This window comes from Tropicimonas isoalkanivorans (genome assembly GCF_900112335.1).
Classification (GTDB): domain Bacteria; phylum Pseudomonadota; class Alphaproteobacteria; order Rhodobacterales; family Rhodobacteraceae; genus Tropicimonas; species Tropicimonas isoalkanivorans.
Genome location: NZ_FOLG01000001.1, coordinates 511,620 through 567,405, shown reverse-complemented (window position 1 = coordinate 567,405; position 55,786 = coordinate 511,620). Strand labels below are relative to the sequence as shown.

The following is a 55,786-nucleotide window of genomic DNA, read 5'->3' as shown; positions in this document are numbered from 1 at the left end:
CACGTCTTCCAGCGGCAGCTTCGACAGGATCGCCACCCCGTTGAAACCCTTCTGCCCGTGTGTCTCGACGTTGTAGCCGCGGTCCTCGAACAGGTCGCGCGGGAAGCCGTCGTCCACCGACTTGATCTCCTGCAACAGCGCCACGTCCGGCTGCGCCTCGTCCAGCCAGTCGCAAAGCGCGGCGTGGCGGGCCTTGATGCCGTTGATGTTGAAGGTGGCGATTTTCATGGGGCGCACTCCGGGCGGTGGTTGGGCACGGACACTCTCCGCCAAGCGCGCGGCGAGGACAAGCGGGCTGGGTGGTGCGGGGCAACGCCGCAAATCGCCTGCGGGCAATTGACGACGCCCCGCTGGCCGGGGATGTAGTCGCCCATGACCCAAGCGACGGAACGGTTCGACGGCAGTTTTACCCAGCAGGAGCCGATCCCGGAGGACGGGATCGCGGCCGCGCTGGAGGTGATGCGCCACGGGCGTCTGCACCGCTACAACCTCGCGCCCGGCGAAGCGGGGGAGGCCGCACGGCTGGAGCAGGAGTTCGCGACGTTCACGGGCGCGCGCTACTGCCTTGCGGTGGCCTCCGGTGGGCAGGCGCTCGCCATCGCGCTGCGGGCCGCCGGCGTGGGGCAGGGCGATACCGTTCTGGCCAATGCCTTCACCCTTGCGCCTGTTCCGGGCGCTATCGCCGCCGTGGGCGCCACCGCGCATCTGGTCGAAACGACGGAGGCGCTAACCATTGACCTGGACGATCTTGCTCAGCAGGCGGCAGCGGCTCCCGCGGCACGCGTGCTTCTGCTGTCCCACATGCGCGGCCATATCTGCGACATGGACCGCCTTGTGGCACTCTGCGCCGAGCTTGGGCTGACGGTTGTCGAGGACTGCGCGCATACCATGGGCGCGGCGTGGAACGGTACGCCCTCCGGTCGGCACGGGATGTTCGGGTGCTATTCGACGCAGACCTACAAGCACATCAATTCGGGCGAAGGCGGGCTGATCGTGTCCGACGATGCGTCCGCCATGGCCCGCGCGGTGCTGCTGTCGGGCAGCTACATGCTTTACGAGCGCCACCTGGCTGCGCCGCCGACCGATGCGTTCGATGGGCTACGATTGGCTACGCCCAACATGTCCGCTCGTATGGACAATCTGCGCGCCGCCATCCTGCGCCCCCAGCTTGCCCGGCTGGCCGACCGCCGGGCCGCGTGGAACGCCCGGTATGTTGTTGTGGAAGACGGGCTGAGGGGCACGCCGGGGGTGCAATTGATCGAGCGGGCGGAGAGCGAGACCATCGTCGGCTCCTCGATCCAGTTCCTGTTGCCCGACTGGTGCGCCGCCGACGTTCGCGATGTGCTGGCCCGCTGCGCCGCGCGGGGCGTGGACCTGAAATGGTTCGGCGCGGACGCACCGGCGGGGTTTACCTCGCGTTACGATCACTGGCGCTACGCTGCGCCGCGTTCCCTGCCGCGTACCGACCGTATCCTCACGGGGCTGATCGACATGCGCTTGCCGCTGACATTCAGCCTGGAGGATTGCGCCCTGATCGCCCGGATCATCCGCTCCGAGGTGCTGGCGGTGACGCAGGCGCGGGCGGGGCGGTGATCTGATCCTCCGCCTGGGTCGACTTCGTGTTGGCCATCATTGCCTCCGCCAGCGTCGTCCAGATGGTGACGAAGACGCCCGCGACCACTGGCCCGAGTACCAGCCCGACGGCACCGAACATACCCAGCCCCCCGAAGGTGGACACCAGGATGAGGATGTCGTGCATCTGGGTGTCCCGGCCGACGAGGATCGGGCGCAGGAAGTTGTCGATGGTCGTGACAACAAGGCCGGCCCAAAGCCCGAGCCCGATAGCCGCGACCTGATTGCCGGCCGCGAACAGGTAGAGGCAACCGACCGCCAGCACCAGGCCCGGGCCCAGGCCGGGAATGATCGACAGGATTGCCATGACCACGCCCCAGAACGTCGCTCCCTCGATGCCGGCGACCCAAAAGCCGATGCCGCCGAGAATGCCCTGCACGATCCCGATGACCACCACGCCCTTCAGCGTTGCCCGGCTGACTGACACAGCCCTGTCCGCCAGCTTGTGCTGTGTCTCCGGCGCCAGCGCGGTGAAATGCAGCACCTGCTTCATGACCGGCACCTCCATCTTCACGAAGAAGAACAGCGCGTAGAGGAAGATGAAAATGTCGAGGAACAGAAGAGCCGTGCCTCTCGTAACCGCCGACATGGTGCCCACCATGTAGCGCGCAATGGCGGTCACGAGATCGCCCACCTTGGAGACGACCTCCGGCCCGACGTGCTCCATGTCCTCGTCGAACGGAAGCCACTCTGGCATTTCCCAGGTCTGGCTCTGCTGCGCCAATCCGTCCAGCACGCGGACGACCGTTCGCGGCAGGGCCAGGGCCTGTTCGGCGGCGACCGTACCGATCATCAAGACCGGCACGATGACCAGTCCGATGATGAGCGCCAGAGTTATTGCAGCGGCGATGTTGCGGTGCCCCCCGACGTGCGCACGGATCCGGCGGTAAGCCGGCCGGGACATTTCCGCTATGATCGCCGCCATAATGAGCGAGATAAGAAAGCCCCGGATCATCGCGAAGAACAGCAGCGTGGTGAGCGCTGTCACAAGAACCAGTGCCGTCCAGCGGAAGGCGTCCGGACTGATGATCGCCGGTCGGGAGGGCGATCCGGGCGGAGGAGGGGTGACGGTCATACCGGGGGGACTCGCGTTGCTGGTCATACGCGGGAGCGTATCAGCGAACTGCCGGCGCTTCTCGGGCAAAAGTTAAGGCGGCCAGAGCCTCCGGACCGGTTTTCCCTATGGCGCGATCGGTGGCCGGGACCAGCGGGCTTCACGGGCCTCGATTGCGGCGATCCGCTGTTCGGCCTTGGGGTGGCTCATCAGCCAGGCCGGGCTCGCCGTGCCGAAATTGCCGGTAAGATGACCGAGCTTGTCGAACAGGCTTTTCTGCGGCGCGGTGCCGATGCCCGCCTTTACCAGAAGGGCGGAGGCATAGGCGTCCGCCTCGAACTCGTCCTGCCGGCTGAGCCGCGCGGCCAACAGAGACGTCGCCATGGCCGCGATCCATGCCCCGACACCTGGAATGAAGCGGTTGAGGACGGTCGCCAGCGCCACCCGCATTGCGTTCTGACCGGAGAAGTCGATCATCCGCCGCCGCGAATGACCGAGCGCGACGTGGCCGAGTTCATGTGCGATAACGCTGGCCAGTTCCTCGGCGCTCACCGTGCCCTTGCGGTATTGGTCATAAAAACCCCGTGTGATGAAGATGCGGCCGTCGGGCGCGGCAAGGCCGTTGATCGCTGCGATTTCGTAAATGTGGACGCGAATCCGTTCCAGATCGAGCGCCTGCGCCATCCGGTCGGTCAGCGCCTTCAGCCGGCCATCCGCCAGCTCGGTGGAGCGGGTGTCGAGGTCCCGCGCCGTGCGCCAGGCTGAGAAGCGGTACATGGCCAGCCCGTAGAGAATGACCAGCAGCAGGGGGAGCAGTTTCACCATGACATCAATATGGGGTCCGCCACAAATGGGAGCAAGCGGGCACGAGCTTTCCCCATGACGAGCACGATTCCGCCCAAATTCGCCTCTAGTTTGACTTGAAACGGTATTTTGAGAGCGGCGGGCCTAGGACCGATGCGGAAACATGTGAACCTTATTCACAGCCTTGGATTGCGTCTTCTCGGAACATGCGTCCTTCTTTACTTCTTCGGAATCGTCGCAGGCGTCGCGCACGGTTTGGCCAATGACCGGCCGATCGCGTTGAATGTCAGTGTCGGCCTGATCTGCGGGTCGTTGTGCATCTATTTCCTGCTGCCGAAGACCATGCCGGGGTGGCTGCGCAACCCGATCAACGCGACAGAAGCCTTCGCGATCTTCTTCTGTCTCGTGGTGGCGCTGCTATTCGTCATGGGGCCAATGGCGGGCGTTGCCGTCGCCGCCTTCGAGCCACCCGTGGCGGTCATGCAGCAGTACATCGTCATGGCGATGATTCCCGCCGCCGCAGCGTCGGTCGGTGTGGCATTGTCCGGGGCAGTCCTTGCGTTTCTGCCCGCGCCAGCCCGGAGCAAAGCGCCAGCGGAGGAGTCGCAGGACTACGAGAACGAATGGCGGGGGATCGAGGAGATGGTCCTCGACAATGACGTACCTGCGCTGCATTCGGTCCGCATGATGCGGCTCTCCCGCACCTGAGATCGGTTTCGCACCGGCGGTCTAACGGCGTCAGACCCGTTCGGGCCGATCAGCTGAGCATTCGCATTCCGCGATCCAGTCCTTCCAGTGTCATCGGAACCATCCGGCCTTCGAAGATCTCGCCGATCATCTTTATGGATTGAGTATATTTCCATAGGCGCTCGGGCGTGGGGTTGATCCAGAGCGTGTCCGGCCACTGCGCGCGGGCGCGGCGCAGCCAGATTTCTCCGGATTCAGCGTTCCAGTGCTCGTTCGCGCCGCCCGGGTGGAGGATCTCGTAAGGGCTCATGGACGCGTCGCCCACGAAGATGCACTTGTAGTCAGGCCCGTAAGTATTCAGCGCCTCCCAGGTCGGCGTCTGCTCGGTCCAGCGCCGGGCATTGTCGCGCCAGACTCCCTCATAAAGGCAATTGTGGAAGTAGAAATGCTCGAGGTGCTTGAGCTCCGCCCGTGCCGCCGAGAACAGCTCTTCGACGACCCGCACGAAGGGGTCCATGGAGCCGCCCGCGTCCAGGAAGAGCAGCACCTTTACCGCATTGTGTCGCTCCGGCCGCAGCTTGACGTCGAGATAGCCATGATCGGCGGTGGCACGGATGGTCGCGTCGAGGTCCAGTTCCTCATGGGCGCCGGACCGGGCCCATTGGCGCAAGCGCTTCAGGGCGACCTTGATATTGCGGGTCCCGAGTTCGACCGTGTCGTCAAGATTCTTGAACTCCCGCCTGTCCCAGACCTTCACGGCCCGTTGGTGGCGGCTTTCATCTTGGCCGATCCGGACGCCCTCCGGGTTGTAGCCATAGGCGCCGAAGGGGGAGGTGCCGGCGGTGCCGATCCATTTGCTGCCCCCTGGTGACGGCCTTTTTGCTCCTCGAGGCGTTGCTTCAGCGTTTCCATTAGCTTCTCGAAGCCGCCGAGCGCTTCGATTTCCGCCATCTCTTCCGGCGTCAGGTGTTTCTCCGCCATCTTCCGCAGCCAGTCGCCCGGCAGGTTGACGGCCTCCAGGACCTGTTCGACCGTGATCGCGTCAAGCCCTTGGAACGTCGCAGCAAAGGCCCGGTCGAAGCGGTCGAGATGGCGCTCGTCCTTCACCATGGCCGTGCGGGCGAGGTAGTAGAAGCTGTCCACGTCGTAAGTCGCAAGCCCCGCCGCCATCCCTTCGAGAAAGGCGAGGTACTCCCGCGGGCTCACCGGCACGCCACCCGTGCGCAGGGTCTGGAAGAAGGGGAGGAACATTGCGGTCTCCGGGTTTTCGTCCAGCCTTGGTGTTCGAAGGGCGGAGGTCAACCGTTTCGCGGATTGGTCCGGTCGAACGGGGGGCTGACTGCCCACTGCGCGCCCCGGATTCTCCGGGGCTCCCCCCGAGGATATTTTCGGACTCAAGAAGCCTTCCGGTCGGTCAGGAAATCGCGCGACCGCGCCCGAAGGGCGCCTGGCCCAACGCTTTCCTAGAGCGCGTCAGCGCGAGGGGAAGGGCGGGAGCCCCCCGGCGTCGGCGTTCACATCAGGCCTTCGATCAGGATGGTGATGAACAGTCCCACGAGGGACAACGCGATGGCGTATCCGGCCGCATATTGGGCGATATCGGCCGCCTTGCCACCGCGTTTGCGGGCGACATTGCCGCCCCAGAGCGCGCCGCACAGGGCGCAGATGATCACGATCATGTCGCGTTCCCCCGCTGGTCTCGAGGCCGCTTAGCGGGCCAGCGGGCCAGGGGCAAGGGCTGCGATCTCGGTCGCGCGGTCGCGGACCACGTCGTCGGCGCCGAAGCCGTAGCGCGCCCAGCCGAGGGCCTCGGTGCGTTCGGCGCGCGCGTTCGTGGTGTCGCCCTTCATCGCCATGGCTTCCGCCCGCATCATCATCAGGGTGGAGAGAAGGGCCGCGTTTTCCGCCTTTCGCACCGCGGGCAGGCTTTCGTCCACCAGGGCGATTGTGGCGTCCGCCTGTCCGGCGCTCAGGGAGAAGGCGGCGAGTTGCATGGCGACGTGGGCTGCCTGAACCTGGGTATCGGGGAGGGTGCGGTAGATGTCGGCTGCCTCGACGAAGGCCGTGAGCGCCAGTTCGGGCTCCTGACCAAGCGAGAGCCGTCCGAGAGCATACAGCGAGAATGCCATACGCGTGTCGCGCCATCCGGCGCTCTCGGCGAGGTCGACCGCGCGGCGCGCGGCGGCGCGGCGTTGTGCCTGGCTGTTGCGCGGAGAGAGAGCGCCTTCTATCGCGTCGATCCAGATCCGCGGTGTCGGCGGGGTCGCCGCTGGGCCGGAACGCTCACCGGAGGGGTTCAGGCGCGCGAGGATACCGGGCAGGGCGGCCGCCACCTGCGCCCGGCTCATGCCGTTTTCCAGCGCGGGATCGTAGGTGACGCGCAGCATCAGCATGTCGAAGCCGGTGAGCACGGTGTGGAAGTTATCGTCGTTGAAGACGGAATCGGGCAGGCGGTAGAGATCATTCAACGGGCCCAGGGCCTGCGCGATCTCCTCGTGGAGACAGTCGCGGGCCTCCTGCGGCGACACATCGCCCGGCAGGAACACCGAGGCGCGCTCGCGCCGCTCCAGCGTGGTCCAGTCCACAGCGTCCGACCGGCGGTTCTCGCGGAATTCCTCCCAGCCGCTGACCCTCGGTACCACGAAACAGGCCGCCTGCGGGACGGCGCGTTGCAGTTTCTTTCGCGGCAGCACTTCCACAAGGATCGACGGGGCTTCGCCCTCGCGGGCGGCGCGGATCGGCAGTTTGGCCTCACGTTGCAACCGTAGGATCAGGCGGTCCAGGTCGCGTCGGAGCGCCGCATCGGCCGGACCTTTCACGCCGATGGTGATCTCCCCCTCGAAGCGGGTGAAGCGGTCCAGGTTCCGGCCGCTTTCCAGCATGAAGGTCAGATCCATGAAATCGCCCGCCAGTTGCGTGTTCGTGCGCACCGAGGGGCTGGAATACACCGGACCGAATGCCCGCATGGGGGGCAGGGGAACGTCGAACCCCGCACGGCGTTGGGCGACTTCGGCGGACGGGCCGGGCGTGCAGGAGGCAGCCACCACGGCAACCGCCGCCAGCGCCAGGGCCCGGAGCTTCACGCGACCCTCCGGTTGTAGCGGATGAACGGGGTCTTCGTTCCGATCCTGTCATAGAGCTGCCGGGCCGTCATGTTGAAGTCCTGGGTGTGCCAATACACCGACGGGCAGCCAGCGGCATCGGCCGCATCATAGACCGCCTCGATCAGCGCCCGACCAACGCCTTGGCCGCGCACATCGGGATCGGCGTAAAGATCCTGCAGGTAACAGACCTTCTCGATCCGCCACATGTGACGGTGGAAGAGGAAATGCACCAATCCCACGGGACGTCCGCCCACTTCGGCAATACGGCCGTGAAAATCTTGCGGGTCGTCGGACAACAGCCGGGCGAAGGAGGTTCGGTATACCTCTTCGTCGACGGAAGCCTCATAAAAGGTCAGGTAATCGGTCCAAAGCCTCCGCCACGTGGCCTCGTCGTCCGGACCAACGGCGCGGATGCGCGTGTCTGCTCGCCCCGGCATGCGGAGTTCCCCCGTCTTGTCATTGCGAGCGAGCCTAACCGAGCCGCGTGGGGATTGGAAAGGCGTCGCCGTTGCGACCCCGTTAACGAACAAGTGATCGTTGCGGGGTGGCCGCTACCATGGGCGATGGGCGCCTTCCGTGAACAATTCGCGGGCAGGGTAGTGTCTTTCCCCGATGCGTGAACGATCCAGCGGCCGGAAGTGACGTCTTTGCGGGCAGATAGGTGGGGCAGTTCACGTGCCGCAGAAGGTGCGATAGACCCGCTCGTCCTCGGTCGGGGGGCGGGTGAGATCCCGGAGATCGTCAGTCGGATCGTCGTATGGGCGCGCCAGCGCGCCGATGAGCCGTGTGGCGGGCCCGAGATCCCCGTCCGTGGCGGCGGCGATGGCCTGCTCGACGCGATGGTTGCGGGGAATCACCGCCGGGTTGGCGGACTTGAGCCGCGCCGTCAGTGCCTCCGGCTCCGGTTCCCGAGCGAGACGGGCCGTCCAATCCCGCTCCCACTGATCGAATACCTCCGGCTCCACGAATTCGTCCCGCGCCCCGCCAGTGGCCAGCGCCCGGAAGGTGTTCGTGAAATCCGCCTGGCCGGCCACCATCCGGCCCAGCAACTCCCCGATCAGGCCTTCGTCGCCATCCTCTGCAGTGGTCAGGCCGAGCTTGGCGCGGAAGACTCCGAGCCACGCTGCCCGAACTCGCTGCGGGTAGACTTGCATCACTTCCTGCGCAACCGCGATCCCGGCGTCCCGGTCTTCGCCCAGAAGCGGCAGGAGGGCCGTGGCGAACTGGGCGAGGTTCCAGGCCAGGATTTCCGGCTGGTTCTCATAGGAGTAGCGGCCTGCGTGGTCGATTGAGGAATAGACAGTCCGGGGATGGAAGGTGTCCATGAAGGCGCAGGGGCCATAGTCGATCGTCTCGCCGGAGATGGAGGTGTTGTCAGTGTTCATGACGCCGTGGATGAAGCCGACGCCGAGCCACCGGGCCACCAGCCGCGCCTGTCGGTCGATCACGGCGTCGAGGAGGCCCATCGGCCCGTCGGCGTCAGGGTAATGGCGCGCGATAACGTGGTCGGTCAGCAGGCGCAGGGCCTCGGTATCCCCACGCGCGGCGAAGAACTGGAAGGTGCCGATGCGGATGTGGCTGGCAGCCACGCGGGTCAGCACCCCGCCGGGTTCCTGTTGACCCCGCACGACCCGCTCGCCGGTGGCGACTGCGGCAAGCGACCGGGTGGTGGGGATGCCGAGCGCGGACATCGCCTCGCTGACGATGAACTCGCGGATGACCGGGCCAAGCGGCGACCGCCCGTCGCTGCCGGGGCGGCTGAAGGCGGTGCGGCCCGACCCCTTGAGCTGGATATCGCGCCGCTGACCTTGGCGGTCCACCACCTCGCCCAGAAGCAGCGCGCGGCCATCCCCCAGTACCGGGGAGAAGCCGCCGAACTGATGCCCCGCGTAGGCTTGGGCGAGGGGGGTGGAGCCGGGGGCCACGGTGTTTCCGGCCAGAACCTCGACCGCCTCCGGCGTTTGCAGCGAGTCGGGATCGAGCCCGAGGTCCGTCGCCAGCGCCCGGTTGAGGAGCAAAAGCTCTGGCGCCGTGACCGGAACCGGAGCCTGGCGGACGTAGAACCGCTCGGGAAGGCGGGCGTAACTGTTGTCGAAAGGGATTTCGAGGGGCATGCGCGTCTCCATGCCTTAAAGGTAGGAGCGCGCCGGCGGTTTGTCAGGGGGGAAGGTGTCTCCCCCGCCTCCGGAGGGGCGGGGGACGGGGTATCAGAGCGTCGAGACGGTCTGGGATTCCGCCGGCGGCATGATCAGGCGGAGGACCTTGGCAGTCGGCGTCAGAAAGGCGTCAGGCGTCTTGCAGGTCCGGAACCGGTGCTGCGAGGAGAATTTCACCTGATGTGTCGAGTAGATCGACAGTCCTTTGGATATCACGTCGGACGAGGTTGCGGAGGCGATGTCGACATCGTCGTCCACGATCATGGTAAGGTTCGACAGGACGAATTCGGCCGGCACGCTGACCTTGGAAAGCGACATGAGGACGGTTCTCTCGTCTTCGTTGCAGGCTTTCGCCGGGTCCGCCACGGTGACGTGCGAGCCCGCGGTCACGGTGGCATTGGTATTGTCACGCGTCGTGATGAGGACCGAACCGACCGCCCGTGCGCCGTCCTCGAAGTTGAGCCCGCAGTTCGTCACCACGGCGGCATGGCTCATCTGCGCGACCGTGCCGCTGAAGTTGAGCCAGGTCTTCACACCGGTGCTGCCGGGCTTGCAGTCGATCTTGTAGATCAGTCCGGAGGGCAGTTCCGCCAGGCTGTGGAACTGGTCCACGGTCATCGGGACGACAGTTGCGAGCGCGACGGGAGACGACAGCACGCCCTTGTCGATCAGATCAGCCTGATTGCCCACGGTTACGCCGCTGAACAGATCGGTGACGACCTGTGGTTTGGTGGTGGAGGCGTTGGCGTAGGCAAAGGAGTCGTAAGTGTCCTGGATATATTTGCCGAGGTCAGGCATCGCCATGTGGCTTTCCACGGCCACGATGCCAGGGTTGGCGGAGTTCTGGCACTTGGATTTGCAGTTATCGAGGTTCGGCATGGAAACGTAGGCGCCCGGCTCGAACGAGTTCTGCTGCGGCAGCCAGACGTCGCTGTTCGAATGGATGCAGAAGCCTGCACCGACATCCGTCTGGCTCGACAGTGTAATCGTCGACTGCGCATAGATCCCGTCCGAGGATTTGCATACGCCGTTGATATCGAAGACCGCGGCGCTTTGCGCCATCGTATCCATGGTCGTAACGCCAGCGAAACTCAGCAGGAAAGTTCTGATCGGGTTGCCGCGTGTTTTCGTGCGCTCCAGACTTACGATGACGGTGTTGGGCTCGGTTCCGCCGTCGTATGTCCTCTTTTCCGGATCATAGTGGGCGAAGGCGACGTCGACCGAACTGTCGATGACCGCGCCGAAGATGTTCGTGGGCAGGTTGGCATACACGGCCTGCTCGACCGCCGTTCTTAGTTCGGTTTCGGTTTTCTTGTTGGCCAGCGCGACGGCGCCGGCGTGGGCCCCGATATCCGCGGCGGCCTCGAGCCGGTTCTTGTTCCACCAACCGAACGTTCCGTCGACCGTGATCCCGAGGATCGCGGCGAGCGTCATGAACATGAAAAGCGCAAAGGCTGTGCCAGCCCCGTCTTCGCCATCACGGAATTGCGCAAGAATCGATTTCAGGCGGATCATCACGAGGGCTCCACGAAAATGGGTTCCATTGCATGTGTGACATGGACCGCGACCTTGTCCCCAACCGCGAACTTCAGGATACCGAAGGGGGCAAGTGCGGCGAGCGGAAGCTGCATGTCGACGCTGACCTCGGCAGTGCCCAGGATCACGTCGACCGTGGGCGTCGTCGATCCGACTGTCCCGTAGGCTTTGGCGAACGTCTCGGCGGTCACCTCATCCATGCCGTACCGCGATACGATCCGCGCCGTTTCGCGCGAAATCTGCCACATCTGACTTTGCCGCATGAATACGAGGGTCGCATCGACCGCGAAAAGGAGGAAAATTGCGAAGAACGGCACCCACAGGACGAACTCGATAGTCACCGATCCGTCCTCGTCCTTTTGGAAAATACGAGGCATTTGCGAACGCTTCCAAGGTGACACTGCATTATTGCACTGCCGAGTTTTGTCCTGACCTGTGGTAAAATTATGACCAGAATCGGGATGGATTGCGGGCAGGGCGCCTTTATTGGCGGGCATCAATGGCTTGCCGTCAGTAAATGCCTCTCCGGAAATCACCTCAATAGGCGCCGGCGCGGGGCAATTGGCACGATGGAGGATGCGTTTTGTGCTGCGCCGGCCCCGTCCGGCTGGGAACCCGATGGCGGCCGATCTGCTCTGCTTGAGCCGTAAATCTTAACGGACCGATGCTTGGAATATGGCGGCACCGCAAACAGGCGGGCCGGTGCGCCCGCCTATTGTCCCTTCCGCCGGAGATCCGCCGTCATAAGGAAGTACCGCTCCCGCGATGCGAAGCCCAGGCGTTCGTAAAGGCTCACGGCGGAACTGTTCTCGTCGACCTCCAAGTGCAGCGCGGCGACGCCGGCCTCCCGCAGCGCCGGAATCAGAGCGGAGAGGGCTTCGCTGCCCATTCCCTTGTCGCGCACTGCCGGGCGGATCCAGATCTCGTCGATAAAACCGTCGATACCGCCCATCTCGATGGACCAGCCGAAGCTGATAGCAACGTAGCCCACCGGCGCGTTGCGCGGCCCCACGATATAGATCACGCCGAGCGGGCTGCCCTCCAGCAAGGGGAGCAGGGCCGCTGCGCGGGTCTCATCGTCCTGAACGATGCCGTGCTCGGCGTGGAACGCCTCCACCATCGGGGTCAGGCGGGGCAGATCTTCCTTGCGGGCCATATGGAGCTTGGTCTTCACCGGGGGGCCTCCTTCAGGGCTTTGGCTTCGACCGTTTCGATCCAAGCCGATTTGCACCGATCATAGGCGTCCGTGTCTTCCAAGTGGAGTGAGGCGCAATGTCGTTTGCGTGCCTCGAAGCCCGCCGCCAGCAGGGGATCGGCTTCCAGGGCGTCGCGAAACGCCAGGTGGCGGCGAATTTCCGGGGCGCCGCGCGCCCAGATGCGTGCGTGCACGGCCGGTTCCCCCTCTCGCCGACAGTAGCGGCTGTGCGCCTGGCCTTTCGCGCCGAGCCAACGATAACCAAGCGCCTCCGCTGCGGAGCGGAGACTGTCCGGATCAACTGTCGACGATACTTCGATCAACAGGTCGATGACGGGCCGGGCTCCCAGATTGGGCACGGCGGTGGAGCCGATATGGTGGACGGCCTTAACAGCCTCGCCCGGGGCGGAAATCCACCGGTCGGCTTCCAGGTCCGCCAACCAAGCCCAATCCGGCGCGTGGGGGGCGATTTCTATCATTTGAGCCGCGCCAGTCGTTCCGTCAGAAGGTCAAAGAACCCGTCGGCGTCCACCTTCCCGATGAAGGTGGCATTTGGCGCCCGGTCAGTGACCCGCCACCAGTCGGCGACAGTCATGCCGCGAGTCAGGTCGCTTGCGGTTTCGATTTCGACGTTGATATGGCGGCCTTCGAACAGGTCGGGCCGCAGCAGATAGGCGATGACGCAGGGGTCGTGCAAAGGCGCGCCAGCGTGGCCGTACTTCTCGAGATCGAACCGTTCGAAGAAATCGAGCCAGCCCGACACCGCACGGGCCACCGGCGTGCCGATGGCCGAGATTGCGTCGAGCCGTGGCCGGGTGACGAGCGCCTGGTGCGTGGCATCGAGCGGCAGGATCGTGATGTCGACGCCCGACTTCATTACAACGTCGGCGGCTTCCGGATCGACGTAGATGTTGAATTCCGCCGCCGGAGTGACGTTGCCGACTTCGAAATAGGCCCCCCCCATGAGCACGATGCCCGCCAGCCGCTCTGTAATGTCAGGGGCGCTCTGCATGGCGAGGGCCACGTTTGTGAGCGGCCCCAAGGGGCAGAGCGTGACCGTTCTGGGCGGCTCACGGCGGATATGCTCGACAATCGCGTCCACCGCCGGTTGGGACGCAACGGGCATTTTGGGCACGGGCAGGTCCACCCCGTCCAGTCCCGTTTTGCCATGGACGTATTCGGCAGTCACCAATGTGCGAACCAACGGCGCCTTGGCCCCCTCGTGGACGGGCACATCGGTCCGCCCCGCAAGCTCGCAAACAACGCGGGCGTTCCGGGAAGTGAGGGGCAGGGGCACATTTCCGGCAACAGCGGTGATCGCCAGCACCTCAAGCTCCTCCGGGCTGGCCAGTGCCAGCAGGATCGCCACGGCGTCGTCCTGGCCGGGGTCGGTGTCGATGATGATCTTGCGCGGCGGCATGGGCGGTCTCCGGACTTGCGGGTGCGCACCTTGGCGGTACATGGGCGGGAAGTCTAGGGACGTCTTGCGCTCTTTGCGGCCGATCGGCCAGGTGCCGAAGCGAGGCATCTCTGCCCCCACGTCCGCTCTGAACGGCGCCTTATTGTACTGGTTCGCTCTGGCGAGACACGGCGGTAGCCGCGAGTGTTGTGAAAATGAAACGCCCAAAGGGGCGCTGGCGTAAATGAACCATCGATCATGCGTGTATTGGGAAACAATACCAGAATTAATTCCAGATTAATTACCCGGATAAATTAATACTTTGGCAATACTTGTCGCAGCAGTACAATTGCGCTAAATATTTAGGACTGGGGTTGGTGGGCCCAGTTGGAACGTAATTGTTTCTTTAGCGAGGATAAAATGGTTAAAATCAATATAGCGAACACAGCCGGCACCGGGCTGATCATGTCCCCCGACGACGCGCTCCAGTTTGCTACCAACGTTCCGGCAGCTTCGGACTATGAAAAGGTCTCGAGCACCGTCCTGTCCACCGATCCGGAAAATCCGAACTATATGGACGTCGTTGCCACCCTATCCACGGGGATCGACGCTCCGTTCCAGGATGTGGAGGCATACTACGACTACGATCCCGAGACGACCGAATACCATCTTACGGGATTGGTCTTCTCCAACGCCGACGGTGTGACAACGCTGACGCTCACCGATCTATACACCCCTGCCACGGAGGCGGAGGTCAATGCGGAGACGATCGACTTTGGCGATTTCTTTGAAGGCCGAGACGTCATCCACGGCGGCAAGTTCGACGATGTCCTGTATGGCCAGCAGCGCGGTGATGTCCTCTACGGTCACCGGGGCAACGACGAAATCCATGGCGGGGCGGGAAGCGATATGCTTGCCGGCGGCTATGGTGCGGATACGCTCTTCGGCGGTACCGGAGACGACCTTCTGAAAGGCCAGGTCGGGCGCGATACCCTGTATGGCGGCGGCAGCAATGACATACTTAGGGGTGGCTGGGGCCAGGATACGCTGTACGGGGGGGCCGGGTACGACTACCTGTACGGAGGGCCCGGGGCGGACACTTTCGTGTTCTTCTCAGGTGACGGCGTGGCCGAGATCTACCGATTCAGGGACGGTCGCGACCATGTCCAGATCGAGTCCGGTGCTGAATCCTTCGACGACGTGGAGATCACCCAGGACCACGCAGATGCCGTGGCGACATTCGACGACGTCACAATCATCTTCCTCGACACGGACGCCAGCGTCCTCGGCGCGGACGACTTCATTTTCTGATTTGGATATACGGACACGGCTGGTGCGCTATTCCAGCCGTGTTTCCACGCTTGCGCCGGCCTCCAGCGTTTTGTGCACTGGGCATCGATCGGCGATTTCCAGCAGGCGGTCGCGCTGTTGGTCATCCAACGTTCCCTGAAGCCGGATTGTCCGGGTAAAGCGGTCAATCCTGTTCGGCCCGGTCAGGTCGCTGTCTTGCGCGTGCACCTTCGCGTGCGTGACGTCGACCGAGACATGTTCCAGCGGCCAGCCCTTTCGCCGAGCGTACATGCGCAACGTCATGGAGGTGCAGGCGGCCAGCGCCGCCGAGAGAAAGCCGTAGGGCGACATGCCGCGATCCGTTCCGCCATAGGCGCGCGGTTCGTCGGCCAACGCATGATGGCGCGGGCCGCTGGTGATGTCCTGCAGGAAGCCTTCCGGATCGGCCTCCGACGAGCGAACGACACCTTCGGGCGCGCCGGGGGGCGGCGCGGGTGCGCGCAGGTCGAGATAACGGCCGGACCATGCGGCAATCACCTCGGCGGCATATTCGGCGTCCCGCGCGCGGCTGATCAGGTGATCGGCATCATCCAGCGTGACGAAGCTCTTGGGGTGCTTGGCGGCGACGAAGATTTGCGTGGCGTTCTCGATGCCCACGGCCTCGTCCCGCGGGGCGTGCATGACGAGGAGGGCCTTGCGCAGGCCAGCGATCTCGGGCGTCAGGTCCTCGCTCATCACGTCCTCGACGAATTCGCGCCCGATGCAGAAGGGCCGGCCGGCAAGCTGCACCGATGCCATGCCGTCCTCCATGATACGCGGCAGGGCTTCGGTGAAGTGGTGTGTCACATGCTTGGGTGAGAAGGGCGCGCCGATGGTCACCACAGCGCGCAGGCTCTCGATTTCGCCGGCGGCCTTCAGCACCGCCGCGCCGCCCAGCGAGTGCCCGATCATGAGGGAGGGCGCCATACGCTGGTTGGTCAGCCACGCGGCCGCTGCCTTGAGATCCCCGGCATTCGACGTGAAGGTCGTGTTGGCGAATTCGCCGCCCGAATGGCCGAGCCCGGTGAAATCGAACCGCAGCACAGCAATCCCCATCCCCGCGAGGCGCTGCGCGATGCGCCGCGCGGCGGCGATATCCTTGGAGCAGGAGAAACAGTGCGCGAAAATGGCGGTGGCCAGGTGCGGGCCCTCAGGCATGTCGAGGCGGGCGGCAAGCGGCGCACCCTGGGCGCCGGTGAAGGTGATCTTTTCCATTGTGGTCCCCCGAGCATGGCCTGGCTCCGATGGTAGCGTGATGCTGGCGCCCGGCGAACGGAAGGGGTATGTCGCCCGCGTCACGCCAAGGTGACGAAAGGTCATCGGAGAAATGGAATGAGGCGGTGGAAGGCCGTGTTTCGATTGGGGCTGGCCGTGGGCTTCGTGGCGCTCGGAGCGAGTTTCCTCGGCGCGCTGCATCCGGCGGGCGATTCCCTCGCGGTTTTCCGGAACTACATCGCGGGCGCGGGGGTGCTGTGGGTATTGATGGGGTGGGCGACCCGTGTGGCATCGCCGGTCTGGCTCCTGCCGCTGGGAGTTGCCGTGCTGCCGGCGTTCGCCGGCTACACGCGCACCGAATATGTCTCCCCCGACCATACCGTAACGATCTACCAGAAGAACATGCTCCGCAAGAATCCCGACCCGTCGGGTCTGGTCGCCGATATTCGCGCCGTCAGGCCCGATATCCTCACCATGCAGGAGGTGCCCGTCGGGCCGACGTGGTTTCCGGACGCGTTGCAAGACATCCTGCCCTATTCCCACTCCTGCGGTCGCGGCTCGGCGGGGGCTGTTGTCGTCGCGTCGCGGTGGCCGGTGATCGACGGGGAGCGGATCTGCGTCAGCGGACTGGCCGCCCTGCGGGTGGATGGACCGGACGGGCCGCTTTGGGTGGCGTCCCTTCATCTGCGGTGGCCCTGGCCGGAACAGCAGGCGCGGCACCTCGACCACCTTTTGCCGGTGATGGAGCGCATGGGCGCGCCCACGGTCCTGGGGGGGGACTTCAACATGGTTCCATGGTCCTCGACGATGCGCCGCGTCACGGAGGCGCTTGGCGCGGAACGCGCTGGCCGAGTGCGGCCGAGCTTCGCGCTCTATCGGCCGGGGATGCTGCCGATCATGCGTTTCGTATCACTGCCGATCGATCACGTGCTGGTCCCGGAGGGCAAGCGCGGTGCGAGCGAACTGCGACCGCTGCTCGGCTCGGACCATCTGGGCATGGTTGTGCGTTACTGAGGCGTAGTCGGGGATGTACCGCTCATTGGAGCGGTAGAGGCCCGTTTCAGGCGACCACCTCGAAATAATCCGCCGTGTGTCGGTTCACGGGCAGGCCCTTGCGCTCTGCCAGCACCAAGCCAACGCCGCCGTCCGCCGTGCGCCGCACGGTGAATCTCTCACCTTCCTCCAGTCCGAAGGAGGACCCATCCGACAGGATGCCGTTGTTGGCCCGGACATGCGCCACGAAGGCCAGCACCCGTTTCATCATCCAGTCGAATCGCATCCGGGCAGGGGCGACGCGCAGAGAGCAGCCGATGAGCGATGAGGCCCCGAGCAACTCGAACTCCGGAAGTGTCTGCCGGTCGTCGGTGAGTTCCCGGACCGGGCGGGGGTGGAGGAACAGCGGCAGCGGGAACAGCATCCCTTCCATGGCGCGGAATCGCGGGGTGGGGAAAATCCGTTGCGACGCGCCCCAATAGATTGCCACCGGGCGTGCGGTTCGGGTCATGTAGGCCGCGGCGACGTGGCCCGCCATCAGCATCAGGTCCATCGTCTCGCGCGTATGCGGAGCCGGGGCCGCAGGGTCCGCAGTCTGCTCGCCGCTCAGAGACGCCTTGCTGCGACGGATCGGCGTCCGGCGGAGATCGAGCGTGATCGCCGCTCGGTGCAGCGCGACGAGGTCGGACCAGTCTTCGTTCAGATAGTCCTGCAGGCCGGAGGACAGCGCGGGTTCCAGCCGGGAGGGGATGAGCGGCAGATCGCGTTCGCGCAGCTCGATGGACAAGCCGTCAGCCGCCAACGTCACCCCGTGGCGGGCTGCGAACGTGTCGAAACGCATCCCTGACGCACTCATGATTCCGTTGAGATGCGCGCGGAGTTTCCGAACATCGACGGACGCAGGTCGGGGCAGAAGCAGCGCGACGGAAATATGGTCGGGCAGGGACATTTCGTGCCTCAATTGAAGGTCGGTTGCTTGCACCTTGCGGGACCTTTGCGGTCGGAACGTGGCGAGGACTGGGTAATCGCGGGGACGGGTTGGTCCAGCGGAACGGGCGCGCGGCGGCCCAAAAGGTCGGTTTGCCGGCATACGGGGCGAGGTCCGGCGCCGGATTCCGCGGTTCGGCGTTGACGTTAGGTTACCCACTGGGGGCCATGTGTGGTATGCTGGCCGCCCAACGCGAACGGGAGAAAACGCCATGACCAGAGTGCTGAAATGCGGTGATCTGATGCCAGGGTGCGATTTCGAAACGCGGGCGGACTCCGACGAGGCGATCCTCCAAGCCGCAGCCGCCCATGCAAAGGAGGTGCACCATATCGAAGTGACGGCGGAATTGGCCGAGCGTGTAAAAGAGGCGATCCGGCTGGAGTAGATGCCGGGTGCGGTGTGGGGACAGAAAGGGCGCGGCGGCGCCCTTTTCTTTGCCCGCCTGAAGGCGGGGTCAGAAGATGAAATCGCCGGTATCGACGGATGCGACATCCTCCAACAGAATCTCGCCTTTCGCGAACGTGACAAGGGTGTCCTCGCCACCATTCACGGAGGCGATGGTCAGCGCCTTGAAGTTCTTCGCCGCCGCGATCTCGATCCGATCGCCCTCGCGCGTGTCGAAATCATCGATTGTGTTGCTGCCGAAGGCTCTGCCTTTGAACAGGAACCTGTCGGCCCCGCTGTCGCCACGTATCCAGTCGTCTCCGCCGGTGATCCGGAAAAGGTCATTGCCGTCACGACCGCGATAGGAATGGTCCCTCTTGCCGTCCGTGAACACGTCGCGGACATCCGTTCCCTGCACCTCCTCGATGCCCCGGAGGGTATCGACCGTGCCGAAGCCGTCCCGGACCTTGCCTGTCTCCAGGTTCGCCCGTATTCCCGCCGTGCCGCCCTGGTTGGCTTCATTGCGATAGCTGGCCCGATCCCAGCCGCCGCGTCCGACCAGAAGGTCGTCGCCGGCCATGCCCTGAAACTCGTTATCCTTGGCGTCGCCCCTGATGACATCTCGCAGGAAGGTGCCGCGAATCTGCTCAATCGCCGTCACCTTGTCTGTCCTGCCGTCGGGCCCTTGGATCGTGCCGCCCGCAAGGTCGGCCCGGATGCCGGACTTGATGCCCGCGGGTTCCCAAAACCACTGGTCATAGGAAAGCTGATCCCGGCCCGCGCCGCCGTGGTAGACGTCCCGGCCGCCATGATCGACGATGTAGTCATTGCCGCCCCTGGCCCAGACCTTGTCGTTCCCGGCTCCGGTTCGGATCTCGTCCTTCAGGATGTAATCGTTCCACCCGCTCCTTGGCCCGTTATTGGCCCCGATGTGGGTCGAATTGAATCCGTCGAGGTACTGGAAGAGGCTGTCGTAATCTCCGTCCTCGTTGTACCAGCCCTGCAAGGCGACGAGCGGAACGTCCACGCCCGTCGCCCGAACCTGCAACTCCCCCGCCTTGCCGTACATTCGGATTTCGCTGACGGTGCCGTCCGTGAACTGGCGCTCGCCTTTCTCAGGACCTTCCGCGGGCACGAAGGTTTTGGCGTCCGCCGTCTCCAGCACGATCCGGTAGGCGTTTCGGTGCGCCTCGAACGACTTCCCGAGACCTTCGTCGTAGGTGAGGACAATCCGATCCTTACGGACCGTCACGTCGTAGTGATCCGTGTCCCAACGAAATGCGAAAATGCCGAGGTTCGCGTTGTAGTACTTCCACCTGATCAAATCTCATCCCCCCATACAGAACTCGTTCTTCGGACCTCCGGGCAATGTACACGGGCGGGACGGGATTACAAAATTCAGGCCGAATTGGTTCCTTTCTCGAAATGGTAAGGGGCGCCAGATTGGCGCCCCTTGGTGTCAGTCCGAAAGATGGAATCAGCAGCTGTAGTACAGCTTGAACTCCATCGGGTGCGGCGTGTGCTCGTAGGCGTAGATCTCTTCCCACTTGAGATCCATGTAGCCTTCGATCTGGCTCTTGGTGAAGACGTCGCCGGCCAGCAGGAACTCGTGGTCAGCTTCCAGGCATTCCATGGCCTCGCGGAGCGACGCGCAGACGGTCGGGATGCCTTGCAACTCCTCGGCGGGCAGGTCGTAGAGGTCCTTGTCCATGGCTTCGCCCGGGTCGATTTTGTTGCGGATGCCGTCGAGGCCGGCCATCAGCAGGGCGGAGAAGCAGAGGTACGGGTTCGACGACGGGTCCGGGAAACGGGCCTCGACGCGCTTGGCCTTCGGGCTTTCGGCCCACGGGATCCGGATGCAGCCAGAGCGGTTGCGGGCCGAGTAGGCGCGCAGCACCGGCGCTTCGAAGCCCGGAATCAGGCGCTTGTAGGAGTTGGTCGACGGGTTGGTGAAGGCGTTCAGCGTCTTGGCGTGCTTCAGCAGGCCGCCGATGTACCACAGCGCCTCATCGGACAGGTCTGCATACTTGTCGCCCGCGAAGAGCGGCTTGCCGTCCTTCCAGATCGACATGTTGACGTGCATGCCGGTGCCGTTATCGCCGGCGATCGGCTTCGGCATGAAGGTGGCCGACTTGCCGTAGGCGTGGGCGACGTTGTGGATGACGTACTTGTACTTCTGAAGCTCGTCGGCCTGCTTTGTCAGCGAGTCGAAGATCAGGCCAAGTTCGTGCTGACAGGAGGCCACCTCGTGGTGGTGCTTGTCGACCTTCATCCCCATGCGCTTCATGGTGGAGAGCATTTCAGAGCGCAGGTCCTGGGCGTCGTCGGTGGGGTTCACCGGGAAATAGCCGCCCTTGATCCCCGGGCGATGGCCCATGTTGCCCATCTCGTATTCGGTGTCGGAGTTCCAGGCGGCGTCCAGCGCGTCCACCTCGTAGCCGACCTTGTTCATGCCGACCTGGAAGCGCACGTCGTCGAACAGGAAGAACTCGGCCTCGGGGCCCATGTAGGCTGTGTCGCCGATGCCGGAGGACTTCAGGTAGGCCTCGGCCTTCTCGGCGGTGCCGCGCGGGTCGCGGTCATAGGGCTCGCCGGTGTCGGGCTCGACCACGGAACAGTGCACGGCCAGCGTCTTCTCGGCGTAGAACGGATCCATGTAGGCGGAATCGGTGTCCGGCATCAGCTTCATGTCGGACTGATCGATCGACTTCCAGCCGGCAATCGAGGAGCCGTCGAACATGAAGCCTTCTTCCAGGAAGTCCTCGTCGACCTGGTCGGACATGATCGTCACGTGCTGCAGCTTGCCGCGCGGGTCGGTGAAGCGAACATCGACGTAGGCGACTTCCTCGTCCTTGATCGTCTTTAGAACGGCGTCTTTACTCATGTGAGCTTGGTCCCTCTGTTCAGAATGGGCTTGAATATTGCGGATGACGGAATCGGCTCAGAGCGCGTCGTCGCCTTCTTCGCCAGTGCGGATGCGGATCGCCTGATCGACCGAAGAGATGAAGATCTTGCCATCGCCGATCTTGTCGGTCTTGGCGGCTGTCTTGATTGCATCGATGGCGCTGTCGAGCTGATCGTTCGGCAGTACGACCTCGATCTTTACCTTCGGCAGGAAATCCACGACATACTCGGCACCGCGATACAGCTCCGTATGCCCCTTTTGCCGCCCGAAACCCTTGACCTCGATCACACTCAAGCCTTGCACGCCGACATCTTGAAGGGCCTCCTTCACGTCGTCGAGCTTGAAAGGTTTGATGATGGCTTCGATTTTTTTCATGGTGGCGGCCGACTCCCTGTGATCCGTCCCGGTAAATGCAGAGACCATCATCGCGGTGGAGGGACAATTCAAGAGCCACGTCACCTGTGCGGCGAATGGCCGTTTGCCGGGTGCTTGGACAGGAACGATGCAAGTTGCTCATAGTTTGAGCAAAGTGAGAACAGATTGGGCCGGATTTCATGACTGAACTACTAACATCTGCACAAATGCGCGCCATTGAGCAGGCTGCCTTCGACGGCGGATCGGCCACCGGAATCGAGCTGATGGAACGGGCCGGGCAGGGAGTCGTGGAGGCGATCCTGTCCGCCTATCCGGACGTGGAGCAGGGCCACCGCCACGCACTGATTCTCTGCGGGCCGGGCAATAACGGCGGCGACGGCTTCGTCATCGCGCGCCTGCTGCAGGAACGCGGCTGGGGCGTGGAGTGCTTCCTGTACGGCGAGGCGATCCGGCTGCCGCCCGATGCGCGGGCGAACCATGACCGCTGGGCGGCGGTGGGTCCGGTCGTGGCCTTCAACGACTGGCGGTTCGGGTTGCGCTATGGGGTTCGGATGACCGGCGACGTGGCGCCCACGGTGCTGATCGACGCGCTCTTCGGCACCGGGCTCACACGGCCGCTCGACGAGCCGCTGGACCGCGCGCTCCGCGAACTCGACGCGGCCTTCCCGAAGGGGACCGCGCTTCGGGTGGCGGTGGATGCGCCGAGCGGGCTGTGCATGGATTCCGGGCGGCCGCTGGCGCCGGGGCCACAGGAGGAGCTGCCGCTGCGCTACGATCTGACCGTGTCGTTCCACCGGCGCAAGCTGGGGCACCTGCTGGCCGAAGGGCCGGACGCCTGCGGGTCAGTCAAGGTGGCCGATATCGGTCTCGATCAGGCGGCATTGCGCGCATCGAGGCCGGAACTCCGGGAAACGTTGGCGGCGGCCGTCACCGAAGCCGCTCCGCGGGCCTACGAGCTGCGCAAGGGCGGGGAGGACAATCCCGGTGGCCACAAATACGACTATGGTCATGCCCTCGTGCTTTCCGGGGGGCCGGGGCGGACCGGCGCTGCGCGCCTGGCTGCCCGTGGGGCAATTCGGGTCGGGGCGGGACTGGTCACGGTCGCGGCCCCGGGGTCGGCGATGGCCGAATGCGCCGCGCACCTGACAGCGATCATGCTGACGCGCTGCAACGGCGCGTCCGACCTGGGCGCCGTGCTGGAGGACGAGCGGCTGAACGCGCTCTGCCTGGGGCCGGGGCTGGGCGTCGGCTCGGCGACCCGCGACATGGTGATCACGGCGCTCGGCAGCCGTCGCCGCTGCGTGCTTGACGCGGACGCGCTGACGTCCTTCGCGGGGTCCGCGCCGACCCTCTTCGCCCACCTGCATTCGCGCGTCGTGCTGACGCCGCATGCCGGAGAGTTCGCACGCCTGTTCCCGGATATCTGGCGGAAACTGGCGGAGACTCCAACGGGCGGACCGGCGTTCTCCAAGGTCGATGCGACTCAGGAGGCCGCAGCGCGGGCGGGGTGCATCGTGCTCTTCAAGGGACGGGACACGGTGATTGCCGAGCCCGGAGGGCGCACGGTGGTCTGTGCCGCCGCCTACGACCGGGCAACCCCATGGTTGGCCACGGCGGGGGCGGGCGATGTGCTGTCCGGCATGATAACCGGGCTGCTGGCCCGGGACATCTGGCCCGTGACCGCGGCGGAAATCGCCACCTGGCTGCATGTGGAGGCCGCGCGGACCTTTGGCCCGGGACTGATCGCGACCGACATTCCGGACCTGCTTCCCGGGGTTTTTCGCGCCATCGGCGTCTGAGGTCTCGCCGCTAGGGCCACGCTTTCACAGTGCGCGCCTTGCGGCGCATTCCCCTTTGCGCTTCGCGCGGGGCGGGCGGTCCCGTGCCGCTTTCTGGGGGGGGCTGCGCTGGTGCGGAGCCGGCGGGGGCTTAGGCGCTCACCAAAGCGGATGCCGCTCCGAAGCCCTCCTCTCCTGACCCTTGCCTGCCGACGCGTCATCCGCCGCGCAAGGGAAATGGCGGCTTCCACGGCTCCGCCGCGGAGCCTCCGCAATTTTCCTTGCCCGTTGGCTGTCGCCCCGGCCGTGCGGGGCTCAGGCGAGGACGGCTCCGAAGCGGATCAGCTTTTCTCAGAGCGTTTGACCGCGTTCCAGAGGGCGTCCATGTCGTCGAGGGTAGACTCGCCGGGCGTTGTGCCTCGGGCATGAAGTGCGTCTTCGACCGCGTTGAAACGGCGGACAAATTTGTCGTTCGTGCGTCGCAGGGCCTGTTCGGGGTCGATGCCGAGGTGGCGGGCGAGATTGGCGAGGGCGAAGAGCATGTCGCCCATCTCGTCCTCTACGGCGTCCCTGTCGCGGGCGGCGGTGGCGGTCGCGAGTTCTTCGGCTTCTTCGCGGATCTTCTCCAGCACCTGTCCGGTGTCGGCCCAGTCGAAGCCGACGCGCGCGGCGCGCTTCTGGAGCTTGTAAGCCCGCAGTAGCGCGGGCAGGCCAAGAGCGACGCCGTCTAGGACGCGCGCCTCGCCTTTGGACTGACGCTCGGCTGCCTTGACCTTTTCCCAGTCGCGGGTCTGCTGCTCGGCGCTCTTGTCGCGGCTCTCATCCCCGAAGACATGCGGGTGGCGGTCGACCATCTTGGCAGAGATTGTGTCGGCGATTTCGTCGAAGGTGAAACGGCCTTCTTCCGCGCCCATCTGTGCGAAGTAGACCACCTGCAGCAGCAGGTCGCCCAGCTCGCCCCTCAGTTCGCCCCAGGCCTGCCGCGTGATGGCGTCGGCCACTTCGTAGGCTTCCTCGATGGTGTAGGGGGCGATCGTTTCCCACGTTTGCTCGATGTCCCAGGGGCAGCCGTGCTCGGGATCGCGCAGGCGCGCCATGATCTCCAGAAGTCTGGCCATGCCGCCATGCGGGTCATGGATCAGGGAGTCGGGCATTCGGTCAGCCTCCTTGCGGCGGTTGTCGTGCTGCGGCTTACGGCGGATGGGATGTGAATGTCCATATGAGGGGGCGGGCTGGCGGTCTGCGCTGCGGCGCCTAAGTTCCCTGGCAGGAGGCTGTTATGAGATACTTCTTAATTCTTGCTATACTGGCGGTGGCGGCGTTCGCGCTGCTATACTTCCGGCTGGCACCGAGCGATCCCGCGCGTTGGCATGTCGATCCACGCACCGGGCGTCCGGGTGACGGGCGGTTCACGGTTCTGCCGGAGGGTGGCGACATAGAGGGGCCCGTCTTCGGCGCGGATCCGCAGGCCGTTTTGGGCCAGTTTGACTCGATTGCCGTCGGAAGCACGCGCACCAGCAGGTTGGCGGGAAGTGTTGCAGACGGTCGCGTGACTTACGTCAGCCGCAGCCTCCTCTTCGGCTTTCCCGACTACACCACCGTCGAGGCGGTGCCAGAGGGGCAGGGAACGCGGCTTCTTATTTTCGCGCGGGCTCGGTACGGGAAGGGCGACATGGGCGTCAACCGACGGCGCGTTTCGGGGTGGCTCGAGGCGCTCGCGGAGACAGTGCCCGTGATCGGTGAGGGCGCCGAGACCTAGGCGCTTGCCGTCCTCTTGACCCGCGGCTCGCAATAGGTCACGCACCCCGGCATGGTTCCCGAGGAAAGACTGCACGAGATCACCGCGCGCTTCGAGTTTCTCGAAGCGAAGATGGCTGGCGGAGCGGAGGCTGGCGAAATCGCGCGCTTGGCGAAAGAGTACGCGGACCTGAAGCCCGTGGTGGCCGAAATTGCCGCCTGGCGAGCATGTCGCGCCGACATCGCGGAGGCGGAGGCCATGCTCAAGGACCCTGAGATGCGGGGTCTGGCGGAGGAGGAACTGCCGGTATTGCGGGCCCGGTTGCCAGAGCATGAGACCGCCCTCCAACTCGCCCTCCTGCCCAAGGACGCGGCCGATGCCCGGCCTGCGATGATCGAGATCCGCCCCGGGACCGGCGGCGAGGAGGCGGCCCTCTTCGCGGGCGACTTGCTCAAGATGTACCAGCGATTTGCCGAGGCGCAGGGCTGGCGGTTCGAGATTGTCGAGGCACAGGAAACGGAACTGGGTGGCATCAAGGAGGCCGTGGCGCATGTGACGGGCGACGGCGTTTTTGCGAAGCTGAAATACGAATCTGGCGTTCATAGGGTTCAGCGCGTTCCGGAAACGGAGAGCGGCGGACGCATCCACACATCGGCGGCCACCGTGGCGGTGCTGCCGGAGGCGGAAGACGTGGACATCGCCATTCCCGCCAGTGATCTGCGTATCGACACGATGCGCGCCAGCGGCGCCGGGGGCCAGCACGTCAACACCACCGATTCGGCGGTCCGGATCACGCACCTGCCGACCGGGATCGTGGTGACGAGTTCCGAGAAGTCCCAGCATCGGAACAGGGAAATCGCCATGCAGGTGCTCCGTGCCCGCCTCTACGATTTGAAACGGCGGGAGGTGGACGAAGAGCGCGCGGCGGACAGGAGAGCGCAGGTGGGCTCCGGCGACCGGTCGGAACGGGTCCGGACCTACAACTTCCCGCAGGGCCGGATGACGGACCACCGGATCAACCTGACGCTCTACAAGCTCGATCAGGTGATGCAGGGCGATCTGGGCGACGTGATCGACGCATTGATCGCCGACGACCAGGCGCGGAAACTGGCCGAGCTCGGCGCGTGACCCGCACGTTTGCCGATGCGATCGCGAGCGCCGTGGCTCGTCTGAGAGCGGTAGGCGTGACCACGCCGGAACGGGACGCGCGCCACCTCGTCGCCTTTGCGGCCCAGGTGCCGCTCGACCGGCTGACCCTGCATTTGCGCGAGCCGTTTACGGCGGAGGCGCCGCTTGAAGCGGCATTGACTGCGCGGGAAGCGCGCCGCCCGGTGTCGCAGATCGTCGGACGGCGGCTTTTCTACGGGCGTTCTTTCAATGTGACCGAGGACGTGCTGGACCCGCGACCCGAAACCGAGACGCTGGTGGCGGACGCGCTGGAACGGCCCTTCAAGCGAGTGCTCGACCTTGGAACAGGAACGGGCTGCATCCTTCTGACATTGCTTGCGGAAAATAGATCCGCGGACGGACTGGGCGTGGATATTTCGCAATCCGCTTTGCGGGTGGCAGAGGACAACGCCGCCAATCTCGGCGTGTCTGCCGCGTTCCGGGTCTCGGACTGGTATTCATCGGTCCCGGAGCGCTTTGACCTTATCGTCTCAAACCCGCCCTACATCGCGGCGCACGAAATGGAGGATCTTGCCCCTGAAACCCGGCTCTGGGAGCCGCACTTGGCCCTGACCGATGGGGCGGACGGATTGTCGGCCTATCGCGCCATCGCCGCCGGTGCGAGCGACCATCTGGAGCCGGGCGGAAGGCTGCTGGTGGAAACCGGTGCAGGCGATCATGCGGTCCGCGTGGCGGAGATTTTCACGTCATGTGGACTTGAAGATGTCCGGTTCGGTCACGATCTCGATGGGAGGGCGCGAATTGTGCTTGCCCACGTGTAAGGGAAGTAATCGTGCCGATAAGGGCACTATTTTCGCCCCGATTGCGCATTATCTGGCCCAAATGACGGTTTTTGACTTGTCAGCGTCGGTGGCGCATGCTTAGCAGGCAGAGCGTGGATCGGAGGCCATAAGGCCCCTGCGCTAGAAAGCCATAACAACTCGGACCGTCGCGCGGGAATTGCTCCCGCCGCTCGCAACACTGGGTCCGACCACCGCAACAAGGCGGAACGAGATACTAATGAGATCATCCAAGTCACGTTCGCGTTCGAAGTCGAACCGCTCGCGCTCGATCGGAAACATCGTCAACCGGGTCTTCGATTCCTCAGGTCCGGAGGGCAAGGTGCGTGGCACCCCGCAGCAGATCATCGACAAGTACACGCAGTTGGCCCGCGATGCGACGCTCGGCAACGACCGGGTGGCGGCAGAGAACTTCCAGCAGCACGCGGAACACTACACCCGGATGCTGGGCGAAGCGCAGCGGGAGCAGGACGCGCGTCGCGAACAGCAAGATCAGGCGAACCGCGACCGTCAGCGCGAACGCCACGACAACGGCAATTCGAACGGCGGCAACGGCGACCGGCGAGAGGCGAATTCGTCCGATGCGCTTGAGGCCGTAGACCAGACCAGGGACAACGAGCCCGATGTGATCGAAGACGACCTGCAAGGATCGCCTCAGCCCGACGTGGATCTGGGCTCGGCGTCCCAGGATCGTGGAGAGGCATCCGCCAACGGTGAGGATCAGGATAGCGGTCTCGTCGAAACCCCGGAAAGCAAACCCAAGCCGAAGCCGCGAACCCGCACGAGCCGCCCCCGCAAGCCCAAGGCGGAGAAAAAACCCGATGGCGAAGATGCCGCGTCGGGCGGCGATCAGGCCCAGCAGCCAGAGGGCAAGGCGGATTCCGCGGAAGTCGCTGACTGATACCGGCTAGCCGACCACCCCAGTGGGCTCCCGCCGGGAGAAGGCGCATCGAAGATGCACCCACTCCCGTTGGGCCACGCCGCGCGCTATCGCGCGCGGTGCCTCCGGCGGGGATACGTCCAGACACGTGAATGTCATTCGCGGCAGTGCGTCTGCGTCGGAAGGTGCTCCTGCCGGCGCGAACCTGTCAGGGTTTCAGGCGCCAGATCGGGCGGCAACGGCGTGTGCCAGCGCCGCGTAGCCTTCGATCGTCACCTGCTCCGCCCGCTCGGTCGGTGTAATGCCGGCGCCCTCGAGCAAGGATACAACATTCCCCCCAAGGCCCTTCAGCGCCGAACGGAGCATCTTGCGTCGTTGATTGAAGGCCGTGGCGACGACGTGGCTCATGACGTCCGGGTCCGCTGGTGCCAGCGGCTCAGGGCGTGGGCGCAGGTGAACGACGGCCGAACTCACCTTGGGCGGCGGCGTAAAGGCCCCCGGAGGAAGCCTGAGCGCGATTCTCGCCTCGCTCCGCCACTGGGCCAGGACCGCAAGCCGGCCGTACGCTTTCGTTCCCGGCTGGGCCACGATCCGTTCCGCGACCTCTTGCTGAAACATCAACGTGAGCGAGGTCCAATACGGCGGCCAATCAGACGGCGACAACCAGCGAATGAGCAACTCGGTGCCAACGTTGTAGGGCAAGTTGGCGACCACGTGGATCGGCGGATCGAGATGATCGCGCGGATCGATCTCCAAAGCATCCCCCTCGATCACCTGCAACCGACCGGGGTAGGCTGCCGCGATTTCCTCCAATGCCGGCAAACAGCGTGCGTCCTTCTCGATGGCCAGCACATGTCGGGCGCCCTCGGCGAGGAGCCCGCGAGTCAGCCCACCTGGACCTGGTCCCACCTCGAGAACTGACGCGTCCGACAGATCGCCCGGGATCCGCGCAATACGCGCCGTCAGGTTCAGGTCGAGCAGGAAGTTCTGGCCGAGCGACTTCTTCGCCGCCAAGCCGTGCTGCCGGATCACCTCCCGCAGTGGCGGTAACCCGTCGATCGCGCTCACCCTAGACCCTTCTTGTGTCGAAAAATATCCTCGGGGGCGCGCGGCGCGGCCGCGCGGGGGGCAGACAGCCCCCCTCCGTCAATGGCTGACCGTGCCACGATCCAGTTCACCCTTCGGCCCTCGCGCGCGCCATATCTGCGGCCAGTCGCAGGGCCTCCACGGTCGAACGGATGTCCGCCACGCCGTGGCCCGCAATGTCGAAGGCGGTGCCGTGATCCGGGGATGTGCGGATGAAGGGCAGGCCGAGCGTCACGTTGACCCCGCGGGCGAAATCCAGCGTCTTGATCGGGATCAAAGCCTGGTCATGGTACATGCAGATCGCCGCATCGTACTGCGCCCGGGCCTCTGCGTGGAACATCGTGTCCGGGGGCAGGGGGCCGGTGAGGGTGAGCCCCTCGCCACGCAAGCTGTCCAGAAGCGGCGCGATCCAGGCGATTTCCTCCCCGCCCATCACCCCGCCCTCTCCGGCATGAGGGTTGAGGCCCGCCACCGCGAGGCGGGGGGTCGGGATGCCGAAATCCCGGCGCAGGGCCGCATCCGTGATGCGGATCGTTCCGGCCAGAAGCTCTGGCGTCAGTCGCGCAGGCACATCCTTCAACGCGATGTGGATTGTCGTGGGCACCACCCGAAGCTCCGCGCAGGCGAGTATCATGACGACTTGCTCCGCACCACCGAGGGCCGCCAGGTATTCGGTGTGGCCGGGGTAGGCGAATCCCGCGCCGTCCTGCAGCACCTTCTTGTTGATCGGCGCGGTCACCACGGCGCCGGCCGCGCCGCTTTGGACGAGGTCCACGGCCCGGGCGATCACGGCGATGACCTCGGCGGCGTTTTGCGGCACTGGGTGGCCCGGGTCTACATCGGCAGGAAAGGCATGCGGCAGGACCGGCAGAGCTCTGTCGGCGCATGCGAGCGCATCGCGGGGCGCCGAGATTTCGGCTATCGGCGTGCCGGAGGGCAGGTGGCGCGGGTCTCCGATCCAGGCGAAGGGGAGGGTATCGCGGTGCACGTCCCACAGACGCGCGGCGATCTCCGGGCCAACCCCGGCCGGTTCGCCGCATGTCATGACCGGGGGCAAACCGGCGGGAGCCTTGGTGGGCGTCGTCACGGGTAAAGGATGATGGCGTCGGCCCTTAGCTCAGCCAGGTAGCCTTCGCCGTAGGCCCCAAGCCTCTGATTGCGGAGCCGTGCCCGTATTGCCGCGCGATCGGGCTCTGCCTCGTAAACCGGTGTGCGGGCGCAGAGCATCAGCAAGGCAAGGTTGCTGCCGCGGGTCAGCGCGGTCGAGATCTCTCCGGGGTCGAGCTTCGCCAGTTCCAGGGCGACGTCACGCGGCACTTCGCTGGAGGGCAGGGAATTGACCGTCAGCCGCTCAGGCGCCTGACCCTTGTTAACGCCGTAGAGATCCTTGCAGGTATCGACGCGGCCAATCACACTTGCGGCTTCGGTCAGTGCGGCCTCGCTGCGGCCACCGGGAATCAGGTAGGTGGCATATTCGAGCGTGACGTTCTGCGGCTCCTCCAGACCGGTCTCGCGCAATTCGATAAGCTGGAAAATCGCTACCGCATTGGGAACGGAGATCGGGTCCGTCACCCTCCCGGGTGCAAGCGTCAGGATCTGGGCACGGATCGGCGGCGGCAATTCGGAGAGCGGCAGCGCGCGGGGGAGGCGGCCGCCATTGCCGCGTGTGCTCGACAGGGAATATTCCCGCGCCGCTGCGGCAAAGGCGCCGACGGTGGTCACGCTCTCCGCCAGTTGATTTGCGAGCGCTTCGGAACGCGCCGCTTCGTCGGGGTCCCGCGCAGGCAGGATGATCTCCGCCAGCTGCGCTTCTGCGCCGCCCGTCCGCGACGTCACGGACAGCGCGCGGTCGACCTCAGCGTCGGTAATCTCCACCCGTGGGCCGAAGCGTGCTGCGACAACTTCCCGCCAGGCCATGCCGGCATTGATGAAATCGCGGAAGGTCTCCTCCGATACACCTTGGGCGGCCAGGGCCTGAATGAAGGTTGGAACATCCATATTGGTGCGCTGCGCGAACTCCGCCATGCCTGCCTGCGTCATCTCGGGGGTCAGCGAGATGCCCGTGCGAGAGGCGGCTTCCATGCGGAGGCGGTCGTCGATCAGATCCTCCATCGCGCGCTTTTCCACGTCGCCGGTGGTTCGGAATAGCTCGAGGATCTTGATCCGCTGCTCAAGCTCGTATCGGGTGATCGGCCGCTCGTTCACGATGACGACGGGAGAGAACGCTCCTGTCTGCGCTGGCGCCGCAACCGGCGACAGACACAGCGCCACAAGTCCGGCCAACATTGCCCGATATACGCGGATCATTCCAAATGCTCCCGTTCCTGCCCCGGCCCGGGTCGGTCGAATTGCCCGGGTGCCTTTGGTGCGTTCTAAGCCAGCGTCCCGTCTGCGACAAGTCGGTCTAACCACGGCAACCGACCCGGGAGGGGCGCGGCCGGCCGCCCTCGGCCGTGCCAAACCCGGCGAGCTGGACCTCAAACGTGAAATCGGTGGTCGGGTTGAGCTGTTCGGTGGAGGTAAATCGACGGCGCACCCCGAAATCGAAGGTGGCGCATTCGGTGCGGTACTCCAAACCGAGTCGCGCCGATGCCGCGCGGTTGAGCTCGATGTCGTATCGCATGTCCAATGTGCTGCGCCACCGTTGGTCGATGTCCCAGTCGCCAGCGAATCCGAACTCGTGCGTCGTCACGTCCCGGTCCTCCACCAGGCTCGGCTCCAGCCAGACGTATGTGGTGCTGAACTCCAGGGGATCGCTGTTCCAACCCAATCGGGTCTCGTTCTTCGTGAGGTCGAATTCGTCGTTGAAGAGCGTGCGGTTCACGACCGTCAGCCGGCCCGGAATATCCAGTTCCACCGAGGCCAGCCAGTCGGACCATCGGCCGTCAAGGCTGTCGTATCCAGCGAACTGGCCAAGGTCCTGCTCCCGGTAGACCCGCCCGACTGTGGTTTGCAGGTTCCAGCCCGATGGGTCGTAGCGGGTCCAGGCGACGCCAACATTGGCGCGCAGCCCGCGTTCCAGGACATCCCCGGAGGGGAAACGGGAAAGACCGAACAGATTTCCCTCGTCGAACTCGAGCTGCGTGCTCTCGTCCTGCGGCAAGGTCTCGTCCGTGTCCGGACTCCAGACGACCTGCACCACCGGCTCGATCACGTGGCTGGCGCGTGCGGCCTGCTTTTGCCACGGCCAGCGCACCTCGGCGATGCCGAAGGGGGTGAACCGGGTGATCTCGTCGTCGTAGCGGTTATCGTCGCGCACCTGCGTGTGATCCAGCACGCCGCGGGCGGAGGCGTTGAAAAGCAGACCGGCGGGGCCGATCCAGTTGCGCCGCCAGCCCAGCTCACCGGCCAGCCGGCTCACGTCGCGCCCCTCGATATCCAGATCGGACCGGCGGCGGTGTCCGTGGTAGGCGAGAAAGTAATCCGCCGTGCCACCGATCCACGGCGCGTCGAACCGATGCGCCCAGGAGGCATCGCCCACCAGGTAGGGCTGCGTTTCTCTGTCATCCGTGGAGCGAAGGGAGCGGTAAACGTGGGTCTCGGCGAGGAACGTCCGATCACGGCGCGTGCGGGACAGCGACACGAAGCTGTCGAGGCGGTCGACGTCGGAATAGTCATAGTCGATCAGGTAAGTATCGTCGGACGCGGTCTCGAGGCCGAAATCGAGATCGAAACCGTAGGGAAGCTCGAACGCCCCTTCGCCGAACAGGTAGGCCCGGGGGCCCTCGGGGCGGATGTCGTCCCGGCTGACGGCGCCGTTGAACTCGATTTCGCCGTTTCGAAACGCCTCTCGGTAGCGCAACTCCAGCGTGCGTGTCCGGTTCGAGGACCAGTAGGGCGTAAAGGTCACGTCGCGGTTTTGGCCAAGCGTGACGAAGTAAGGGGCCTTGATGCCAAATCCGAGCTCATCAGTTGTGCGCAGGAACGGGGTCAGGAACCCAGTCGCGCGTTCGACCGTGGGGTCAGGCAGGCGCAGGCGTGGCAGGTACATCACCGGCACGCCCGCGACTTCGAAAATTGCGTGGTCGAAGTAAAGTTGCTTCTCTACATCGTCGTGCACCACCCGCCGCGCCCTGATCTGCCAGAGTGGCACAGGACGGGCGGCACAGACCTCGCAGGAGGAGGCGACGGTCTTGTAAAGCTGGGTATAGCGGCCGTCTACGCGGTCGATCTCCGCAGCGGCAAGCTGAAGCTGTTGATCCATGACCACACGGGCCGAGCGAAGCAGCCCGTCCTGCAGGTCTGGTGAGAGCGCCGCGCTATCGGCGAGGACGATCGTGTTGTCGCCCTGTGTCAGGACGATCGGCCCGTCGATTTCGAGCCGGTCGGCGTCCGGGTTATAGACGATTCGTTCCGCCTTCAATCGTGCGTCCTCGTAGAGCGCCTCGACTGAGCCCGTCGCGACCAGGCTGCCGTCTGCGGTGATCTCGACCTTGTCCGCAACAAGGGTGGCAGGCGGCGTTGCCTGGGCGGCGGCGGACGTTGCGCAGAAAGCCACGAGCGCGCCGGCGACCAGGCCTGCGCCAGAACACGCTGCGCCGGGCGCATCGTAGCGAAAAGCACTCACCGAGCTGCGCAAGAAGTGCCTAATGCGGGCCAACGCCATACGAAACGGGGGGCGTCTCATCCGTCCTCCAGGTGCAGTAGTAGTCCCATGGACATCAGGATCGCCGCGGCCGGCGGCGCCCAGGCGGCGAGCGAGATGGGGATGTCACCGTTTTGGCCGAGAACCTGCGCGAAGTTCCGGATGAAGAAAGCGCCGAAGCCCATCATCAGCGCCAGCAGCACCATCAGCCCGGTGCGCCCGAACCGCGTGTGGCGCATGGTGAAGCCGGCGCCGATCATGACCATGGATGCCAGAAACAGCGGCAGAGCCAGCTCCATCTGGAACCACACCCGGTGCAGCCGGGCGGAGAAACCTGCGGTGTCGAGGTCCGCGATGAAGGCAGGCAGTTCCCAGATCGGCACGGAGGCGGGGGAGCCGAAACTGTCGCGGATCTGGGTCTGGGTCAGGGTGGAGGGCAGGAGCACCTCGTCATGGAGGCTCGCCTCCGCCTCGGGGTTCTCCACCGTCAACGGCCAGAGTTTGGCACCGGTGAGCTTCCACGCGCCGTCCACGAGCGTGGCGCTTTCGGCTTCCGCCCGGCGGACTGCCCCTGTCGCGCCCGCACCCTCGGGGGCAAAGCCGATGAAGGTCACACCGTAAAGCACCGTGCCATCCAGGTTGGCCCGCTGCGCCCGGATTACGGTCTGTCCCTCCTCGCCGCCCTGGCGCAGCCACAGCCCCTCGCGGCTAACCGACAGCACGCTGTTGCCGCTGCCGGAGAGTTCCGCTGCCCGCCGTTCGTACCCATGTTTCGTGGCCGCGACGATGGGGTTCAGGACCGTCACGCCGAAGACACCCACGAGGGCCGCGGTAATGGCCGGCGCGATCATGGCCCGGATCGCCGAACGGCCCGCCGCGCGCGTCACGACCAGTTCCGACGTCCGGGCAAGGCCGAGAAACAGCGCCAGCGTGGCTAGCATGACCATTAAGGGGAGCATCGCGTAGAGGGTCTCTGGCGCGGCAAGCAGGGAAAGCTGCAGGGCGCCGCCGAAAGAAAGCTCCGCGCTGTCGAAGCGGCGCATCTGGTCCACCATGTCCAGCAGCGTCAGGAAAATCGCGAAAACCGCAAAGATCCCAATCAGGATCATCAGGAACTTTCGCGCAAAGTAGAGTTGCAGCTTCATGCGTCCGCCTCCGGGCGGTTGACCCGCCGCAGCAGCGCTGGCCTGCCGGACACCCAGAGCATGAACAAGATTGCGGCAGCGCCGAGGACAGTCGGCAAATACACCAACGGCCATGCCGACGCATCGTGCCGAGCCATGTCGGCCGTCTGGTTCTCCACGGCTTGCAGGATGATGATCAGAAAAACCGCGAGCCCGATCTGCCGCCAGACGCCGAAACGGCTGAACCCGCCGACCATCAGCGCGGAGAAGCCGATCAGCGCGGCGACCAGTGGGTTGAAGGGTTGGGCGATCCGCAAGTGGCCCTCGTAGAGGAAGTCGGCCCGATCCGCGCCCGTGGCCGCAAGCGCCGCCGCGTCGGGAGCAAATAGCGTCAGGGTGTCGTATTCCCGCACGTCCCGCTTGTCCCGCCCGCCGGACCGCATCAACGCGCCTACGTCGTATGTAAAATTCTCGAATGCCGTGACGAGCAGTCGCCGATCCGCGAGATCGTAGGTCTGTGCCGAGCCATCCACCATCACGAGCTTCGGACCGCTCTCCTGTTGCACCAGGTAGGCGCGGGCGGCCAGGTAGTCTGTCCGCGTCGTATCGGAGCGGGAATCGGACAGAAAGACGTCGACCAACTCGCCTTCGCGCGTAATCTCCCGGATGTAGAAGGTGATGCCGCGGGCCGGATTCAGGAATTGTCCCTCGCTCAGCATCCTTGCCGCGACATTGGCCTCGATTTCCTCGGTCCGGTCCGCAAGCTGGGTGCGGCTCATCGGGACGAGGAAATGCACGAGGAGCGCCATCAGCAGCGATGCGATCAGGCCGAAGGCGACGACAGGCCGCGCCATGCGCCAGGCGGACATGCCGGTTGCCTGCGCAACCACGAGCTCGCTTTCCGTCGTCAGGCGGTTGGTGACGTAGACGGCTGCGACGAAGGCGGCGATCGGAAGCACCATCCGGATGACGTTGGGCAGCGTGTAGAGGGTAAGCGTCACGAAGACGCCGGCGGACTGTCCGTCCGCCAGGATCTGGTCGAACAGCACCACGGCCCGGTTGATCCAATACACCGAGACCAGCACGAGCGCGAAGAAGCCGAACAGCCACATGAGCTGTTGAAGGAAATATCGGTCGAATCGCGCCACGCGGTTCCTGCTCCGGGTTCGTCGTTTTTCGATTGGCTTAGACGAAATCGGCGACCCGGTAAAACGCTACCGCGCGATGGGATGCCGATCGGGGTCGGGGAGACACGTCCGCCGGCGCGGACACGCGGCAGGCGTCGGACGGGGGGCGCTGCCCCCCGCGCTCTGCGAGCGCGCCCCCCGGGATATTTTTTGACACAAGAAGCTGGGGGGCGGTGAATCCGGCCAGGTCGGGGGCGCCTTTGCGGACGGGCGCTCAGCCGAGGGATTGGCCCGCGCCGCGCTGGGCGCTGCGCCGGGCATCCCGCCGGCCGGTCACCTGGGCGATCACGACGAACGCGGAGAGGTAGACCACGCCGATTCCAAGCACCAGTTCGCCCGGCAGCGGGCCGGTATCGGCGCGGTGGATGACTTGCGCGACAGAACTCGCGGGCGTCGGATGCACCACCAGTTTTCCGACATAGGCCATCATCTGCACCGACAGGATCCAGAGGTAGTTCCGGCGGATCCGCCGTCCCATCGCCGTCAGAAGGCTGACATGGTACTCAGGGCGCCAGTAGTCCTCTGCCAGGACCTTTTGCCAGTCCTGTTCCATATGCAGGTCGCCGTCCTGCAGCATCGGGGCGTAGAAATGGACTTCCATGTAGCGCGCCCGCGCCCGCCAAACGTTGAAGTATCGATAGCGTCGGGATTCCAGCAGCATCAGCGTCCAGATGAGCACGCCCACCAGCAGCAGCGGCAGTGCCGAGGCCTCCTTGGTGGTGTAGGACAGCGAGATTGCCGCGCCGAGCGAGACCACGGACCAGTTCGTCGTCGTGTCGAGCCGGGTGCGCCAGATCGTGCTGCGATAGACCTCGCCCCGGTACAGATGCGCGATCGCTCCCATTTCGGCCGGTGTCAGTTTTCGGCAATTCTTCGAGTTTCCCGGCATCACCCCTCCCAAGGCTGTACCTGCGCCACGCTCCCCTGTCGTCAGCCTATCGTGGCAAGCTCCATCGCGAAACAACATCGGGCAATTTACCCATCCGTTCCCGGCCACCGGTCGGGACTGCTGGCGGTGGGCGGCGCGGGGGGCTAGGTATGGTCGAAACATCATTGGAGTTCGCTGCATGACCATGGCCCCCGACGTAGAGATCCTTGCCACCGACCTCGAAGACCTGAAGTCTTTCGCCGGACGCATCGCCGTTCTCGTTCCTGCCGACGGCAAGCTGGACGTGCCGGCCCGCCGGGTGAACAGGCTGACACGCGGCGCGCTGGCCCGTTTCACCGAGAGCGAGGCGTTCTCTAAGATGAAGCCGGGCGAGGCGAAGGATCTCGCGTTTCCCGGCGGCCTGGGCGCCGAGGCGGTGCAGGTGGTATTGCTCGATCGGCAGGCGTCCGACACGGACTCGCGCAAGGCCGGGGCGTCCATCGGCAAGGTGCGGGGCAAGAGCGGCGTTCTTGTGCTCGCCGGCGTGCGCAAGCACCCCGAACAGATTGCGTTGGGCATGAGCCTGGGGGCCTATGCCTTCGAGGCCTGCAAGTCCGGGGAGAAAGCCTCCGAGACTGCGGGCGCCATGCAGATCATGGTGCGCGATGCGAAAGAGACCCAGGCCGCCATGGCCGAGGTCATGGCTCTCGCGGACGGCGTGTGTTTTACCCGCGACCTGGTAAACCTGCCCGCCAATGTGCTGACCACGGAAGAATTCGCCGCGCGACTGGAGGGCCTGCAGGACCTCGGCGTCGAGGTCGAGGTGCTGGACGAGGACAAGCTGGAGGAGCTTGGCATGACCATGCTCCTTGGCGTGGGGCAGGGGTCGGAAAGCCCATCCAAGGTGGTTGTCATGCAGTGGAAGGGCGGCGGAGACGAGGCGCCGCTGGCGCTGGTCGGCAAAGGCGTGGTGTTCGACACCGGAGGGATCTCGATCAAGCCCGCCGGAGGTATGGAAGACATGACCATGGACATGGGCGGCGCAGGCGTCGTCGCGGGCGTCATGCGGGCCGTGGCCGGTCGCAAGGCGAAGGCCAACGTGGTTGGACTCGTCGGCCTCGTCGAGAACATGCCGGACGGACGCGCGCAGCGCCCCGGCGACATCGTGACCTCGATGAAGGGCGACACGGTGGAGGTGATCAACACCGATGCCGAGGGCCGGCTCGTTCTGGGCGATGTCATGTGGTACGCGCAGGAGCGCTTTGAGCCGCGCGGCATGGTGGACCTTGCCACGCTGACCGGCGCCATCATCGTCTCGCTGGGGCATGACAACGCGGGCGTCTTCTCCAACGACGACGCGTTCTGCGATGCCTTCCTCAAGGCCGCCGCGGCGGAGGGCGAAGGCGCTTGGCGGATGCCCCTGGGCGAGAGCTATGCCAAACTGCTGAAATCGGACAAGGCGGACGTGAAGAACGTGGGGACCCGTTGGGGAGGCGCGATCACGGCGGCGGAGTTCCTGCACCGGTTCGTGAAGGAAGGCGTGCCATGGATCCATCTCGATATCGCCGGGGTTGCACAGCCCGCCTCTGCACCGGCGCTCGGGCCGAAGGGCGCGTCCGGCTGGGGCGTGCTCGCGCTCGACCGGATGATCCGGGACGGCTACGAGTCGTGATGCGAACGATCGCGGTCCGGATACGCTGATGGGGCAGGCCCTTTTCTACCATCTTACCCGACAGCCGCTCGAGGCGACCTTGCCGATGCTGCTGGAGAAGTCCCTTCAGCGCGGGTGGCGGGTGGTGGTGCGGGGCACTGACCCGGGGCGGCTGGATTGGCTGGATCAGAAGCTTTGGCTGGGGCCGGAGGACGGGTTCCTGCCGCATGGGATGGCCGGCGGGCCGCACGACGCCCGCCAGCCGGTCCTTCTGACGGCGGCGGAGGACATTCCCAACGCCGCCGCTTGCCTGATGGCGGTGGATGGCGCGGCGGTCGGGGCGGAGGAGGTGGCCGCCCTCGACCGCGTTTGCATCCTCTTTGACGGCCACGACCCGGCGGCGGTTCAGCATGCGCGCGGCCAGTGGAAGGCGCTTACCGGCGCGGGAGCGGCCGCGCAGTACTGGTCGGAGGAGAGCGGCCGATGGGAGATGAAGGCGGAAAGCTGACGTCCGTCCAGTGACGCCGCGCTTTTATCCGTTCTCACCTCAGGCGGGACGAGGGCCGCAACTCCAGGCCTACTCCTGAATGGACTCCAGATAGAGCGCGATGGAGAACATCCGACCCCGAACGATCGTCTCGGCTCCGTAGGGTCCGGCTTCCTCACCGATGGCGGAGCGGAAGATCTCTCCCCAGGTGGGCATCTGCTTCTCTTGGTCCAGCACTTCCCGGTCGGTCAGGCGGAATCCGGTGCCCCAAACCGGCATGTCGGTTCCGTGGCCCCTCACGCCGGTGCGCCCGTCGATGATGTGAATCACCTCCAGCATCGGGAAGACGCCATCATTTGCGGCTGCGAGCTTCGTCAGATCCGGAACCTCGACGGTCATATACTTGGAGACCTCACCGCCGCCATGGGCATCGACGCCGTGGCAGCTTGCGCAGGCGCCGAGATATTCCGTCCGTCCGATCTCGTCCTGCCCCATAGCCGCCCCTCCTGCCAGCGAGAACGCGGCTGCTGCCAGGGTAATCGCGATGTGCCTGGTGTGTGACATGGCTCCCTCCTCCATCTGGGAGGAACCCCGGCGGGGCCGGGAAGGCCCTCGGGCCTCCCGCGGAAAATCTACCTTGGATTTCGGGCTGCAGCCATGATCGGCGTCAAGGCACTGCGGGATCGCTGGCCCACGTCCGGTCAGCGTGTGAGAATCATCTTTCCGCGGCCGAAGGTCACCTCCGCGAAGCGGTTGAGGTACGCCATGCCAAGCAGGGAGCCCCACATCTCGCCGCCGTTGATCACTGCCGGAACGTTCTGGTCCGTGATGCCGCCCAACGACACCTCGTCCAGCCTGACCCGCGCCGTCCGCACCGTTCCGTTCGCGGTGTTGGCGACACCGGAGAACGGCAGATCGTCCGTCGCGATTCCGGCGCGCTCGGCGTCCTCGCGGGTCAGAACGATGTCCGATGCGCCGGTGTCGATAACGAACTCCACAGGCGTGCCGTTGACCCGAAGGACCATGTGGTAATGTCCGTCCGAAGAAAGCGGCACCTCGACCCGGCCTTCCTCCGCGAAGACCGACTGTTGCGGCAGGACCGTATCGCGCAGGTCATCCCAGAGCCCATAGGCCACGATCGCCCCGATGAAGATCAGCACCCAAAGCCCCGCCTGCCGCATGGTACGGCCGAGGGACTGCCGGTTGGACAGGAAGAAATAGCTGGCGATCACAGTCCCCAGCAGCATCAGGTAGATCAGCGAGGCGGTCTGGTCGGCGCTCATGGACCCTCCTTCGTGCCCCGACGACGGGACGCGGCCCTTGATATGTAGGAAGTGGGAGGGCCCGGCGCCAGTGACCGGGCTATCCGGGCATTAGCCCGGCGCCCCGCAGCCCGTCGAGCATGAATTGGACGGAGAGCGCCGCCAGCAACATCCCCAGCAACCGCGTTGCGACGACGGTGCCGGTCCGGCCGAGAAGCCGTTCGAGCCCGCCCGCGGCCCGGAACAGGATGGCGCAGCCCAAAAGAACAAGCGCCATGACGACGAAGACGCCCGTAAGCTCGAGGGGCGTCTCGCTCTGGCCCACCAGCAGGATCATCGTCGTGATCGCGCCCGGACCGGCGAGTAGCGGAATGGCCAGGGGGAAGACGGACGGGTCGGTGCGCTCGTATTCTTCGGCTGTGTGGTCCCGCCGGGCGGTGCGGCGTTCGAAGAGCATGTCGAGCGCCGTCAGGAACAGAAGCGCCCCGCCCGCGATCCGGAACGCCGGGAAGGAGATCCCGACGAACCCCAGAACCGCTTCGCCCAGAAGGCCGAACAGCAGCAACACGAGGAACGCCAGAAGGAGCGAACGTCGCCCGATTGCCAGCCGCTCCTGGGCCGGGTGGCCCTGGGTCAGTGCGATGAAGATCGGCACCATGCCGATCGGGTCGATGACCACGAAGAGCGCCACGAAAGCATTTATGTAGAATGTCCAGTCCATACCGCCGCCATAGGGGGTATCGCGGCTGGGGTCATCCCGAAAGTTCAGCCGGCCGGCTGCGTCCGCGCGGCGTCCAGCCGTTCCTCCGCTTCCATCCAAAGAGCCTCGGCCCGCTCAAGGGCGTCTTCCACCTCGGCAAATTTCTTCTGCCAAAGTTCCATCTTGTCACGGTTCCGATCCTCATAGACCGACGGATCTGCCAGTCTCGCGGCCAGCGTTTCCCGCATTTCGGAAAGCTTTTCTATGCGTTGTTCGCATTTCTTCACGTCCGACTTCAGCTCAAGGATCGCCGATTGGCTCACACGCCTCGGCTTGGACTCCGGCTTCGGGCGTTCCGGCCGGTCCCGCTCAAGCAGCATGGCCCGATAGGCGTCAAGGTCGTCCTCGAACGGGGTGACCCGGCCGCCAGAGACCAGCCAAAGCCGGTCGGCCACGTGGGACAGCAGGTGCAGATCGTGGCTGACGAGGATGATCGCCCCCGAATAGGCGGTCAGCGCTTCCACCAGCGCCTCGCGGCTTTCGATGTCGAGGTGGTTGGTCGGTTCGTCGAGGATCAGGAGATGCGGCGCGTCAAGCGTGGCCAGCATAAGCGACAGTCGCGCCTTTTGCCCGCCGGAGAGCTTTGCCACGACCGTCTCGGCCTGCTCCGCCCCGATGCCGAAGCCGCCGAGCCGTGCCCTCAACTTCGTCGGCGGCTCGTCCGGGCGCAGTCGTCGCAGATGCTCCAACGGCGTCTCGTCGACCCGAAGTTCGTCCACTTGGTGCTGGGCGAAATACCCGACACGCAGCTTGTTGGCCCGCGTGATGCGCCCCTTTTGCGCCTCCAGCCTTTGGGCGAGGAACTTCGACAGGGTCGACTTGCCTTCGCCGTTCTTGCCCAGAAGCGCGATCCGGTCATCCTGGTCGATGCGCAGGCTCAGGCGCGACAGGACGGTCGTGTCGCCATAGCCGATGGCGGCCCCTTCCGTGGCGATGATGGGGGGCGAGAGTTCCTCCGGCTCGGGGAAGGTGAAACGGCGCAGCGCCGCTTCCTGCGGAGTCGAAATGGGCTTCAGTCGCGCGATCATCTTTAGGCGCGACTGCGCCTGCTTCGCCTTGTCCGCCTTGTACCGGAACCTGTCCACGTAGCTCTGAAGGTGCGCCCGTCGGACCTCCTGCCGCTTCGCCTCGGACTCCGCAGCCGCCAGCCGGGCCGCGCGCGTTTCGGCGAAGGTGTCGTAGGCGCCTTGGTAGAGCGTGAGCTTGCGGTCCTCCAGATGCAGGATCGCCTGCACCGAGCGGTTGAGCAGCGCCCGGTCGTGAGAGACGATCAAGACGGTGTGCGGATAGCGCGTAAGGTAGGTCTCGAGCCAGAGCGCGCCTTCGAGGTCGAGGTAGTTCGTGGGCTCGTCGAGAAGCAGCAGGTCGGGCTGGGCGAAGAGCACAGCGGCCAGCGCCACACGCATCCGCCAGCCGCCGGAAAAGGCGGAACAGGGCATGGACTGCTGCTCGGGCTCGAAGCCGAGGCCGCGCAGGATGGAGGCGGCGCGCGCCTCCGCCGACCAGGCGTCGATATCGGCAAGCCGGGTCTGAACCTCGGCGATGCGGGCGGGGTCGGTCGCGGTTTCCGCCTCCCCAAGGAGCGCGGCGCGCTCCGTATCGGCGGCAAGCACCGTGTCGATAAGGGACACGTCGTTGCCCGGGACCTCCTGCGCCACGCCGCCGATGCGGGCGCCGCGCGGGACCTCGATGCTCCCCGTCTCCAGGGTCAGTTCACCGCGGATCAACCGGAAGAGCGTGGTCTTGCCGGTGCCGTTGCGTCCGACGACGCCCACCTTGTGCCCGGTGGGGACGACCGCCGAGGCATGGTCGATCAACGGACGGCCTTCGACGGAATAGGAGATATCGGTGAGCCTGAGCATGGCGTCGCCATGCCTCAAACCGGGGGCGTCGTAAAGAGGGGCCCCCCCCTTGGCTGCGGTCGGCACTACGGCGATCCGCACGGTATGAACGCGCCCGGTCCGTCACCGCCGGAGCCACGCCGACCGGAGCGCCGTGCCGCTGACATGGCTTTTCAAGGCATGGGCGCCGTGCTAGGGCGGCGCCGGAATAGACAGGCGGGCGGCGCGCCCGCCGCGAGCAATAGAGAAGGCGAGACCATGGCCATCGAACGCACCCTGTCCATCATCAAACCCGACGCCACCAAGCGGAACCTGACCGGCAAGATCAACGCCAAGTTCGAGGATGCCGGCCTGCGGATCATCGCGCAGAAGCGCATCCAGCTCACCAAGGAGCAGGCTGGCGCATTTTACGCCGTCCACAAAGAGCGCCCGTTCTTTGATGAACTGACCACGTTCATGGCGTCCGAGCCCGTCGTGGTGCAGGTCCTCGAAGGGGAAAGCGCCATCGCCAAGAACCGCGAAGTGATGGGGGCGACCAACCCGGCCGACGCTGCGCCGGGCACGGTCCGCGCCGAATTCGCCGAGTCGGTGGGCGAGAACTCCGTGCACGGCTCCGATGCCCCGGAGACCGCGGCGGTCGAGATTGCCTTCTTCTTCTCGAGTCTTGAACTCGTCGGCTGACGTGATGCAGCAAGTTTGAACGATGGCCGTCTCCCCGGAGGCGGCCATTGCATTTTCGGCTGCACACTGTCCGACGCCGAGGTACACACCTACAAATTTCTGGCACGACCCGGTTCGGCATCGATTCATGTCAGATCCGACGCCGGGTTTGAATCGGCGCTAGGTGGGGACTCAGATGCTGGCGAAATCTGTGAAGACGAAACGTGGATGGCGGCTGACCTCTGGCGCAGGCTTGGGCTGCTGACGATGTGGGTCTTTGCGCCTTCTGGCCTCGGGCGGCTGCTCCGGTTGCGTCTTCGGGGCGGGATTCTGAAAATCGTTCATGACAGGTACTCACTCAAAATAGCTCAAGGCCGAGACCTTTTGCCGCGATTGTAAATGTACACCCAGAGTACCCCAGGCAAGGCGACTCGCGGAATACACAAACCGTTACGAAACGATCTGTATCACATTCGTGGCCAATTTGAAACTTTATGAGTCCTTAGGCCTGCCGCGGGAGGCGGCGATCAGGTGCTTTCCGATAATTCTGAAGAGCGTCGTCATCGCGAAAAGAACAAGGACGATCCGCGCGATATGCATGGAGGAGACGTAGGCCACGTCCTGCCCCATGGAGAGCGCCAGAAGCGACATCTCCGTCAGGCCGCCCGGAGAATAGGCCAGCACGCCTTGCGCCAACGGCGTGCCAGCGAGCGGCAAGAGGAGCGCCGCGAACGCCACCGTAACTGCCAGAAGCGCCAGCGTTGCACCGACGCCGAGGATCATGTCCCGCCCCGTTTCGCGCAAGCTGACACCGGCGAAGCGGCACCCCAGGATGGTCCCGATGGTGATCTGGCTGGCGACGACGAGGAGGGTCGGCGGCGGAAGAGTCACTACCTCGGTCAGGTGCGCGGCCGCGCTGAGCAACCCGGGGCCGAAAAGTTGCGGCGCAGGCAGGTGGAGCCGCTTGCCGCCGACTGCTCCCAAGACGGCGCAGAAACTCAGGATTGCCCAGTCTGCCAGACCGAGGTCGCCGAGGCCCACCCAGGTGCCGGGACTGCGGTTGGCGCGGATGCCGAGGACCAGCGCATAGAACAGGGCGATGGCCGAAATAGTGAGGAAGACCCGCAGGGCGTGGGCGAGCGCGATGCGCCGTTCGTCTCCCCCGGCGCTGCCGCCGAGCGCAATCATCTCGTTCAACCCGCCGGGCGCCGCGCAGAAGAAGGCGTTGACCGGATCGTAGCCGCCGACTCGGCGGTAGAACGTATAGCTCGTGAAGGTCGCGACAGCGAGGAACGCGGGCAGGAGCAGCAGGGTGCCGCTCCAGGCGGCCATGTGGCCAAGGATCTCTGGATGGAAGCCTGACCCCAGCATCACCCCGATGATCGGAATGACGACCAGCCGCAAACCGGCTGGTCCGTGAAGCGGGGCGCCGGACAGGCTGGCGATTCCGCAGCCCAGCATGGGGCCGAGCATCCAGGGCAGCGGCATGCCGATGCGTCGCGCGATCAGTCCGCACAGGATGCCGACCACCGCTGCGAGGGCGATACGCGGCCAAAGGGAGGAGGGGGGGAGCGTCATTTTGCGGATCTTTCTGCCACTTCCCTGCCATGGGGCCGGGGGCGGTGCAAGACCGACGACCGCGCGCGTGTGGCGCGGCAGGCGGGGGGCTGTCTGCCCCCCCGCGCGGCTGGGCCGCGCTCCCCCCGAGGATATTTTTTGACACAAGAAGCCCCGGAGGGCGGGAGCGCTAGGGGGCCGCCGCCGCCAACAGTGCGGCGTTTCCGCCAGACGCGGTGGTATCGACGCAGACGTGACGTTCGAGGTGGAACGAGGTGGTCTCGCCGGAGGCGGTGACAAGCGGCAGGATCGGGCCGTCGCGGCTGGCGAGTGCCTGGCGGAGGGTGCGCGCCGTGTCCTCCTCGCCCCACCAGATGACGGCGCCGAAGCCCTCGAGGCTGGATAGGGCGGCCGCGTCCAACTGGCCCTCGACGACAACGGGTACGGCGCCAGCGGTTACCACCTCCGCTGCCTGCGCTGTGGCGGTCTCCTTGCCGGGGCCGAGGCAGAGGATCGGTTTGCGGGGCAGGGTGGAGAGGCGGTTCGACTCGCCGGTGGGGCCGGGCATCTCCTGCCGCGAGATCGGGCGGGCGGGCGACCGTGCGGCATGTATCGCTTTTTGAACAGTCGCCAGGTCGGCGCTGTGTTCAGGCGTCGATCGGGCGACCGTTGGGGCCTCGGGCCGGGTGAAACGGGGCAGGTAGGCCGGACCGCCCGCCTTCGGCCCCGTTCCCGAAAGCCCCTCGCCCCCGAAGGGCTGGGAGCCGACGACGGCGCCGATCTGGTTGCGGTTGACGTAGATGTTGCCTGCGGTCACGCGGTCCACCACAGTCTGCACCCGGTCGTCGATCCGGGTATGCAGGCCGAACGTCAGCCCGTAGCCGGTGGCATTGATCCGGTCGATGACCGTGCCAAGCTCCTCGGCGCGGAAGGTGGCCACGTGCAAGACCGGTCCGAAGACCTCACGTTCCAACGCCTCGATCCCGGGAACGCGGATGACCGCGGGGCCGGCGAAGAGCCCGTGCCGGGGCACAGGCAGGCGGCAGAGAAGGCGGCCGTCGGCATTTGCTTGGGCAACGTGGCGCTCGATGGTTTCGCGCGCCTCGCTGTCGATCACCGGGCCGAGGTCGGTGGACAGGTCCCACGGATCGCCTGCACGCAGGCAGTTCATCGCGCCCCGAAGCATCTCCAGCAGGCCGTCGGCGATGTCCTCCTGCACATACAGGCAGCGCAGGGCGGAGCACCGCTGTCCTGCGCTTTGGAAGGCGGAGGCGAGAATGTCCCGCACCGCCTGTTCCGGCAGCGCCGTGCTGTCAACGATCATTGCGTTGAGCCCGCCGGTTTCTGCAATCAGCGGCGCATCGGGGGCCAGGTTTTCCGCCATAGAGCGGTGGATGATCCGCGCGGTGTCCGTGCCGCCGGTGAAACAGACGCCGTCGATACGCGGGTCCGACGTCAGAGCGGCGCCAACGGTTTCGCCGCGACCGGGCAGGAGTTGAAGAGCGGTGACGGGGACGCCGGCCTGGTGCAGCAGGCGTACGGCGGCAGCGGCGATGAGGGGCGTCTGTTCCGCCGGTTTGGCGAGGACGGCGTTGCCAGCGGCCAGCGCGGCGGCGATCTGGCCGGTAAAGATCGCGAGAGGGAAGTTCCAGGGTGAGATGCAGGCGAAGGTGCCGCGTGCCGGTCGGTCCAGCGCTGCGATCTGACCGGCGTAGTAGCGCAGGAAGTCCACGGCTTCGCGCAGCTCGCCCACCGCGTCGGGCAGGGTCTTTCCGGCTTCCCGGGCCGCGAGGGCAAAGAACAGACCGAACTCCTGCTCGTAGAGGTCCGCCGCGCGGTTCAGGACCGCGGCGCGGGTGGCCGGTGGGGCGGCCCACGGCTCGGCTGCGGCCATGGCGTCCGCTATCGCCTGAGGGGTAGCCTCGGTGACGTGGCCGACGATGTCCTCGGGGTGGGCGGGGTTTGTCACCGGGGCACCGTCCCCCGTCTGCTCCGTGCCCGCGACAATGGGCGCCGCGACGAACTGCGTATGCCGATGGGGGGCGCGGGCGGCGTCGATCTCCGCTAAGTCTTGCGGCTCCGAGAGGTCCCACCCGCGCGAGTTGCGTCGGGCCGCCCCGAAGAGCTCCGAAGGTGTGATGACCGGCGTGGAACTGGCGAGGGCCGCCCTTGCGGCGTCGAACGGGTCCGCGACGACCGCTTCGGCGGGCACCGTCTCATCGACGATCTGGTTCACGAAGGAGGAGTTCGCGCCGTTCTCGAGTAGCCGGCGGACGAGATAGGCGAGCAGGTCGCGGTGGGCGCCGACCGGGGCGTAGATGCGGCAGCGGGTGCCCTCGGTGTCCTTCACGATCTGGTGCAGGCGTTCACCCATGCCATGCAGGCGCTGGAATTCGAAGCAATCCCGGTTTGGCGCCATGTGCAGGATGGCTGCGGCGGAATGGGCGTTGTGGGTGGCGAATTGCGGGTAAATCCGGTCGGTCGACGAGAGCAGCTTCCGGGCGCAGGCGATGTAGCTGACATCCGTCACCGGCTTGCGGGTGAAAACCGGGAAGCCTGCCAGGCCCATCACCTGCGCGCGCTTGATCTCGGTGTCCCAGTAGGCGCCCTTGACCAGACGGACGGTGAAGCGGCGGTCGAGCTCTTCGGCCAGAGCGACGATCCAGTCGATCGCTGCGACCGCTCGCGGGCCGTAGGCTTGCACCACCGTGCCGAAGCCGTCCCATCCGGCAAGCGCCGGGTCGCGGGCCACTGCCTCGAACACGTCGAGCGTCATTTCCAGCCGGTCGGCTTCCTCCGCGTCGATGTTGAGGCCCATGTCGGCATGCTTGCAGGCGAGAGCGAGGTCGCGGACGCGCGGCACAAGTTCCTTCATCACTCTGTCGCGCTGGCTCACCTCGAACCGTGGGTGCAAGGCGGAGAGCTTCACCGAAATTCCAGGGTTGGCGCGGATGTCCCCGGTTTTGGCCGCCGGTCCGATCTTGTCGATCGCGGTGAGGTAGGCGGCGTGGTAGCGCAAGGCGTCCGCCTCGGTTCGCGCGGCCTCTCCCAGCATATCGTAAGAGTAGGTGTAGCCCTTCGCCTCCAGCTTGGACGCGCGCTTGAGCGCCGCTTCGATGCTTTCGCCCAGCACGAACTGGTTCCCCATCTGGCGCATGGCCTGGGCCACGGCGGTGCGGATCACCGGCTCGCCCAGGCGGCGGACGGCGCCCCGCAACGTGCCGGCCAGCCCGGGGTGGTCGCTGTCGAGCACCTTGCCGGTCAGCAGCAGCCCCCAGGTGGAGGCGTTGACGAGATAAGACGCCGACTTGCGCAGGTGCATGTTCCAGTCCGACGGCGCGATCTTGTCTTCGATCAGTGCGTCGATCGTGGCGGCATCGGGGACACGCAGCAGCGCTTCGGCCAAGCACATCAACGCGATGCCCTCTTCAGTGGATAGCCCGTATTCCGCGAGGAACATCTCCATCAGGCCGGAGTCCTCGGAACGCCGGATCGCAGTGACCAAGTCGGCGGCGCGGGCGCAGATCTTGCCCCGGTCCGCGTCTGAGAGCGCTGCCGTGGCGGTCATCTCCTCCAGTCGGGCGGTTTCATTTGGCAGGTAGAGGGCGCGCAGGCGCGCACGGGCGGTGTCGAGCGTCTGGGGCATGTGGTCCGGCCTTGAGTTGGAATGAATTAACGATATTCGAGGGCGAGAAGGCGATCCGCCTTTAATTGATCTGATCATAGGCTATAGGGTTGGATTGAACCATCTCAACGGGAGAGTTTCCTGTGGTGCCCCGTCCAGATCCCACGCTCGATTCCTTCGACCATGCAATTCTCAATATCGTCTCGACGCAGGGCCGCATCGCTGTGACGGAGCTTGCGCGGCGTATCGGTCTCTCGAAGTCGCCCACGCAGGCGCGGCTCAAACGATTGGAGGCAGCGGGCGTCATCACCGGATATCAGGCGCTGCTCGATCCGATCCGACTCGGTCTTGCACACGTCGCTTTCGTGGAAGTGAAGTTGAGTGACACCCGCGAGCGGGCTTTGACGGCCTTCAACCGCGCAGTTCAAGCTGTCCCGGAGGTGGAGCAATGCCATATGATTGCGGGCAGTTTCGACTACCTGCTGAAAGTGCGCACGTCCGATATCGATCAATACCGCCGCGTCTTGGGAGAGCGAATCTCGGCCCTGCCGCATGTGGCGAGCACCTCCACCTATGTAGCGATGGAGGCGGTGAAGGAGGGGCAGCTGTGAGCGCGCAGGCTACCCCCCGCTGCACCGACGGATGATCGGGGCGATCTTGTCAGCCTGCCCGGCGCCGATCCCGCGGGTCGCACCGTCCGGGGCGTAGACCACCAGGTGCCCGGAATGCTCTATCCGACCGTTGTGGTACCAGCCGGACGGCGGTCCGGCAAAAATCTGGACGTCCATGCGCCACCCGTCCGGCGTACGCTCCGTCTCGAACCGCACCGGCAGTCGTTCCAGGCGCGGGGCAATGCAGTCAAAGGTCGTATTCGGCGCCCGCGAGGTTACGCCCACCGGAACGTCGGGCGTGGCAGCGCAGCCGCAGAGCAGGAGGACGGACAGGATCACGAACGGTTTCATGGGCCGAACGTAGGCCGTTAACCTTTCGTTAGCATTCGTTTTCGCCGCGTATGGTTAACGGAGGAGATTCGCGGCATGCACCACGGGATGCGCCGCAGCGTGGCATAGCGCCCTTGAGGGTGGGAGTTTGACCGATCTTCTCGCCATCTGTCTGACAGCGATTCGCGTGTCGCGAATCGCAGGGTCCGGCGCAGTGGTGGCTGTCGCGGTCAGGGGCTGCACTCACCGTTCATCGGCGAAATCAGGGCTTGAGTTGCGGCGATGCCGGGATCTGCTTAGGACGCGGTTCCCATCTCGGCGGTCGGATGGAGAATGTTCACCGTAGTCGCCGGCCCAAGACGCGAATCGAATCTCGCCCTTGGCGGTGTACTGCCCGCCGGGTCCTGTGGGCGAGGTGCGGTGAGTCGTGTGGGAGAATCGTCGTAAAATCGCGTGCAGACCGAACGCCTTGAGAAAACACGAAAAGCCCCGACGACAATGTGCCGAGGCTAAACACGTTTATGGGACAGGACGTGACCGCGTCAGGCGGTTCTCAGCCCTTCCAACTGCGAACGGCGCCGCAATCCATGTGCACGAAGTTCGAGCCGCGGTAGATCCCGACCCCACCGGCCTGACAGGACTGAGCCGCCTTGGCCATCTGGTAAATGGAGCGATTCCCGAGCCGCAGGTCGGCTGCTTGACCCTTCATGTGGAGGGAGTTCTTCGCCACGCCACCCGAGCGGGAGCGAAGCATCGCGTTGGTCGCCGGCGACCGGTAGCCCGAAAGGAGCATGTACGGCTCGGAAGTATCGAGCAGGTTGTGCGACGCGGCCAGAATGTCGATCGTGCGAGTGTCGATCGTCTTCACCTCGTTGCGCCGCCAATCACGCATGAATGCATTGATTTCTTTGAGCGCGTCTTTGATGTAGTCGCCTTCGATCCAGTAGATCGTATCCATGCTTTCGCCGGTACGGCCGTTGTACATCTTTACGCGGCGGACATCGCCTGCACCGCGCAGAAACCCTGCCGCGCTGGCGAAGGTCGGTGCCGCGGTTACGGCAGTTGCTGCAAAAGCACGGAGAATGCCACGCCTAGAGAGCCCCGTGGGGGCGGGTTCGTGTTCGGTCATAGGTATTGCCTGTCCCGTTTGCCTGTCGTCGGTCCGCATTTTCGCGGTCTCTGTTCACACCTCATCCCCAGGTGTGGAAGTTTGATGCCATAAAGTGATTCTCCTTCCAAGTGCGCAAATTGCGCCGCAGGCTCTTTGAGCGAAAAATAGGCAGAAACCTGCTGAAATTGGATTAACGGCAACTGTCCACTTGAATATTGCGGCATGCGTTCTTTGCGCCACATCGTCGTCCGTGTGCCACACCGGCTGACGGAGAGGGCGTGCCACGGCGTTGTGCATGGACAGCCCGCGTCCGCTCGTGAAAAGCTCTCTTGAGGTTGCTCGAGCAGTAGAAATTGAAGGATTTGCAATGGCTTTCGCGATAAATCGCCTGTCGTTTCCGGCACTGGTGGTCACGTTGGCACTGTCGTGTGTGGCCGGCCTGGCGCGCCCGGCCGCGGCGCAGGACATGGCCTTCCGGCAAGCGGTCGCGGAGGCCGCGTATGGCAACGAGGCTGTCGCGACATTCTACCGGATGCGCAACTACCAGCCCTTGTTCACCGGATCCCGCGACGGCCGCCGGCGCTCAGCGCTGATCAACGCATTGGCAACTGCGGATGACCACGGCCTTCCGTCCGGTCGTTACGATCCGGACGCGTTGAAGGCCACGTTCCAGTCCGCCAAGTCGGCCCGCGACCGCGGCCGGGCAGAGGTTCTGGCCGCACGTATGTTCCTGCAATTCAGCACCGACATCCAGTCGGGCGCGATGACCCCGAGCAAGATCGATGGCGGCATCGTGCGCGTGTTGCCGCGCCGCGATCCGCTGTTGCAGCTTCAGGCGTTCTCGAAATCGTCGCCGGCGGGCTTCATGAATGCTCTGCCGCCGAAGACGCATCAGTACAACGCCCTGATGGCTGAAAAGATGCGGCTTCAGAAAGTGCTCCGGCACGGTGGCTGGGGCCCGACGGTGGGAAGCGGGGCGGTGAAGCCCGGCGAGTCCGGTGTGGCAGTGGTCGCCCTGCGCAACCGTCTTATCGCCATGGGCTACATGGGCCGTTCCGCCAGCCAGTCCTACGACGGCAAGTTGCAGAAGGCGGTCCAACAGTTCCAGATTGACCACGGTCTCGCGCCGGATGGCGTGGCCGGGACCGAGACGCTGGGCGAGATCAACGTCGGCCCCGAGAAGCGGTTGGCGCAGGTGATCGTCGCCATGGAACGCGAGCGGTGGAGCAACATCCCCAAGGGGAAGCGCCATATCGAGGTGAACATCCCCGAATACACCGCCCGGATCATCGACAACGGCAAGGAGACCTTTGCCACACGTGTCGTCGTGGGCAAGAACCAGCCCGATCAGCGCACGCCGGAATTTTCCGACGTGATGGAATTCATGGTCATCAACCCGACGTGGAACGTGCCGCGGTCGATCACCATCAAGGAATACCTGCCGCAGTTGCAGAAGAATCCCAATGCGGTGAGCCACCTCCGCGTGGTCGACTCGCGGGGGCGCACGATCAACCGCAACAGCGTGAACTTCCGGCAGTACACCGCGGCGACCTTTCCCTACCGGCTGAAGCAGCCGCCGTCGCAGGGCAATGCGCTCGGGCAAGTGAAGTTCATGTTCCCCAACCGGTACAACATCTACCTGCACGATACGCCGTCCAAGAGTTTGTTCGAGCGTGACCAGCGTGCGTTCTCTCATGGGTGCGTGCGCGTGGCCGACCCCTTCGACTTTGCTCACGCATTGCTGGAGCCGCAGACCAACGACCCGGTTGGCCTCTTCCAGTCGAAGCTGAACGGCGGGTCGGAGTCGCGTCTGAACCTGGAGCAGCCGGTGCCGGTGCACTTGCAATACCGCACCGCGTTCGTTCCCGCGAAGGGGCGGATCAACTATCGGCCGGACATTTATGGCCGCGACGCTCGGATCTGGGACGCGATGCAGCGCGCCGGCGTCAAGCTGGGTGCCGCCGGGAGCTAGGCTTCGCGCAAGGGCAGGGAAGGCTCCGCACAGGAGCCTTTCCAAGGTTGCGGTTGCGCCCCGCCGTACTCTAAGTGTGAGGCCCACGGGCCAGAGCAGGACCAGACCCATGCGCTTCACCATTGAACAGATTGCCGAGGCGCTCGGTGCACGCGCCGTGGGCGATCTGACACTCGAAATTTCCCACGCATCGGAGCCCGCGGACGCTGGGCCGGATGCAATAGCAATCGCGATGGCGCCGGCCTATGCCGAGCGCCTGAAGGACGGCTCCGCACGGGCAGCCGTGCTCTGGGCCGACGCGGATTGGGCCGCTCTTGGTCTGGAGGCGGCGATTTTGATCGACAGGCCGCGATACGCGCTCTCGGGCCTGACTGCGCTCCTGGACTCTGGCCCCGGAATCGCACCCGGTATCCACCCCACGGCCGTTGTGGATGACTCCGCGACCATCGGCATCGGCGCCGCCGTTGGCCCCTTCGTGGTGATCGGGCGAGGGGTGTCGATCGGGCCGCGGGCCCGGATCGCCGCGCATGTCAGCATCGCCGACAACACGACCATCGGCGCGGACGCCGTGATCCACGCCGGCGCCCGGATCGGACGGAACGTGCGCATCGGCGATCTCTTCACCTGCCAGCCGGGGGCGTCGATCGGTGGAGACGGCTTCTCTTTCGTAACGCCGCAAGCCAGCGGGATGGAGCAGGCGCGCGATGCGATGGGCGACGAGGTTGCGACGACCCGAAACGAATGGGTAAAGATCCACTCCTTGGGCGGCGTCGAAATCGGCGACGACGTCGAGGTTGGCAGCAATGCCACGATCGACGCAGGCACCATCCGCGCCACCCGCATCGGCCGGGGTACCAAGATCGACAACCTTGTGATGATCGGCCACAACGTGATCGTCGGGGAAGATTGCTTGTTGTGCGGTCTTTCCGGTGTCGCCGGCTCCACCGTCATCGGCGACCGCGTGGTGCTGGCCGGTCAGGCGGGGGTGGCTGACAACATCACGATCGGCTCGGACGTGGTCATCACCGCCGCCACCAAGGTGATTTCCAACGTTCCGTCGGGGCGCGTGATGGCAGGATACCCGGCCGTGAAGATGTCCACCCACGTGGAAGGCTACAAGGCGCTGCGCCGCCTGCCACGGCTTTTCCGCGAGGTTGCAGAGGTGCGAAAGGTCCTTTCCAAGGCAGACGGCAGCGACTAAATGTGCCGCTCAAAGAGAGCAGGGGAGTGAGCAGCATGTCCGACGACATCAAGGACAAGGTGATCGCGATCATCGCCGAACAGGCCGTGCTCGAGCCGTCTGACGTCAATATGGACGCCACCCTGGAAGACCTCGGCATCGACAGCCTCGGGCTGGTTGAAAGCATCTTCGCAATCGAGGAAGCGTTCGATATTTCCGTTCCCTTCAACGCCAACGAACCCGAAAAAAGCGAGTTCGACATTTCGTCGGTCGAGTCCATCATTGCCGCCGTGAGGGGGCTGGTCGCGGAGCAGTCCGCCTCGTGAAGCGCGTCGTCATTACCGGCCAGGGCACCATCAACGCCCTGGGAACGAACGTTTCCGAGACCTGGGAGGCGATGCGCGAGGGGCGGTGCGGCATCGGCCCTCTCGAGATGCGCGACGTCGACCGACTGGCCATCCAGATCGGCGGTCAGGTGAAGGGCTATGATCCCGAAACCGTCTTCAACCGCCAGCAGATCCTGCTCTATGACCGGTTTACCCAGTTCACGCTGTTGTCGGCCCGTGAGGCCATAGCCCAGGCCGGCCTGAACTTCATCGGCGACCTGGCCACTCGCACCGGCGTCGTGCTTGGGAACTCCGGCGGCGGGATGAACACGCTCGATGAGAATTACCGCACCGTCTACGAGGACGGAAAGAACCGCGTGCACCCGTTCGTCGTGCCCAAGCTGATGAACAACGCTGCGGCGAGCCATGTGTCCATGGAGTTCAACCTCAAGGGGCCGACCTTCACCGTCTCCACCGCCTGCGCGTCGTCCAACCATGCCATGGGGCAGGCGTTCCAGATCATTCGGTCCGGGATGGCCGAGGTCATGATCACCGGCGGGTCGGAATCCATGCTCTGCTTCGGCGGGGTCAAGGCGTGGGAAGGCCTGCGGGTGATGTCCAAGGACGCCTGCCGGCCGTTCTCGGCCAACCGGAACGGCATGGTTCAGGGCGAAGGGGCGGCGGTCTTCGTCTTCGAGGAGTACGAACATGCGCGTGCCCGCGGGGCGGAGATCCTGGCCGAAGTGATCGGTTTCGCGATGACCTCCGACGCTGCCGACATCGTCATGCCGTCCAAGCAGGGTGCGGCCCGTACCATTGCGGGTGCGGTCAAGGATGCGCGGGTGAATCCGGAGCAGGTTGGCTATATCAACGCCCATGGCACCGGGACGGCTGCCAACGACAAGACGGAATGCGCTGCGGTCGCCGATGCCTTTGGCCATCACGCAGACGACCTCATGATCTCCTCCACCAAGTCCATGCACGGTCACCTGATCGGCGGCACCGGCGCGGTGGAGCTTCTCGCCTGCACGCTCGCGCTCCGCGAAGGCGTGATCGCGCCCACCATCGGCTACGAGGAGCCGGATCCGGAATGCGCGCTCGACGTGGTTCCGAACGTCGCGCGGGAGGCGAAAGTCGAAGTGGTGTTGTCCAACGCCTTCGCCTTCGGCGGGCTGAACGCCGTGCTGGTCCTGAGCCGGGTGTAGGGCTCTAAGCATCCGCCGTCCCACAGCAGAATGCTCGTGTGCTCGGCCGCCTACGCAACACGGGTGCCAATGTCAAAAGAGCGGCGCAGTCGTACGCTGTACTCGGAAAGCGGATGCAAAAAATGCCGCCTCGATGAGGCGGCATTTCAGAGTACTTACACGGCAGCCCTCCCGGGGCTCAGTTGGCGCTTTCGGCCGGTGCTTCAGCCGGTGCCTCCGCCGCAGCCTTGGCGATGGCG

The 55,786-nt window shown here is 65.2% G+C and carries 52 protein-coding genes and 1 pseudogene (2 of these 53 only partly in view); 18 read left to right on the top strand and 35 right to left on the bottom strand.

Going from position 1 to position 55,786, the window contains the following annotated elements; genetic code table 11:
- Positions 1-228: the start of an exodeoxyribonuclease III gene (gene xth / locus BM075_RS02600; protein ID WP_093359095.1), read on the bottom strand. Its footprint begins 555 nt before the window's first position; the window shows 228 of its 783 coding nt (coding positions 1-228); its start codon is at positions 226-228; its stop codon lies off the left edge, out of view.
- 144 nt (positions 229-372) lie between these two features.
- Between xth and BM075_RS02595 the strand changes: the two genes are divergently transcribed.
- Positions 373-1,593: a DegT/DnrJ/EryC1/StrS family aminotransferase gene (locus BM075_RS02595; protein WP_093359094.1), complete on the top strand. Its 1,221-nt coding sequence runs from the start codon at positions 373-375 to the stop codon at positions 1,591-1,593.
- On the opposite strand, the gene BM075_RS02590 is transcribed toward BM075_RS02595, so the two are convergent.
- Together BM075_RS02590 and BM075_RS02585 are read right to left on the bottom strand one after the other, a co-directional pair.
- Positions 1,544-2,707, bottom strand: coding sequence for an AI-2E family transporter (locus tag BM075_RS02590; protein ID WP_177208224.1), 1,164 nt, complete (start codon positions 2,705-2,707; stop codon positions 1,544-1,546). The genes BM075_RS02595 and BM075_RS02590 overlap by 50 nt on opposite strands.
- A gap of 105 nt (positions 2,708-2,812) precedes the next feature.
- A complete protein-coding gene (locus BM075_RS02585) occupies positions 2,813-3,511 on the bottom strand; it encodes a M48 family metallopeptidase (protein WP_093359092.1) in 699 nt (232 codons plus the stop codon).
- Between the two features lie 144 nt (positions 3,512-3,655).
- On the opposite strand from BM075_RS02585, the gene BM075_RS02580 reads away from it, so the two are divergent.
- Positions 3,656-4,198: a hypothetical protein gene (locus BM075_RS02580; RefSeq protein ID WP_143089803.1), complete on the top strand. Its 543-nt coding sequence runs from the start codon at positions 3,656-3,658 to the stop codon at positions 4,196-4,198.
- A gap of 49 nt (positions 4,199-4,247) precedes the next feature.
- Here BM075_RS02580 and BM075_RS02575 read toward each other — a convergent pair.
- The 10 genes and pseudogenes from BM075_RS02575 to BM075_RS02530 form a co-directional block, all read right to left on the bottom strand.
- A pseudogene (locus tag BM075_RS02575) lies at positions 4,248-5,428 on the bottom strand (vWA domain-containing protein).
- A gap of 263 nt (positions 5,429-5,691) precedes the next feature.
- Complete coding sequence (locus tag BM075_RS02570; protein WP_093359090.1) at positions 5,692-5,856, bottom strand: apolipoprotein acyltransferase; 165 nt, start codon at positions 5,854-5,856, stop codon at positions 5,692-5,694.
- 30 nt (positions 5,857-5,886) lie between these two features.
- Positions 5,887-7,260, bottom strand: coding sequence for a DUF2927 domain-containing protein (locus BM075_RS02565; RefSeq protein ID WP_245758721.1), 1,374 nt, complete (start codon positions 7,258-7,260; stop codon positions 5,887-5,889).
- On the bottom strand, positions 7,257-7,718 hold the full coding sequence (locus BM075_RS02560) for a GNAT family N-acetyltransferase (protein ID WP_093359089.1): 462 nt from the start codon (positions 7,716-7,718) through the stop codon (positions 7,257-7,259). The genes BM075_RS02565 and BM075_RS02560 overlap by 4 nt, the downstream gene beginning before the upstream one ends.
- A 234-nt stretch (positions 7,719-7,952) precedes the next feature.
- The gene (locus tag BM075_RS02555; RefSeq protein WP_093359088.1) at positions 7,953-9,395 is read right to left on the bottom strand and encodes a protein adenylyltransferase SelO; all 1,443 of its coding nucleotides are present in this window, start codon (positions 9,393-9,395) and stop codon (positions 7,953-7,955) included.
- 93 nt (positions 9,396-9,488) lie between these two features.
- The gene (locus tag BM075_RS02550; protein WP_093359087.1) at positions 9,489-10,952 is read right to left on the bottom strand and encodes a TadE/TadG family type IV pilus assembly protein; all 1,464 of its coding nucleotides are present in this window, start codon (positions 10,950-10,952) and stop codon (positions 9,489-9,491) included.
- Positions 10,952-11,350 carry a TadE/TadG family type IV pilus assembly protein gene (locus BM075_RS02545; protein WP_177208223.1) on the bottom strand — a complete coding sequence of 133 codons (399 nt, stop codon included), beginning with the start codon at positions 11,348-11,350 and terminating at the stop codon, positions 10,952-10,954. The genes BM075_RS02550 and BM075_RS02545 overlap by 1 nt, the downstream gene beginning before the upstream one ends.
- A 335-nt stretch (positions 11,351-11,685) precedes the next feature.
- On the bottom strand, positions 11,686-12,147 hold the full coding sequence (locus BM075_RS02540) for a GNAT family N-acetyltransferase (protein WP_093359085.1): 462 nt from the start codon (positions 12,145-12,147) through the stop codon (positions 11,686-11,688).
- Complete coding sequence (locus BM075_RS02535) at positions 12,144-12,647, bottom strand: GrpB family protein (RefSeq protein WP_093359084.1); 504 nt, start codon at positions 12,645-12,647, stop codon at positions 12,144-12,146. The genes BM075_RS02540 and BM075_RS02535 overlap by 4 nt, the downstream gene beginning before the upstream one ends.
- Entirely contained in the window at positions 12,644-13,588 is a 945-nt protein-coding gene (locus BM075_RS02530) for a nucleoside hydrolase (protein WP_093359083.1), read from the bottom strand. Before BM075_RS02530 ends, BM075_RS02535 begins: the two co-directional genes overlap by 4 nt.
- 399 nt (positions 13,589-13,987) lie before the next feature.
- Here BM075_RS02530 and BM075_RS02525 point away from each other — a divergent pair, with 399 nt between their 5' ends.
- Complete coding sequence (locus BM075_RS02525) at positions 13,988-14,878, top strand: calcium-binding protein (RefSeq protein ID WP_093359082.1); 891 nt, start codon at positions 13,988-13,990, stop codon at positions 14,876-14,878.
- 27 nt (positions 14,879-14,905) lie between these two features.
- Here the strand turns inward: BM075_RS02525 and BM075_RS02520 are convergent, their stop codons facing one another.
- Complete coding sequence (locus tag BM075_RS02520) at positions 14,906-16,111, bottom strand: bifunctional alpha/beta hydrolase/OsmC family protein (protein WP_093359081.1); 1,206 nt, start codon at positions 16,109-16,111, stop codon at positions 14,906-14,908.
- A gap of 117 nt (positions 16,112-16,228) precedes the next feature.
- Here BM075_RS02520 and BM075_RS02515 point away from each other — a divergent pair, with 117 nt between their 5' ends.
- Positions 16,229-17,125 carry an endonuclease/exonuclease/phosphatase family protein gene (locus tag BM075_RS02515; RefSeq protein ID WP_093359080.1) on the top strand — a complete coding sequence of 299 codons (897 nt, stop codon included), beginning with the start codon at positions 16,229-16,231 and terminating at the stop codon, positions 17,123-17,125.
- Positions 17,126-17,171: 46 nt separating this feature from the next.
- Here the strand turns inward: BM075_RS02515 and BM075_RS02510 are convergent, their stop codons facing one another.
- The gene (locus BM075_RS02510) at positions 17,172-18,053 is read right to left on the bottom strand and encodes a hypothetical protein (protein ID WP_093359079.1); all 882 of its coding nucleotides are present in this window, start codon (positions 18,051-18,053) and stop codon (positions 17,172-17,174) included.
- A gap of 250 nt (positions 18,054-18,303) precedes the next feature.
- Here BM075_RS02510 and BM075_RS02505 point away from each other — a divergent pair, with 250 nt between their 5' ends.
- Positions 18,304-18,477, top strand: a complete 174-nt coding sequence (locus BM075_RS02505) for a DUF1059 domain-containing protein (RefSeq protein WP_093359078.1) — start codon at positions 18,304-18,306, stop codon at positions 18,475-18,477.
- A 69-nt stretch (positions 18,478-18,546) separates the two neighbouring features.
- Here the strand turns inward: BM075_RS02505 and BM075_RS02500 are convergent, their stop codons facing one another.
- The 3 genes from BM075_RS02500 to BM075_RS02490 all read right to left on the bottom strand — a co-directional run bounded on the left by BM075_RS02500 (position 18,547) and on the right by BM075_RS02490 (position 21,756).
- On the bottom strand, positions 18,547-19,800 hold the full coding sequence (locus BM075_RS02500; protein ID WP_093359077.1) for a hypothetical protein: 1,254 nt from the start codon (positions 19,798-19,800) through the stop codon (positions 18,547-18,549).
- A gap of 153 nt (positions 19,801-19,953) precedes the next feature.
- Positions 19,954-21,360: a type I glutamate--ammonia ligase gene (gene glnA, locus BM075_RS02495; RefSeq protein WP_093359076.1), complete on the bottom strand. Its 1,407-nt coding sequence runs from the start codon at positions 21,358-21,360 to the stop codon at positions 19,954-19,956.
- A 57-nt stretch (positions 21,361-21,417) separates the two neighbouring features.
- Entirely contained in the window at positions 21,418-21,756 is a 339-nt protein-coding gene (locus BM075_RS02490) for a P-II family nitrogen regulator (protein WP_093359398.1), read from the bottom strand.
- A 179-nt stretch (positions 21,757-21,935) separates the two neighbouring features.
- Here BM075_RS02490 and BM075_RS02485 point away from each other — a divergent pair, with 179 nt between their 5' ends.
- Positions 21,936-23,555 (top strand): NAD(P)H-hydrate dehydratase, encoded by a 1,620-nt coding sequence (locus BM075_RS02485; RefSeq protein ID WP_093359075.1) that lies wholly within the window; start codon positions 21,936-21,938, stop codon positions 23,553-23,555.
- Between the two features lie 320 nt (positions 23,556-23,875).
- Here BM075_RS02485 and mazG read toward each other — a convergent pair whose 3' ends face one another.
- The gene (mazG, locus tag BM075_RS02480) at positions 23,876-24,688 is read right to left on the bottom strand and encodes a nucleoside triphosphate pyrophosphohydrolase (protein WP_093359074.1); all 813 of its coding nucleotides are present in this window, start codon (positions 24,686-24,688) and stop codon (positions 23,876-23,878) included.
- 125 nt (positions 24,689-24,813) lie between these two features.
- On the opposite strand from mazG, the gene BM075_RS02475 reads away from it, so the two are divergent.
- The 4 genes from BM075_RS02475 to BM075_RS02460 all read left to right on the top strand — a co-directional run bounded on the left by BM075_RS02475 (position 24,814) and on the right by BM075_RS02460 (position 28,140).
- Positions 24,814-25,293 carry a DUF1499 domain-containing protein gene (locus BM075_RS02475; RefSeq protein WP_093359073.1) on the top strand — a complete coding sequence of 160 codons (480 nt, stop codon included), beginning with the start codon at positions 24,814-24,816 and terminating at the stop codon, positions 25,291-25,293.
- 51 nt (positions 25,294-25,344) lie between these two features.
- Entirely contained in the window at positions 25,345-26,400 is a 1,056-nt protein-coding gene (prfA, locus tag BM075_RS02470; protein WP_093359072.1) for a peptide chain release factor 1, read from the top strand.
- Complete coding sequence (gene prmC / locus BM075_RS02465) at positions 26,397-27,221, top strand: peptide chain release factor N(5)-glutamine methyltransferase (RefSeq protein ID WP_093359071.1); 825 nt, start codon at positions 26,397-26,399, stop codon at positions 27,219-27,221. Before prfA ends, prmC begins: the two co-directional genes overlap by 4 nt.
- A gap of 238 nt (positions 27,222-27,459) precedes the next feature.
- On the top strand, positions 27,460-28,140 hold the full coding sequence (locus tag BM075_RS02460) for a DUF4167 domain-containing protein (RefSeq protein WP_093359070.1): 681 nt from the start codon (positions 27,460-27,462) through the stop codon (positions 28,138-28,140).
- Between the two features lie 195 nt (positions 28,141-28,335).
- On the opposite strand, the gene rsmA is transcribed toward BM075_RS02460, so the two are convergent.
- The 7 genes from rsmA to BM075_RS02425 all read right to left on the bottom strand — a co-directional run bounded on the left by rsmA (position 28,336) and on the right by BM075_RS02425 (position 36,990).
- A complete protein-coding gene (gene rsmA / locus BM075_RS02455; protein WP_093359069.1) occupies positions 28,336-29,187 on the bottom strand; it encodes a 16S rRNA (adenine(1518)-N(6)/adenine(1519)-N(6))-dimethyltransferase RsmA in 852 nt (283 codons plus the stop codon).
- Between the two features lie 106 nt (positions 29,188-29,293).
- Positions 29,294-30,250: a 4-hydroxythreonine-4-phosphate dehydrogenase PdxA gene (gene pdxA, locus BM075_RS02450; protein ID WP_093359068.1), complete on the bottom strand. Its 957-nt coding sequence runs from the start codon at positions 30,248-30,250 to the stop codon at positions 29,294-29,296.
- A 38-nt stretch (positions 30,251-30,288) separates the two neighbouring features.
- On the bottom strand, positions 30,289-31,512 hold the full coding sequence (locus BM075_RS02445) for a peptidylprolyl isomerase (protein ID WP_093359067.1): 1,224 nt from the start codon (positions 31,510-31,512) through the stop codon (positions 30,289-30,291).
- A gap of 97 nt (positions 31,513-31,609) precedes the next feature.
- Complete coding sequence (locus BM075_RS02440) at positions 31,610-33,832, bottom strand: LPS-assembly protein LptD (RefSeq protein WP_093359066.1); 2,223 nt, start codon at positions 33,830-33,832, stop codon at positions 31,610-31,612.
- Entirely contained in the window at positions 33,829-34,935 is a 1,107-nt protein-coding gene (gene lptG, locus BM075_RS02435) for an LPS export ABC transporter permease LptG (protein ID WP_093359065.1), read from the bottom strand. Before lptG ends, BM075_RS02440 begins: the two co-directional genes overlap by 4 nt.
- Positions 34,932-36,062: an LPS export ABC transporter permease LptF gene (lptF, locus tag BM075_RS02430; RefSeq protein WP_093359064.1), complete on the bottom strand. Its 1,131-nt coding sequence runs from the start codon at positions 36,060-36,062 to the stop codon at positions 34,932-34,934. Before lptF ends, lptG begins: the two co-directional genes overlap by 4 nt.
- A gap of 253 nt (positions 36,063-36,315) precedes the next feature.
- Entirely contained in the window at positions 36,316-36,990 is a 675-nt protein-coding gene (locus tag BM075_RS02425; protein WP_245758719.1) for a DUF2270 domain-containing protein, read from the bottom strand.
- A 178-nt stretch (positions 36,991-37,168) separates the two neighbouring features.
- Here BM075_RS02425 and BM075_RS02420 point away from each other — a divergent pair, with 178 nt between their 5' ends.
- Both BM075_RS02420 and BM075_RS02415 read left to right on the top strand, forming a co-directional pair.
- Positions 37,169-38,641, top strand: a complete 1,473-nt coding sequence (locus BM075_RS02420; RefSeq protein ID WP_093359063.1) for a leucyl aminopeptidase — start codon at positions 37,169-37,171, stop codon at positions 38,639-38,641.
- A gap of 28 nt (positions 38,642-38,669) precedes the next feature.
- Positions 38,670-39,128 carry a DNA polymerase III subunit chi gene (locus BM075_RS02415; RefSeq protein ID WP_093359062.1) on the top strand — a complete coding sequence of 153 codons (459 nt, stop codon included), beginning with the start codon at positions 38,670-38,672 and terminating at the stop codon, positions 39,126-39,128.
- A 69-nt stretch (positions 39,129-39,197) separates the two neighbouring features.
- Here BM075_RS02415 and BM075_RS02410 read toward each other — a convergent pair whose 3' ends face one another.
- From BM075_RS02410 to BM075_RS02395, 4 genes are all read right to left on the bottom strand, one after another.
- Positions 39,198-39,671: a c-type cytochrome gene (locus BM075_RS02410; RefSeq protein ID WP_093359061.1), complete on the bottom strand. Its 474-nt coding sequence runs from the start codon at positions 39,669-39,671 to the stop codon at positions 39,198-39,200.
- 137 nt (positions 39,672-39,808) lie between these two features.
- Positions 39,809-40,390, bottom strand: a complete 582-nt coding sequence (locus tag BM075_RS02405; protein WP_093359060.1) for a retropepsin-like aspartic protease family protein — start codon at positions 40,388-40,390, stop codon at positions 39,809-39,811.
- 79 nt (positions 40,391-40,469) lie between these two features.
- On the bottom strand, positions 40,470-41,090 hold the full coding sequence (locus BM075_RS02400; RefSeq protein WP_093359396.1) for a MarC family protein: 621 nt from the start codon (positions 41,088-41,090) through the stop codon (positions 40,470-40,472).
- A 44-nt stretch (positions 41,091-41,134) separates the two neighbouring features.
- Positions 41,135-42,991, bottom strand: a complete 1,857-nt coding sequence (locus BM075_RS02395) for an ABC-F family ATP-binding cassette domain-containing protein (protein ID WP_093359059.1) — start codon at positions 42,989-42,991, stop codon at positions 41,135-41,137.
- A gap of 237 nt (positions 42,992-43,228) precedes the next feature.
- Here BM075_RS02395 and ndk point away from each other — a divergent pair, with 237 nt between their 5' ends.
- Positions 43,229-43,651, top strand: coding sequence for a nucleoside-diphosphate kinase (ndk, locus tag BM075_RS02390; RefSeq protein ID WP_093359058.1), 423 nt, complete (start codon positions 43,229-43,231; stop codon positions 43,649-43,651).
- A gap of 471 nt (positions 43,652-44,122) precedes the next feature.
- Here the strand turns inward: ndk and BM075_RS02385 are convergent, their stop codons facing one another.
- The gene (locus tag BM075_RS02385; protein WP_093359057.1) at positions 44,123-45,208 is read right to left on the bottom strand and encodes an AbrB family transcriptional regulator; all 1,086 of its coding nucleotides are present in this window, start codon (positions 45,206-45,208) and stop codon (positions 44,123-44,125) included.
- 169 nt (positions 45,209-45,377) lie between these two features.
- Entirely contained in the window at positions 45,378-48,833 is a 3,456-nt protein-coding gene (gene putA, locus BM075_RS02380; protein WP_093359056.1) for a bifunctional proline dehydrogenase/L-glutamate gamma-semialdehyde dehydrogenase PutA, read from the bottom strand.
- Between the two features lie 125 nt (positions 48,834-48,958).
- Here putA and BM075_RS02375 point away from each other — a divergent pair, with 125 nt between their 5' ends.
- Positions 48,959-49,423, top strand: coding sequence for an Lrp/AsnC family transcriptional regulator (locus BM075_RS02375; protein ID WP_093359395.1), 465 nt, complete (start codon positions 48,959-48,961; stop codon positions 49,421-49,423).
- Between the two features lie 9 nt (positions 49,424-49,432).
- On the opposite strand, the gene BM075_RS02370 is transcribed toward BM075_RS02375, so the two are convergent.
- Both BM075_RS02370 and mepK read right to left on the bottom strand, forming a co-directional pair.
- Positions 49,433-49,774: a hypothetical protein gene (locus BM075_RS02370; protein ID WP_093359055.1), complete on the bottom strand. Its 342-nt coding sequence runs from the start codon at positions 49,772-49,774 to the stop codon at positions 49,433-49,435.
- A gap of 532 nt (positions 49,775-50,306) precedes the next feature.
- Positions 50,307-50,882, bottom strand: a complete 576-nt coding sequence (gene mepK, locus BM075_RS02365; protein ID WP_093359054.1) for a peptidoglycan L,D-endopeptidase MepK — start codon at positions 50,880-50,882, stop codon at positions 50,307-50,309.
- Between the two features lie 349 nt (positions 50,883-51,231).
- On the opposite strand from mepK, the gene BM075_RS02360 reads away from it, so the two are divergent.
- From BM075_RS02360 to BM075_RS02345, 4 genes are all read left to right on the top strand, one after another.
- Positions 51,232-52,836 carry a L,D-transpeptidase family protein gene (locus BM075_RS02360; protein ID WP_093359053.1) on the top strand — a complete coding sequence of 535 codons (1,605 nt, stop codon included), beginning with the start codon at positions 51,232-51,234 and terminating at the stop codon, positions 52,834-52,836.
- A gap of 109 nt (positions 52,837-52,945) precedes the next feature.
- The gene (gene lpxD, locus BM075_RS02355) at positions 52,946-54,037 is read left to right on the top strand and encodes a UDP-3-O-(3-hydroxymyristoyl)glucosamine N-acyltransferase (protein WP_093359052.1); all 1,092 of its coding nucleotides are present in this window, start codon (positions 52,946-52,948) and stop codon (positions 54,035-54,037) included.
- Positions 54,038-54,072: 35 nt separating this feature from the next.
- Positions 54,073-54,342, top strand: a complete 270-nt coding sequence (locus BM075_RS02350) for an acyl carrier protein (protein WP_093359051.1) — start codon at positions 54,073-54,075, stop codon at positions 54,340-54,342.
- A complete protein-coding gene (locus BM075_RS02345) occupies positions 54,339-55,547 on the top strand; it encodes a beta-ketoacyl-[acyl-carrier-protein] synthase family protein (protein ID WP_093359050.1) in 1,209 nt (402 codons plus the stop codon). Before BM075_RS02350 ends, BM075_RS02345 begins: the two co-directional genes overlap by 4 nt.
- Before the next feature lie 178 nt (positions 55,548-55,725).
- Here the strand turns inward: BM075_RS02345 and BM075_RS02340 are convergent, their stop codons facing one another.
- A protein-coding gene (locus BM075_RS02340) for an invasion associated locus B family protein (RefSeq protein WP_093359049.1) crosses the window boundary here: on the bottom strand, positions 55,726-55,786 show its 3' portion. The gene runs 659 nt beyond the window's last position; the window shows 61 of its 720 coding nt (coding positions 660-720); the start codon falls outside the window, past its right edge — the gene reads right to left on this strand; its stop codon occupies positions 55,726-55,728.

What these genes read in the sequence shown, in the direction of transcription:
- BM075_RS02410 (WP_093359061.1), bottom strand. Translation starts at nt 39,671, where the DNA reads ATGTCACACACCAGGCACATCGCGATTACCCTGGCAGCAGCCGCGTTC.
- BM075_RS02385 (WP_093359057.1), bottom strand. Translation starts at nt 45,208, where the DNA reads ATGACGCTCCCCCCCTCCTCCCTTTGGCCGCGTATCGCCCTCGCAGCG.
- ndk (WP_093359058.1), top strand. Translation starts at nt 43,229, where the DNA reads ATGGCCATCGAACGCACCCTGTCCATCATCAAACCCGACGCCACCAAG.
- BM075_RS02505 (WP_093359078.1), top strand. Translation starts at nt 18,304, where the DNA reads ATGACCAGAGTGCTGAAATGCGGTGATCTGATGCCAGGGTGCGATTTC.
- mazG (WP_093359074.1), bottom strand. Translation starts at nt 24,688, where the DNA reads ATGCCCGACTCCCTGATCCATGACCCGCATGGCGGCATGGCCAGACTT.
- BM075_RS02510 (WP_093359079.1), bottom strand. Translation starts at nt 18,053, where the DNA reads ATGTCCCTGCCCGACCATATTTCCGTCGCGCTGCTTCTGCCCCGACCT.
- BM075_RS02585 (WP_093359092.1), bottom strand. Translation starts at nt 3,511, where the DNA reads ATGGTGAAACTGCTCCCCCTGCTGCTGGTCATTCTCTACGGGCTGGCC.
- glnA (WP_093359076.1), bottom strand. Translation starts at nt 21,360, where the DNA reads ATGAGTAAAGACGCCGTTCTAAAGACGATCAAGGACGAGGAAGTCGCC.
- BM075_RS02405 (WP_093359060.1), bottom strand. Translation starts at nt 40,390, where the DNA reads ATGAGCGCCGACCAGACCGCCTCGCTGATCTACCTGATGCTGCTGGGG.
- BM075_RS02415 (WP_093359062.1), top strand. Translation starts at nt 38,670, where the DNA reads ATGGGGCAGGCCCTTTTCTACCATCTTACCCGACAGCCGCTCGAGGCG.
- BM075_RS02520 (WP_093359081.1), bottom strand. Translation starts at nt 16,111, where the DNA reads ATGGAAAAGATCACCTTCACCGGCGCCCAGGGTGCGCCGCTTGCCGCC.
- BM075_RS02490 (WP_093359398.1), bottom strand. Translation starts at nt 21,756, where the DNA reads ATGAAAAAAATCGAAGCCATCATCAAACCTTTCAAGCTCGACGACGTG.
- BM075_RS02545 (WP_177208223.1), bottom strand. Translation starts at nt 11,350, where the DNA reads ATGCCTCGTATTTTCCAAAAGGACGAGGACGGATCGGTGACTATCGAG.
- putA (WP_093359056.1), bottom strand. Translation starts at nt 48,833, where the DNA reads ATGCCCCAGACGCTCGACACCGCCCGTGCGCGCCTGCGCGCCCTCTAC.
- lpxD (WP_093359052.1), top strand. Translation starts at nt 52,946, where the DNA reads ATGCGCTTCACCATTGAACAGATTGCCGAGGCGCTCGGTGCACGCGCC.
- pdxA (WP_093359068.1), bottom strand. Translation starts at nt 30,250, where the DNA reads ATGACATGCGGCGAACCGGCCGGGGTTGGCCCGGAGATCGCCGCGCGT.
- BM075_RS02590 (WP_177208224.1), bottom strand. Translation starts at nt 2,707, where the DNA reads ATGACCGTCACCCCTCCTCCGCCCGGATCGCCCTCCCGACCGGCGATC.
- BM075_RS02400 (WP_093359396.1), bottom strand. Translation starts at nt 41,090, where the DNA reads ATGGACTGGACATTCTACATAAATGCTTTCGTGGCGCTCTTCGTGGTC.
- BM075_RS02440 (WP_093359066.1), bottom strand. Translation starts at nt 33,832, where the DNA reads ATGAGACGCCCCCCGTTTCGTATGGCGTTGGCCCGCATTAGGCACTTC.
- BM075_RS02485 (WP_093359075.1), top strand. Translation starts at nt 21,936, where the DNA reads ATGACTGAACTACTAACATCTGCACAAATGCGCGCCATTGAGCAGGCT.
- BM075_RS02550 (WP_093359087.1), bottom strand. Translation starts at nt 10,952, where the DNA reads ATGATCCGCCTGAAATCGATTCTTGCGCAATTCCGTGATGGCGAAGAC.
- BM075_RS02475 (WP_093359073.1), top strand. Translation starts at nt 24,814, where the DNA reads ATGAGATACTTCTTAATTCTTGCTATACTGGCGGTGGCGGCGTTCGCG.
- BM075_RS02595 (WP_093359094.1), top strand. Translation starts at nt 373, where the DNA reads ATGACCCAAGCGACGGAACGGTTCGACGGCAGTTTTACCCAGCAGGAG.
- BM075_RS02370 (WP_093359055.1), bottom strand. Translation starts at nt 49,774, where the DNA reads ATGAAACCGTTCGTGATCCTGTCCGTCCTCCTGCTCTGCGGCTGCGCT.
- BM075_RS02530 (WP_093359083.1), bottom strand. Translation starts at nt 13,588, where the DNA reads ATGCCGCCGCGCAAGATCATCATCGACACCGACCCCGGCCAGGACGAC.
- BM075_RS02570 (WP_093359090.1), bottom strand. Translation starts at nt 5,856, where the DNA reads ATGATCGTGATCATCTGCGCCCTGTGCGGCGCGCTCTGGGGCGGCAAT.
- BM075_RS02515 (WP_093359080.1), top strand. Translation starts at nt 16,229, where the DNA reads ATGAGGCGGTGGAAGGCCGTGTTTCGATTGGGGCTGGCCGTGGGCTTC.
- BM075_RS02445 (WP_093359067.1), bottom strand. Translation starts at nt 31,512, where the DNA reads ATGATCCGCGTATATCGGGCAATGTTGGCCGGACTTGTGGCGCTGTGT.
- BM075_RS02460 (WP_093359070.1), top strand. Translation starts at nt 27,460, where the DNA reads ATGAGATCATCCAAGTCACGTTCGCGTTCGAAGTCGAACCGCTCGCGC.
- BM075_RS02535 (WP_093359084.1), bottom strand. Translation starts at nt 12,647, where the DNA reads ATGATAGAAATCGCCCCCCACGCGCCGGATTGGGCTTGGTTGGCGGAC.
- BM075_RS02555 (WP_093359088.1), bottom strand. Translation starts at nt 9,395, where the DNA reads ATGCCCCTCGAAATCCCTTTCGACAACAGTTACGCCCGCCTTCCCGAG.
- BM075_RS02525 (WP_093359082.1), top strand. Translation starts at nt 13,988, where the DNA reads ATGGTTAAAATCAATATAGCGAACACAGCCGGCACCGGGCTGATCATG.
- BM075_RS02360 (WP_093359053.1), top strand. Translation starts at nt 51,232, where the DNA reads ATGGCTTTCGCGATAAATCGCCTGTCGTTTCCGGCACTGGTGGTCACG.
- BM075_RS02395 (WP_093359059.1), bottom strand. Translation starts at nt 42,991, where the DNA reads ATGCTCAGGCTCACCGATATCTCCTATTCCGTCGAAGGCCGTCCGTTG.
- BM075_RS02425 (WP_245758719.1), bottom strand. Translation starts at nt 36,990, where the DNA reads ATGCCGGGAAACTCGAAGAATTGCCGAAAACTGACACCGGCCGAAATG.
- BM075_RS02560 (WP_093359089.1), bottom strand. Translation starts at nt 7,718, where the DNA reads ATGCCGGGGCGAGCAGACACGCGCATCCGCGCCGTTGGTCCGGACGAC.
- lptG (WP_093359065.1), bottom strand. Translation starts at nt 34,935, where the DNA reads ATGAAGCTGCAACTCTACTTTGCGCGAAAGTTCCTGATGATCCTGATT.
- mepK (WP_093359054.1), bottom strand. Translation starts at nt 50,882, where the DNA reads ATGACCGAACACGAACCCGCCCCCACGGGGCTCTCTAGGCGTGGCATT.
- BM075_RS02420 (WP_093359063.1), top strand. Translation starts at nt 37,169, where the DNA reads ATGACCATGGCCCCCGACGTAGAGATCCTTGCCACCGACCTCGAAGAC.
- BM075_RS02350 (WP_093359051.1), top strand. Translation starts at nt 54,073, where the DNA reads ATGTCCGACGACATCAAGGACAAGGTGATCGCGATCATCGCCGAACAG.
- prfA (WP_093359072.1), top strand. Translation starts at nt 25,345, where the DNA reads ATGGTTCCCGAGGAAAGACTGCACGAGATCACCGCGCGCTTCGAGTTT.